The organism is Leptospira broomii serovar Hurstbridge str. 5399 (genome assembly GCF_000243715.2).
GTDB classification, from domain to species: domain Bacteria; phylum Spirochaetota; class Leptospiria; order Leptospirales; family Leptospiraceae; genus Leptospira_B; species Leptospira_B broomii.
This window is the reverse complement of sequence record NZ_AHMO02000008.1, coordinates 57,672-115,342: the sequence shown is the minus strand read 5'-3', so window position 1 is coordinate 115,342 and position 57,671 is coordinate 57,672. Positions and strand designations below refer to the sequence as shown.

Annotated in this window: 51 protein-coding genes and 1 pseudogene (1 of these 52 only partly in view); 25 read left to right on the top strand and 27 right to left on the bottom strand. The window is 43.7% G+C overall.

Annotated elements, in window-relative coordinates; all coding sequences use genetic code 11:
* Window positions 1-51: 51 nt before the first annotated feature.
* On the top strand, window positions 52-390 hold the full coding sequence (locus tag LEP1GSC050_RS05905) for an LIC_11321 family protein (RefSeq protein WP_010570324.1): 339 nt from the start codon (window positions 52-54) through the stop codon (window positions 388-390).
* A 7-nt stretch (window positions 391-397) separates the two neighbouring features.
* Here LEP1GSC050_RS05905 and LEP1GSC050_RS05900 read toward each other — a convergent pair whose 3' ends face one another.
* The 6 genes from LEP1GSC050_RS05900 to LEP1GSC050_RS05875 all read right to left on the bottom strand — a co-directional run bounded on the left by LEP1GSC050_RS05900 (window position 398) and on the right by LEP1GSC050_RS05875 (window position 5,387).
* Window positions 398-1,435, bottom strand: coding sequence for an LIC11086 family outer membrane transporter (locus tag LEP1GSC050_RS05900; RefSeq protein WP_010570323.1), 1,038 nt, complete (start codon window positions 1,433-1,435; stop codon window positions 398-400).
* Window positions 1,420-2,340 (bottom strand): hypothetical protein, encoded by a 921-nt coding sequence (locus LEP1GSC050_RS05895; protein WP_010570322.1) that lies wholly within the window; start codon window positions 2,338-2,340, stop codon window positions 1,420-1,422. Before LEP1GSC050_RS05895 ends, LEP1GSC050_RS05900 begins: the two co-directional genes overlap by 16 nt.
* A 1-nt stretch (window position 2,341) precedes the next feature.
* Window positions 2,342-3,490, bottom strand: a complete 1,149-nt coding sequence (locus LEP1GSC050_RS05890) for a methanobactin export MATE transporter MbnM (RefSeq protein WP_010570321.1) — start codon at window positions 3,488-3,490, stop codon at window positions 2,342-2,344.
* Window positions 3,491-3,548: 58 nt separating this feature from the next.
* Window positions 3,549-4,499, bottom strand: coding sequence for an MbnP family copper-binding protein (locus tag LEP1GSC050_RS05885; protein WP_010570320.1), 951 nt, complete (start codon window positions 4,497-4,499; stop codon window positions 3,549-3,551).
* A 130-nt stretch (window positions 4,500-4,629) separates the two neighbouring features.
* Window positions 4,630-5,079: an LIC_11090 family protein gene (locus tag LEP1GSC050_RS05880; protein ID WP_010570319.1), complete on the bottom strand. Its 450-nt coding sequence runs from the start codon at window positions 5,077-5,079 to the stop codon at window positions 4,630-4,632.
* Window positions 5,076-5,387: a hypothetical protein gene (locus LEP1GSC050_RS05875; RefSeq protein WP_010570318.1), complete on the bottom strand. Its 312-nt coding sequence runs from the start codon at window positions 5,385-5,387 to the stop codon at window positions 5,076-5,078. The genes LEP1GSC050_RS05880 and LEP1GSC050_RS05875 overlap by 4 nt, the downstream gene beginning before the upstream one ends.
* A gap of 128 nt (window positions 5,388-5,515) precedes the next feature.
* On the opposite strand from LEP1GSC050_RS05875, the gene LEP1GSC050_RS05870 reads away from it, so the two are divergent.
* The gene (locus LEP1GSC050_RS05870; protein ID WP_010570317.1) at window positions 5,516-7,489 is read left to right on the top strand and encodes an O-antigen ligase family protein; all 1,974 of its coding nucleotides are present in this window, start codon (window positions 5,516-5,518) and stop codon (window positions 7,487-7,489) included.
* A gap of 43 nt (window positions 7,490-7,532) precedes the next feature.
* Here the strand turns inward: LEP1GSC050_RS05870 and LEP1GSC050_RS05865 are convergent, their stop codons facing one another.
* From LEP1GSC050_RS05865 to LEP1GSC050_RS05855, 3 genes are all read right to left on the bottom strand, one after another.
* A complete protein-coding gene (locus LEP1GSC050_RS05865) occupies window positions 7,533-8,048 on the bottom strand; it encodes a TIGR04452 family lipoprotein (protein ID WP_010570316.1) in 516 nt (171 codons plus the stop codon).
* 194 nt (window positions 8,049-8,242) lie between these two features.
* Window positions 8,243-11,617: a methylmalonyl-CoA mutase family protein gene (locus LEP1GSC050_RS05860; protein ID WP_010570315.1), complete on the bottom strand. Its 3,375-nt coding sequence runs from the start codon at window positions 11,615-11,617 to the stop codon at window positions 8,243-8,245.
* 12 nt (window positions 11,618-11,629) lie between these two features.
* On the bottom strand, window positions 11,630-12,457 hold the full coding sequence (locus tag LEP1GSC050_RS05855) for a lysophospholipid acyltransferase family protein (RefSeq protein ID WP_020987499.1): 828 nt from the start codon (window positions 12,455-12,457) through the stop codon (window positions 11,630-11,632).
* 276 nt (window positions 12,458-12,733) lie between these two features.
* On the opposite strand from LEP1GSC050_RS05855, the gene LEP1GSC050_RS05850 reads away from it, so the two are divergent.
* From LEP1GSC050_RS05850 to LEP1GSC050_RS05840, 3 genes are read left to right on the top strand one after another with little or no spacing between them, the layout of a single operon-like run.
* Window positions 12,734-13,708 carry a phosphatase PAP2 family protein gene (locus tag LEP1GSC050_RS05850; RefSeq protein ID WP_010570313.1) on the top strand — a complete coding sequence of 325 codons (975 nt, stop codon included), beginning with the start codon at window positions 12,734-12,736 and terminating at the stop codon, window positions 13,706-13,708.
* A 3-nt stretch (window positions 13,709-13,711) separates the two neighbouring features.
* Window positions 13,712-15,007 carry an oligosaccharide flippase family protein gene (locus LEP1GSC050_RS05845; RefSeq protein ID WP_010570312.1) on the top strand — a complete coding sequence of 432 codons (1,296 nt, stop codon included), beginning with the start codon at window positions 13,712-13,714 and terminating at the stop codon, window positions 15,005-15,007.
* A complete protein-coding gene (locus LEP1GSC050_RS05840; RefSeq protein ID WP_232225664.1) occupies window positions 15,004-16,458 on the top strand; it encodes a hypothetical protein in 1,455 nt (484 codons plus the stop codon). Before LEP1GSC050_RS05845 ends, LEP1GSC050_RS05840 begins: the two co-directional genes overlap by 4 nt.
* Here LEP1GSC050_RS05840 and LEP1GSC050_RS05835 read toward each other — a convergent pair.
* Genes LEP1GSC050_RS05835 through LEP1GSC050_RS05820 form a run of 4 tightly spaced genes read right to left on the bottom strand, consistent with a single transcriptional unit; the run spans window position 16,455 to window position 21,159 of the window.
* A complete protein-coding gene (locus LEP1GSC050_RS05835; protein WP_040911449.1) occupies window positions 16,455-17,354 on the bottom strand; it encodes an ATP-binding response regulator in 900 nt (299 codons plus the stop codon). The two genes, LEP1GSC050_RS05840 and LEP1GSC050_RS05835, sit on opposite strands and share 4 nt — an antisense overlap.
* 55 nt (window positions 17,355-17,409) lie before the next feature.
* Window positions 17,410-18,795: a PDZ domain-containing protein gene (locus LEP1GSC050_RS05830; protein ID WP_010570309.1), complete on the bottom strand. Its 1,386-nt coding sequence runs from the start codon at window positions 18,793-18,795 to the stop codon at window positions 17,410-17,412.
* Window positions 18,792-20,279 carry a S1C family serine protease gene (locus tag LEP1GSC050_RS05825; RefSeq protein ID WP_010570308.1) on the bottom strand — a complete coding sequence of 496 codons (1,488 nt, stop codon included), beginning with the start codon at window positions 20,277-20,279 and terminating at the stop codon, window positions 18,792-18,794. Before LEP1GSC050_RS05825 ends, LEP1GSC050_RS05830 begins: the two co-directional genes overlap by 4 nt.
* Entirely contained in the window at window positions 20,272-21,159 is an 888-nt protein-coding gene (locus LEP1GSC050_RS05820) for an LIC11113 family protein (protein WP_010570307.1), read from the bottom strand. The genes LEP1GSC050_RS05825 and LEP1GSC050_RS05820 overlap by 8 nt, the downstream gene beginning before the upstream one ends.
* A 257-nt stretch (window positions 21,160-21,416) precedes the next feature.
* On the opposite strand from LEP1GSC050_RS05820, the gene LEP1GSC050_RS05810 reads away from it, so the two are divergent.
* The 4 genes from LEP1GSC050_RS05810 to LEP1GSC050_RS05795 all read left to right on the top strand — a co-directional run bounded on the left by LEP1GSC050_RS05810 (window position 21,417) and on the right by LEP1GSC050_RS05795 (window position 24,862).
* Complete coding sequence (locus LEP1GSC050_RS05810; RefSeq protein ID WP_010570305.1) at window positions 21,417-22,265, top strand: sulfurtransferase; 849 nt, start codon at window positions 21,417-21,419, stop codon at window positions 22,263-22,265.
* 117 nt (window positions 22,266-22,382) lie between these two features.
* Window positions 22,383-22,811 carry a thiol-disulfide oxidoreductase DCC family protein gene (locus tag LEP1GSC050_RS05805; RefSeq protein ID WP_010570304.1) on the top strand — a complete coding sequence of 143 codons (429 nt, stop codon included), beginning with the start codon at window positions 22,383-22,385 and terminating at the stop codon, window positions 22,809-22,811.
* 417 nt (window positions 22,812-23,228) lie between these two features.
* Window positions 23,229-24,047 (top strand): M23 family metallopeptidase, encoded by an 819-nt coding sequence (locus LEP1GSC050_RS05800; protein WP_051184887.1) that lies wholly within the window; start codon window positions 23,229-23,231, stop codon window positions 24,045-24,047.
* Between the two features lie 134 nt (window positions 24,048-24,181).
* On the top strand, window positions 24,182-24,862 hold the full coding sequence (locus tag LEP1GSC050_RS05795) for an HAD family hydrolase (protein ID WP_232225663.1): 681 nt from the start codon (window positions 24,182-24,184) through the stop codon (window positions 24,860-24,862).
* A gap of 95 nt (window positions 24,863-24,957) precedes the next feature.
* On the opposite strand, the gene LEP1GSC050_RS05790 is transcribed toward LEP1GSC050_RS05795, so the two are convergent.
* From LEP1GSC050_RS05790 to LEP1GSC050_RS05780, 3 genes are read right to left on the bottom strand one after another with little or no spacing between them, the layout of a single operon-like run.
* Complete coding sequence (locus LEP1GSC050_RS05790) at window positions 24,958-25,425, bottom strand: SAM-dependent methyltransferase (RefSeq protein WP_010570301.1); 468 nt, start codon at window positions 25,423-25,425, stop codon at window positions 24,958-24,960.
* Complete coding sequence (locus LEP1GSC050_RS05785) at window positions 25,422-26,264, bottom strand: Rossmann-fold NAD(P)-binding domain-containing protein (protein WP_010570300.1); 843 nt, start codon at window positions 26,262-26,264, stop codon at window positions 25,422-25,424. The genes LEP1GSC050_RS05790 and LEP1GSC050_RS05785 overlap by 4 nt, the downstream gene beginning before the upstream one ends.
* Before the next feature lie 54 nt (window positions 26,265-26,318).
* Complete coding sequence (locus LEP1GSC050_RS05780; RefSeq protein WP_010570299.1) at window positions 26,319-27,053, bottom strand: pseudouridine synthase family protein; 735 nt, start codon at window positions 27,051-27,053, stop codon at window positions 26,319-26,321.
* 98 nt (window positions 27,054-27,151) lie between these two features.
* Here LEP1GSC050_RS05780 and LEP1GSC050_RS05775 point away from each other — a divergent pair, with 98 nt between their 5' ends.
* On the top strand, window positions 27,152-27,766 hold the full coding sequence (locus LEP1GSC050_RS05775; RefSeq protein ID WP_010411335.1) for a helix-turn-helix domain-containing protein: 615 nt from the start codon (window positions 27,152-27,154) through the stop codon (window positions 27,764-27,766).
* 15 nt (window positions 27,767-27,781) lie between these two features.
* Window positions 27,782-28,786 (top strand): hypothetical protein, encoded by a 1,005-nt coding sequence (locus LEP1GSC050_RS05770; RefSeq protein WP_010570298.1) that lies wholly within the window; start codon window positions 27,782-27,784, stop codon window positions 28,784-28,786.
* Window positions 28,787-28,911: 125 nt separating this feature from the next.
* Here LEP1GSC050_RS05770 and LEP1GSC050_RS05765 read toward each other — a convergent pair.
* Window positions 28,912-30,234 (bottom strand): annotated as a pseudogene (locus tag LEP1GSC050_RS05765) (sodium:proton antiporter); the annotation flags it as partial.
* Window positions 30,235-30,631: 397 nt separating this feature from the next.
* Between LEP1GSC050_RS05765 and perRB the strand changes: the two are divergent.
* Entirely contained in the window at window positions 30,632-31,093 is a 462-nt protein-coding gene (perRB, locus tag LEP1GSC050_RS05760; RefSeq protein WP_010570296.1) for a peroxide-responsive transcriptional repressor PerRB, read from the top strand.
* On the opposite strand, the gene lpdA is transcribed toward perRB, so the two are convergent.
* A complete protein-coding gene (lpdA, locus tag LEP1GSC050_RS05755) occupies window positions 31,083-32,501 on the bottom strand; it encodes a dihydrolipoyl dehydrogenase (protein WP_010570295.1) in 1,419 nt (472 codons plus the stop codon). The two genes, perRB and lpdA, sit on opposite strands and share 11 nt — an antisense overlap.
* 309 nt (window positions 32,502-32,810) lie before the next feature.
* Window positions 32,811-33,554 carry a class I SAM-dependent DNA methyltransferase gene (locus LEP1GSC050_RS05750; RefSeq protein ID WP_040911441.1) on the bottom strand — a complete coding sequence of 248 codons (744 nt, stop codon included), beginning with the start codon at window positions 33,552-33,554 and terminating at the stop codon, window positions 32,811-32,813.
* On the opposite strand from LEP1GSC050_RS05750, the gene LEP1GSC050_RS05745 reads away from it, so the two are divergent.
* The 4 genes from LEP1GSC050_RS05745 to LEP1GSC050_RS05730 all read left to right on the top strand — a co-directional run bounded on the left by LEP1GSC050_RS05745 (window position 33,553) and on the right by LEP1GSC050_RS05730 (window position 38,083).
* Entirely contained in the window at window positions 33,553-34,755 is a 1,203-nt protein-coding gene (locus LEP1GSC050_RS05745) for a hypothetical protein (protein WP_232225662.1), read from the top strand. The two genes, LEP1GSC050_RS05750 and LEP1GSC050_RS05745, sit on opposite strands and share 2 nt — an antisense overlap.
* Window positions 34,746-35,258 (top strand): chemotaxis protein CheX, encoded by a 513-nt coding sequence (locus LEP1GSC050_RS05740; RefSeq protein WP_010570291.1) that lies wholly within the window; start codon window positions 34,746-34,748, stop codon window positions 35,256-35,258. The genes LEP1GSC050_RS05745 and LEP1GSC050_RS05740 overlap by 10 nt, the downstream gene beginning before the upstream one ends.
* A gap of 39 nt (window positions 35,259-35,297) precedes the next feature.
* Entirely contained in the window at window positions 35,298-36,329 is a 1,032-nt protein-coding gene (locus tag LEP1GSC050_RS05735) for an alpha/beta hydrolase family protein (protein ID WP_010570290.1), read from the top strand.
* Between the two features lie 263 nt (window positions 36,330-36,592).
* The gene (locus tag LEP1GSC050_RS05730) at window positions 36,593-38,083 is read left to right on the top strand and encodes a DUF342 domain-containing protein (RefSeq protein WP_010570289.1); all 1,491 of its coding nucleotides are present in this window, start codon (window positions 36,593-36,595) and stop codon (window positions 38,081-38,083) included.
* A gap of 30 nt (window positions 38,084-38,113) precedes the next feature.
* Here LEP1GSC050_RS05730 and mtnA read toward each other — a convergent pair whose 3' ends face one another.
* A complete protein-coding gene (gene mtnA, locus LEP1GSC050_RS05725; RefSeq protein WP_010570288.1) occupies window positions 38,114-39,193 on the bottom strand; it encodes an S-methyl-5-thioribose-1-phosphate isomerase in 1,080 nt (359 codons plus the stop codon).
* A 165-nt stretch (window positions 39,194-39,358) separates the two neighbouring features.
* On the opposite strand from mtnA, the gene LEP1GSC050_RS05720 reads away from it, so the two are divergent.
* Both LEP1GSC050_RS05720 and LEP1GSC050_RS05715 read left to right on the top strand, forming a co-directional pair.
* Window positions 39,359-40,369 carry a rhomboid family intramembrane serine protease gene (locus LEP1GSC050_RS05720; protein WP_010570287.1) on the top strand — a complete coding sequence of 337 codons (1,011 nt, stop codon included), beginning with the start codon at window positions 39,359-39,361 and terminating at the stop codon, window positions 40,367-40,369.
* 162 nt (window positions 40,370-40,531) lie between these two features.
* Window positions 40,532-40,975, top strand: coding sequence for an LIC11177 family protein (locus LEP1GSC050_RS05715; protein ID WP_020987222.1), 444 nt, complete (start codon window positions 40,532-40,534; stop codon window positions 40,973-40,975).
* 408 nt (window positions 40,976-41,383) lie between these two features.
* Here the strand turns inward: LEP1GSC050_RS05715 and LEP1GSC050_RS05710 are convergent, their stop codons facing one another.
* Together LEP1GSC050_RS05710 and LEP1GSC050_RS05705 are read right to left on the bottom strand one after the other, a co-directional pair.
* Window positions 41,384-42,373 (bottom strand): HpcH/HpaI aldolase/citrate lyase family protein, encoded by a 990-nt coding sequence (locus LEP1GSC050_RS05710; protein WP_010570285.1) that lies wholly within the window; start codon window positions 42,371-42,373, stop codon window positions 41,384-41,386.
* Window positions 42,374-42,474: 101 nt separating this feature from the next.
* The gene (locus tag LEP1GSC050_RS05705) at window positions 42,475-43,407 is read right to left on the bottom strand and encodes an ornithine carbamoyltransferase (protein WP_040911176.1); all 933 of its coding nucleotides are present in this window, start codon (window positions 43,405-43,407) and stop codon (window positions 42,475-42,477) included.
* 299 nt (window positions 43,408-43,706) lie between these two features.
* Here LEP1GSC050_RS05705 and LEP1GSC050_RS05700 point away from each other — a divergent pair, with 299 nt between their 5' ends.
* Together LEP1GSC050_RS05700 and LEP1GSC050_RS05695 are read left to right on the top strand one after the other, a co-directional pair.
* Complete coding sequence (locus LEP1GSC050_RS05700; protein WP_010570283.1) at window positions 43,707-45,320, top strand: peptide chain release factor 3; 1,614 nt, start codon at window positions 43,707-43,709, stop codon at window positions 45,318-45,320.
* Between the two features lie 384 nt (window positions 45,321-45,704).
* Complete coding sequence (locus tag LEP1GSC050_RS05695) at window positions 45,705-46,298, top strand: CsgG/HfaB family protein (protein ID WP_010570282.1); 594 nt, start codon at window positions 45,705-45,707, stop codon at window positions 46,296-46,298.
* A gap of 261 nt (window positions 46,299-46,559) precedes the next feature.
* Here LEP1GSC050_RS05695 and LEP1GSC050_RS20355 read toward each other — a convergent pair whose 3' ends face one another.
* A complete protein-coding gene (locus LEP1GSC050_RS20355) occupies window positions 46,560-47,201 on the bottom strand; it encodes a hypothetical protein (RefSeq protein WP_020987374.1) in 642 nt (213 codons plus the stop codon).
* Window positions 47,202-47,282: 81 nt separating this feature from the next.
* A complete protein-coding gene (locus LEP1GSC050_RS05685) occupies window positions 47,283-49,367 on the bottom strand; it encodes a heterodisulfide reductase-related iron-sulfur binding cluster (protein ID WP_010570280.1) in 2,085 nt (694 codons plus the stop codon).
* A 332-nt stretch (window positions 49,368-49,699) separates the two neighbouring features.
* Here LEP1GSC050_RS05685 and mqnC point away from each other — a divergent pair, with 332 nt between their 5' ends.
* A complete protein-coding gene (mqnC, locus tag LEP1GSC050_RS05675) occupies window positions 49,700-50,806 on the top strand; it encodes a cyclic dehypoxanthinyl futalosine synthase (RefSeq protein WP_010570279.1) in 1,107 nt (368 codons plus the stop codon).
* A gap of 73 nt (window positions 50,807-50,879) precedes the next feature.
* Complete coding sequence (locus LEP1GSC050_RS05670; RefSeq protein ID WP_020987446.1) at window positions 50,880-51,269, top strand: LIC11299 family lipoprotein; 390 nt, start codon at window positions 50,880-50,882, stop codon at window positions 51,267-51,269.
* Here the strand turns inward: LEP1GSC050_RS05670 and LEP1GSC050_RS05665 are convergent.
* The 3 genes from LEP1GSC050_RS05665 to LEP1GSC050_RS05655 form a co-directional block, all read right to left on the bottom strand.
* Window positions 51,232-52,482 (bottom strand): GGDEF domain-containing protein, encoded by a 1,251-nt coding sequence (locus LEP1GSC050_RS05665; protein ID WP_040911438.1) that lies wholly within the window; start codon window positions 52,480-52,482, stop codon window positions 51,232-51,234. The genes LEP1GSC050_RS05670 and LEP1GSC050_RS05665 overlap by 38 nt on opposite strands.
* Window positions 52,483-52,670: 188 nt before the next feature.
* Entirely contained in the window at window positions 52,671-53,498 is an 828-nt protein-coding gene (locus tag LEP1GSC050_RS05660) for a GerMN domain-containing protein (RefSeq protein WP_010570277.1), read from the bottom strand.
* A 436-nt stretch (window positions 53,499-53,934) separates the two neighbouring features.
* Window positions 53,935-54,618, bottom strand: coding sequence for an HAD family hydrolase (locus tag LEP1GSC050_RS05655; protein ID WP_020987265.1), 684 nt, complete (start codon window positions 54,616-54,618; stop codon window positions 53,935-53,937).
* Window positions 54,619-54,701: 83 nt separating this feature from the next.
* Between LEP1GSC050_RS05655 and LEP1GSC050_RS05650 the strand changes: the two genes are divergently transcribed.
* The 3 genes in view from LEP1GSC050_RS05650 to LEP1GSC050_RS05640 are tightly spaced (each overlapping or abutting the next) and all read left to right on the top strand, a layout consistent with a single transcriptional unit that may run on beyond the window.
* Window positions 54,702-55,988: a KamA family radical SAM protein gene (locus LEP1GSC050_RS05650; protein ID WP_010570275.1), complete on the top strand. Its 1,287-nt coding sequence runs from the start codon at window positions 54,702-54,704 to the stop codon at window positions 55,986-55,988.
* A complete protein-coding gene (locus LEP1GSC050_RS05645) occupies window positions 55,978-57,051 on the top strand; it encodes a D-alanine--D-alanine ligase family protein (protein ID WP_010570274.1) in 1,074 nt (357 codons plus the stop codon). The genes LEP1GSC050_RS05650 and LEP1GSC050_RS05645 overlap by 11 nt, the downstream gene beginning before the upstream one ends.
* Window positions 57,051-57,671 carry the 5' portion of an iron-containing redox enzyme family protein gene (locus LEP1GSC050_RS05640; RefSeq protein WP_010570273.1) on the top strand. It continues 60 nt past the right edge of the window, so only the first 621 of its 681 coding nucleotides appear in the window; the start codon lies at window positions 57,051-57,053; the stop codon falls past the right edge of the window. Before LEP1GSC050_RS05645 ends, LEP1GSC050_RS05640 begins: the two co-directional genes overlap by 1 nt.

Here is a 57,671-nt window from a genome sequence, read left to right as displayed (position 1 = left end):
CGGTTCTTTTTTGCCTTGCGGGAGAAACAAGGCAAAGAATAACTGATGGTTATGTTGTCGATTCGTTCGATATCAATAATAATTGTCTTATTGGCGTTCATATTTATAGAGCGTGTTTGGAGTAGTACACTCGCATCCGGTTCTCTTTTCTATACGCAGGAATTTTCAGTTAAAAACGTTGCGGATGAACCGGGATCTCAGAAGAAAAACGAATCTCCCTCCAAGGATTCGGAAGATAAAAAGAAAAACATGAAAGGTTGTTGTCGCATAAAATATCAGGGCGGCGGATTCGATTACCTTCCCGCTACGGAGGAAGAATGCGTTACGAAACCGGGATACCATAGTTTTCTAAAAGATTCCCCTCTCTGTTTTCAATCTATTTGGGATTGAATTCGAATCATTGTTTTTCCATCGGAGATAAAGCATCGTTTTCGATTTTCGGTTCTTCCGATTCGGACTTGGTTTTTCTCCATTCCGAAATTTCAAAAGATAGCGATGTCGTGATCGCATAATCGTATAATCTAATATCCGAATCTCTGTCTAAGGGAAGCCTCCCGATTATCGTAAGATAAGATCCTTTAAAGGCTTTGCAGCTAAAGCCTGAACTAACTTCCTTGAAGCTTCGAGGAAATGCTTTGCGATTACCGGGAGTTTCATTCACCAGGCTTCCGCCTCCGATTACGTTCACGTAGGGAATTCGAATCAAATAACCCGCAAAGACGTTAAAATTAGGAGCGAGCCGATAAGTAGCGTATCCGAACCATTGAGTTACTTTTTGGGTCTTAGGAAATGCTTCAGGAGCTTGAATCGTATTCGTTATTTGTGCCCAATAAGGAATACCTGATTGTTCCGTCGTCGACGAATGATCCCTGGACAACGGAAAAATTCCGGAGCCTCGAATGACAAAAAGCCAACGATCAAGACTCGCTCCCACGGTTAGATTGGTGAGTCCGGAATAATAATCTCCTCCGGTAAATTTATCGGAATCCCCTCCTGAAGGAAATCCGAGCCTAGCTTCTAATAGCAGAAAAAAAGGGCCGGTCGATTCCAGAAACGGATTCCATTTGAATCCAATATAGGGTTTACCGTATCTTGCAGCGTCGTCTCTTCCGATTTGCTGATAATATATCCAAGGTACGCTAAAGTTTAGAGCAAACTTTCCACCCGAATAAAACGTCTCCCCGAATAGTGTGGTCGTATACAGATTCGAGTTATCTATCGTTCCCTTTTGATAGTCCTGAGTCATCAAAATATAATCCAACGGCTTTTCCCTTTTTCCGGTAAACGGGTCTATGAATCGGGTGGAAGAAGCCATTGTTTGGCCCTCGCCCGCATGATGTGAGTGAAGCGGTTTTTGAAAAAGAAGGAGCACTACAGCTACCGTAAAAAAACGAATCGATCGATCGGGAGAAAACAATTTCAAGGAAATAAGCATGAATATAGTACCAAAACTTGTCCGGAGGACTTGAAGGTTTGTGCAGTTTCAATCTGCCAGGAAGTATTTTGAAGTTCGCTGATTATTAAGGACGGGTTTCCTGATAGGAATGCCTGATCCAGAAGAGAGAATGAGGATCCGGGACGTACGGAGATGAGCCTATCCACCCTAAAACCGATCGAAAACGGAATCGATTTAGAATACGGAAAGCCTAGATTACAGGGAGCTTCGATTTGAAAGTTTAAATTTCTAAGATCCAAATAAATCGTTTTAATCGATCCATCGGAGATTCTCTTTACGGAAAAATTTAACACTATTTTGTTATATACTCCGTATATATGATAGAGAATTCCGAAAGGAACGTCCGGAAACCCGGAAAGAGATTGGGAACGAACCGGGCCTGTGGGAATCGAATCGTTTAACGAGGAAATATCTCCAGCAGGAAAATTGCCCGTTATTCCGTAAGTGCGCGAATAATTCGATCCGGCAGGGATATCGGAATTTGTGTTCGGATCCGACGAATGCATATTCTTAGGAGTTCCGATCTCATCCTCGTAATTTCGTTTTTGATTCGATAGAGAGCTTCGAGAAAACGAGAATAATCTGTTTGGACTCGGACCGATGAGTAAGTAAAGTTGACCTAATTCCACTGAATTTGAATCGATTGTGATCTCATAGGAATCGATCGGCGTGGAGATCGTAAATTTTCCTAGATCCGAATCGGCTTGATCATCTGAATAATAGATTACGGGAAGAACCGGAGTTTTTTGAGAATCTATTATTCTTACAATAGCTTGTAATACCGTTTCTTTCTCTTTTGTCGAATTACCTATAGTCCCGAATGTACATCCGATATAAAAAGGAAGCTGAATCAAAACGAAGAATCGTTTTACATGGCACCCCATACTAGAAGGGATCCTGAAATTTGCGATTTTGAATAAAATTCGTATCCGTTAAACTTTTTAAGAATTCTACTAGGTCTGCTTTTTCGGATTCGGTTAAAGAAAAACTTCGCACGAGCGAATCTCGATTCGGGTTCGTTCGGCCGTCACCTGAGCCTCCGTTTGCATAATGATTTACGACCGATATGAGATCCGGTATGGAACCGTCATGCATATACGGCGCCGTTAACTCTACGTTTCTTAAAGAAGGTGCCCTGAATTTTCCTTTGTCATTCGTCTTTGAAGTGAACTCATAAAGTCCTCCGTTCGGAGCTTGATATCGGGATGAATCTAAACCGTTGTTATGGACCGTGAATTCTTCGAAAACGGTCTCCGAATGAAGAACCGTGTCCGTAAAATTGAACCCGGCGTGACAATGAAAACATTCGGCGCGTTCTCCGAAAAAAAGATTTTTGCCTCGAATGGCTGATGCACTAAGTGCGTTTAAATGCCCAGCATTATATTTGTCGTATGGAGAGTCGCCTGAGAGCAGTGTCCGTTCAAAGCTGGCGATCGCAAAAATGACACTCTTTAAAGAAATAGGATCCGAGTCCGCGGGAAATGCCGCTTGAAATAAATCGCGATAAAGCGGATCTTCCTTTAGTCTTCCGAGGAGTTCTTCTTCCCTGTTTCTCATTCCCAGCTCTACCGGACTATCTCCAAAAATGGGAATCGGGATTTGGTCTTCCAATTTTACGAGTAAAGGATTCGCCCAAGTCTGCCTTACATTATAAGCGATGTTTGATAGGTGCTGCGCGTTCCTCGGATGTTGTTGTCCGGTCGATCCTACGGAAACCGCTAACCCGTCCGTAAATGCCTTCGACGGTTGATGACAACTTCCGCAGGATTGAGTTCTGTTTGCGGAAAGTCTTTTATCGAAGAATAGAAAACGACCGAGCGTTACTTTTTCTTCCGACATCGGGTTTTCCTCGGGGACCTTAGGCGTTGGAAATCCGGCAGGAAGATTCCAGGCGTAGCCTAATTCTCTTTTTCCGAACAAAGCAATCGAGACGAGAGTCGATTGAAGCGAAGGATTTTTCTTTTTCGATTCTATTCCCAGTTCGGAGCATGATTGCACTAGTAGGGCTATGCTAAATAAACATTGATATTTCATAATGATGATCCGCGACTGCTCCTGCCTCCGGACAATCCGAAGAAGAAGCAGGTCATTCTTATTCGTTCGAGATCGAAAAAACCGATTGAGTTCCGGACAAGTTTCCGGTGGAAGGATCGATTCCTAGGTTTGCAAATAGAGAGACGCAACTTGCCGAACTCTCGGAATGACAGGAAACGTTTCCAGAGCGGATATCCCAACCGTTGACGAGAGCCTTGAGGTCCAATTTTACCGATTGAGTCATGGGATTATATCCTCCGGCAGGCTGCAGATCGATGACAGCTCGGTTCGGTCTAGAACAGGCGTAAGGCGCCGACATGGAACATCCCCCCGAACCCAAATGAAAAACGGCAGTATTTCCGTTTGCGGTCGGGTCGTGGGAAACGAATTCGGCGACTAAAAAGCGATAACCCATCGCCCAGCTCCATGCTAATCCGCTGACGTTTAAAGGGCTGTTCGCGAGAGCAGGATTCTGGTGATTGAATTCTTCAGGAACTCCGACTTCAAATCGAATACCTTTATAAAGCTTATTAGGTAGCGGGATTTTAATAAGCGAATTCATATCAGTCGTACCAATACAGTCTCCCGAGAGATTCTCAAAATCCAGCAGGGTAACGAATGTGTTCTGCCATTTCCCGTCCGCCGTCAATGTCGGTTTCGTTTCGGAACCGTCCGCTTCGATCAACGTCAGATTCGAAACGTAAAGCCTAAGATCTTTGAGGCTGATCGGCATAATTTCCGCAATATGAAAAGTCCGCACGATTCCTTCTGAAAACGATTCGGTTGCGTTTGTCTTAAAAGCTGCATGACCTGAAATATCTTTACCGCATTGTAATAGGCTGGACCCTGCCATCGCCTTAAAATGTATTCCTGGGAGAGAACTGCTCGCGAGTATCCCCGCGAGCAGTAAAGGCATATTTGATTTTTCCGTGTTTCCGTTACAATTGCCTAAGAATGTAACGGACGATGTTAAAAGTAGCGCACGTATCGTTGTTTTTAAAAAGAACATTATAATCTCCTAATGCATTCCGGACCCAAGATAGAATCGGATCGCGAAATCATATGCCACCTAATGTTTATTAGATGGAGTAGCTATGCGTCGGCGCATAAGCAGCCGACGGGTTGTTTGGAGGGAGATATCAGTAGAAACTAGGGGGTCGTTCGATATCGGTTGAAAGGTCGATACCGGAAGTTCTGGTTTGGAAGGATACGATGTTCGATTCTTCCAGATTAGGGAAAAATCCGATGGTATCTAGAGCAAGTATCTGCGTGACAAGAGTTCCGGTAAATAACGAAACCTTGTCCTTTGCTTTTGCACAGGAACATTTATGGGCTTCTCCCACTTCGGCGGATTGGCAATCAGGTAAAGGATGGTTCGTTTCGTTTGTATGTATAGGGGAAGAGTCGGCGGTTGCTAACTTAGTTTTGAATGATAAATCTTCTACAGTCGCATGAGTCTCTTTTTTACTACCATGATTACATTCGCAAAGTTTAATTTCGCCGGCGAGGATTCCACCGAACCACCCGCTACCGAAAACTAGGCTATGAAATAGAAAGCAATGGATTAATACTAAGGTAATTCCCTTCATTGCAAAGAAATCTTAAGACGATTCAGGACGGATCTAAGTCCTTCGCTGGTTTTGATTTCAACCGGAATCCCACGGGATTTAAGTTCCGCGAGAAGCTTAAGAATTCGGTTCAGAATAAGCGATGGAATTGCAACCACGCTTTCCAAATCCAGCTCGACCGATTTCGGTTGTACGTCCTGGATTTTATTCAAAATCAGAGCAATTTCTTCAGTTTCGACAGAACATACGTTCCGTACAAAGACTACTCTAAACCGATTTTTGTCGGGATATACGTGAGACTCTGTAAACTGGATAGCTGAAGAAGTCATAAATTTTAACCAAAATTTCCCGTATAAGGCTAATCGGGAAACTAAAAAACGAAAGCCTTTTTCGGTGAGAACTGTAAAAAAGGAATCGTAGGCCTCTACAAGGCTTTTAGAAAAAAGTTTTCACACGAATGCCAGTCCATAAAAAACCAGAGCCTATACTTGCTCGTAAGAGAGTTCTAATCTCATGGATTGGTTGCATTGTTACGGTTTCATTTTTATTTTCTTTCCTTTCCTATTATCCGCTTTCGTTTCGATTCCCGATCATCGGCTGCGCGTTTCTTTGGATAGGAATTTGTTTTTTGAAACCGATGTTCGGTTTGTTTGTTCTGTTTGCCGTTCTTCCTCTGTTTGGAAATCATCCAGGCGGACGCTTTATGGAAATCATGGATTTTCTATTGCTCACTTGGCTTTGCGGAGCATATTATAACGCGAAGCGAGCGGATACTCGCATTCTTATTTTTTTTAAAAGCGTGGGAGGAATGTTATCAGGTGGATTCGTTTTTGCCGGCCTCCTTGGATTATTTTTCCAACCGGACATTTTAAGAGACTGGGAGCACTATCGAATTAACCCTTTTTTCTTTTTTCGTTCGGGTGAATTGGAGCCCATGTATCCCTTAAAAATGATACTCGTAACGATTTCCATTTATCTCTTATTCGTGCTAGCCGGGGCATTGAATCGAGAGAAGGGCGGTTTTAGAATTCCGACTATCGTATTCGGCGGACTACTGACAGGCTTTACCGTAGCTTTCATTCTCGGCTACCTGGAATTCATTTTTCCTCAAGTAACCGGCTGGCTTGATTTCTATCACATTTGGCTGGGGGGGTACGTTGACCGAAACGTTCCTCATTCCGTAACTCCTTTCCACTTATCTGATGGTCGAAGCGTTCAATCTTTTTTTTGGAATAGAAGTTGGTATGCGATGTATTTAATCGCATGCCTTCCGTTTGCGGCTTTGTATTTAACGGTTTTCTTTCGTAAACGACGATTTGAGGTGTTCGGATATAATATTTCGTTTTTATTAATTTCCTGTTTGGTATCAGGTTTTGGATTCACTTTAGTTCTCGTCGGCGCTCGTGGGGCGGCTCTAGCTTTCGGCGTTACCGTCTTTAGTTTTCTATCCATAACCGTCCTTTCTTTGACAAAAAACGGCGTATTCGCCCGAACGTTCCCTTTACGAACAACTCTCGTCCTGCTCTGTCTAGCATTATTATTTCCTTTTCTTTTTGCTAAGGGTTTCGGATTTCCTTCCGGGGGGGAAGAGCGAAAAGAACTATACTCCGCAGGTATTTTGCTTTCTTCTTATTCTCCGATTTTTGGCGGGGGGATGGAGTCTTACGCTTGGGGAAACGAGCATTTTTTAAAAGGGATCGGTAAAGGAACTAGATTACATTCTTCTCATAATCAATTCTTGCAAGTTTTGTCGGGAGAAGGAATCTTCGGGTTATTTTTCTTCTGTGCGATATGGGGAATCGCGATCTTTCGCGGGATTCGTTTTTCACTAAAGAAAAAGGGGTTAATTCACCGAGTAATAATATCGTCTCTTTTAGGAATTTTTGCATATAGCTGGCTGCAGGAATGGTTTTTCTTGAGAGCTATACAAATTCCTTTTTGGATATTGATATTATCAATGATAGGTAAGCGAAGAACGAAGATTAGCGAATTCAAATTTATCATATTTGTATTTTGCGGACTGCTAGTCGCAGCCATTTACTTTTCCGGCAAAAAAACCACCCGATACGGGACTTTTTTTCCGCCGGATCGAACGGGTGAATCGTATATATTAGAAGGGTCCGGATGGATGAAAATATCGGCGCCCGGAAAGATGATCTTGGAAGCCGATTTTCCTTTTTTACAAGAAGCTTCGAATCAAAAAAGGATTTTAAAATTTTCTAATAATGGTTTCGAGGAGCGGATAATCAGTCTCGAGCCTGGGATGAAGTTGGAGTTTCCGATTTTCCCGGGAGAATTGAGCTGGATCTGCCAGGTCGAGCACGGAACTGGAATCGACGAGCGGAGAAATTTTTTTCAAAGACTTTTATCCAAACAGGTGGAAGATCCGGAGCCGAGAAAAATCTGCCTTAAATTTTCCACGACTCCATAGCGTTTTCGATTGGCCGGAATTTAAATCGAGATTCCCACGTAGTTTAGGGAATTTTCGTTTTATTCCATTGAATGATTCCCGCGTCCTCTAATTGACAGGATTTATAAATGATGTAAGAACCCAGATCGATCGGCTGAGGGGCGGAGTTGCAAGTAGCGTAAAGTTGAACTGCTTGAGCGTATTGAATATCAAACGTAACTCCTATATTTCGAATCGTTGAAGTACATTTGTCGAGAGAAGCTTGCGTATAAATTTTGGTATCTTGGATCGTAAAATTTCTCACTTTAGCGAAGAAATCCTTTAGCACAAGCGCATCGAAACCGCTTAATCGAGTGGATCTGGTTCCTCCATAATTGGTGCAACTCGGAGGATTGAGTAGCAGAGGATAGACCTGCGCGACAAAGAGGTCGTTCTCGTCACTCACTGCTTCCTTAATTTTTAATTTTGCGTCGGACCCTCTGACTCCGCCGGGGCCGGCATACCCGAGATTATTGCAATTTATCGAAACGAAAAATATCAGCAGAATCGTAAGTAGCGGGACGGATCGTTTTAATGACATCGCAATAGTTCTCCAAAAATATGTTGTTCTGATCGGTTGCCTGCGGGTAAGATCAGAATTCAGAATCCAAAACTTTGTCAAAAAATTGCCAGAATTTACCCGAGAATCAATTCATTTTCGATAGCGAATCGATTGTTTTTTCGCAATACTGCGATTTCGGGAGCGATACCATTATTATAGTTCGGAGAGGGATTTTACATATTTCGCCGATACTGTCCGCCCACTTCATAAAGAGCCTGGGTCATTTGTCCAAGAGAGCATACTTTGGAAGCTTCCATTAACTGATCGAAGCTGTTTCGATCTTCGATGCAAGCATCTTGCAGTTTTCGTAATGCTTCAGGAGCCTCGTCCCGATTTCTTTCTTGGAATTTACGCAGTTGAGTGATTTGGGCCTTCTTTTCCTCGTCGGTAGAGCGAATAATTTCATCGGGAAGGATCGTAGGCGAACCGTCCTTTCCCAAAAACGTATTTACTCCGATTACCGGAATATCTCCGGTATGCTTTAAATGTTCGTAATGTAAAGATTCTTCCTGAATTTTATTCCTTTGGTACATCCTTTCCATCGCACCCAATACCCCTCCTCGTTCCGAAATTCTGCGGAATTCGGTTAATATCGCCTGCTCCACTAGATCGGACAAATCGTCGATTATGAAGGAACCTTGTAGAGGATTCTCATTCTTGGCCAGGCCCAATTCTCGATTGATGATCAATTGAATCGCCATCGCCCGTCGAACGGAGTCTTCGGTCGGAGTGGTTATCGCCTCGTCATAGGCGTTGGTATGAAGGCTATTGCAATTATCATAAATCGCGTACAATGCTTGAAGAGTCGTTCGGATATCGTTAAACGCTATTTCCTGCGCATGCAAAGAACGTCCGGAGGTTTGAATATGGTATTTCAACATTTGAGATCGTTCACCGGCTCCGTATTTGTTCTTCATACTCTTTGCCCAAATTTTTCGAGCGACCCGACCGATCACGGCGTATTCCGCGTCTATTCCGTTGGAAAAAAAGAAGGAAAGATTAGGAGCGAAGTCGTCTATCTTCATCCCTCTCGAAAGATAATATTCAACATACGTAAAACCGTTCGCTAACGTGAATGCGACCTGAGTGATCGGATTTGCGCCAGCCTCGGCTATATGATATCCCGATATCGAAACCGAATAGAAATTGCGGACCTTGTTCCGAATGAAATTTTCCTGAATGTCTCCCATCAGTTTTAGGGCGAATTCAGTGGAGAAAATGCATGTATTTTGGGCTTGGTCTTCCTTTAGAATATCCGCTTGAACCGTACCTCTTACGGTAGTTAACGTTTCGGCTTTGAGCTTTTCGTAAATTTCTTTGCTTAAGACTTGATCTCCCGTGACTCCCAATAACAGGAGACCTAGTCCGTCGTTACCCTTAGGAATTTCACCTTTGTAAACGGGTGTTGGAACTCCTTTCATTCGGTAAATCGCCTGAATTTTCTCTTGGATTTCCTTAGTTTTCCCTTCGGATCGAATGTATTTTTCGCAGGATTGATCGACAGCAGCGTTTAGAAAAAAAGATAAAAGCATAGGAGCCGGGCCGTTGATCGTCATCGAAACGGAAGTGCTCGGTTTGCATAAATCGAATCCCGAATAGAGTTTCTTTGCGTCGTCTAACGTTGCAATGCTGACCCCGGAGTTCCCGATTTTTCCGTAAATATCGGGTCTCTCTCCCGGATCTTCTCCGTATAGAGTCACTGAGTCAAAGGCCGTGCTCAATCTTTGCGCGGGCATTCCTAAGCTGACGTAATGGAATCTTGCATTTGTGCGTTCGGGACCGCCTTCTCCCGCGAACATTCGAGTCGGGTCTTCTCCAGTTCGTTTAAACGGAAAAACTCCGGCAGCGAAAGGGAATTCCCCCGGAAAATTCTCCTTATAAGACCAGCGAACGATTTCTCCCCAATTTCGAAACTTCGGAACTGCTACTTTCGGGATATCGATATTACTTAAAGATTTTGTAAAGTTAGGAACTTTAATTTCCTTATCGCGGACTGAATACGTAAAGAAATCGCCGGAGTATTTGCCGATTTTTGTCTCCCAATTACGCAATAGGTCTCTTGTCTCGGAACGAAGCTGCGCTTCCTTCTCATGAAATTCTTTCTCGAGATCGGCGGTATTCTTTCCTCTTTCTCGGAGAACTTCGATCGCCCCCTGGATTCTATATAAGACTTCGGCTAACGAGGCCTCTTTTTCCGCAAAGGAATCGTATTTCTCGCATTCCTCTGCGATTTCGGAAAGATAACGGTGTCGCTCCGGGGGGATAATATGAATTTTTTGACTGGTTTCCTTCGTGATCGAGAAAGCGGAGTTCCAGCCCAAATCGAATTTCGAATTCAATGCGCTTATTAACGCTGCATACAAATTATTCGTTCCAGGATCGTTGAATTGAGACGCGATGGTTCCGTAGACAGGCATTTCATCAGGAGATTTTTCAAAAAGTTTTCGAGATCGTTGGAACTGCTTTTGGACATCCCTAATTGCATCCTGAGCTCCTCGCTTATCGCATTTATTTACGGAGATGAGATCGGCGTAATCGATCATATCTATTTTTTCCAGTTGGGTCGCCGCTCCGAATTCGGGAGTCATCACGTATAAGCTGATATCCGCAACTTCGGTGATCTCGGAATCGCTTTGACCGATTCCGGCGGTTTCAACGATGATTAAATCGAATTCTGAACTTCTTAGAATTTCCAGACTCTTTTTCACATTTTTATTTAAAGCTATATTCGCTTCTCTGGTTGCGAAGGACCTCATATAGACGTTCGGATGAGAAATGGAATTCATGCGAATTCTATCTCCTAATAGGGCTCCGCCCGTCTTTCTTTTAGAAGGATCGACCGAAACGACTGCGATCGTCTTGTTCGGAAAATCCTGTATGAATCGACGGACGAGTTCGTCCGTAAGGGAGGATTTTCCCGCGCCGCCTGTCCCGGTGATTCCGACAACAGGAATTACGCGAGATGGGGGAGGGAAATCCAACTTTCCACCGCTAGGAATATCCTCGTTATTTTTACTCGTAATACTTTCGACTAAGGAAATGGATTGGGCGATGGCGATAGGGTTTCGAGTTCTTAAGGCGCCATGAAGATCTCCGTTGAAGGTCAAAGGTGGAAGAAAATCGGATTTTGTCAGAAGATCGTTGATCATGCCTTGAAGTCCCAAAGCTCTACCGTCATCCGGAGAATAAATTTTAGAGACTCCGTATGCTTCCAGTTCTTGGATTTCCTGCGGAAGAATAGTGCCTCCTCCTCCTCCGAACACTTTGATATGGCCGGCTCCTCTTTCCTTTAATAAATCGATCATGTATTTGAAATATTCTACGTGACCGCCTTGGTAACTCGTAACGGCGATTCCTTGTACGTCCTCTTGGATAGCGCATTCCACAATTTCTTTTACGGATCTATTATGCCCTAGGTGAACGACTTCCACGCCGGAAGATTGTAGCATTCGTCTCATGATATTGATGGAAGCGTCGTGTCCGTCAAAAAGAGACGCCGCAGTGACGAACTTTAGTTTATGTTTAGGTTGGTATGCTTGCGCTTCCATTTCAAAAATCTCCTATGAATGCACTTCGCTCGATTCGTCGTCGCTACGACGACATCCCGATAAATCGGCTACCCGTCGTTCGAGTTCTTCGGTTAATAATTTTGCTGCTCGTTTTAAAGGTTCTTTGGGGAATTCGGATGGAGGTATCGGTTTTCCAATTTTATAAATTATCTTCGTTTTAAATACTCTGCCGCTTAAAAACGAATCTAATTTAGTCATTCTCCAAGCTCCTTGAATTCCAGAAGGAATTATCGGCACACCCGCTTGGATTGCGATTTTTGCCGCCAAGGCTTTGAACGCGCCGAGTTTCCCGTCTTCGGACCTTGTGCCCTCGGGATAAACGGATACCAATTCTCCTTTTGAAATAATATCCACCATGTACTTTTCGAGGTCTTCATAATATTTTGCGGCAGATTTAGAATCGGTTATATTATGCGCTCTTAAAATAGGAACTCCACCCCAATTTATCAACGTTTTTCCCTGATAACTGCCGATCGTATTCAACGTGGCATGAAGTCCGGTTTTTATTAGGCTTAGCGGAAAATTATCAAAAGCGGGGCTCTTGAGCAGTTCTATCATGGATTCTTGAGGATGAAAGAGTTCGTATTTTCCCAAGTAAACGATCTTCCTGGTAACGGAAGTTCCCTGAACGATCACATCAAGATTATCCGTATGATTCGAAATGATCACTCCTCCACCCGAGGCGGGGATATTTTCAACTCCTTGTACCTCTACGTCGTAGATCAAGTGAAGGAATCCTTTTAAAAAAAGTCTGGCATATTCCCTCGGAATAAGAAATAAACTCTCCAATTCTCCTAATTTCGGCGCGGCTTCGTCCATGAAAATCCTATCTATGCTAAATTCAAACTTTGGAATGTCGTCAGCAATCCTCGAAACGATCATCAAGCGAAGTTAACGACTGTTCGCTTTGCGATCTTCCTTTGATTCATGCTACTCCCATGCATACATTACATCAACTTGGATTTTATTTTTGCTCGGACAATTGTACTAGGTTTCGACGGTTAATCTACCAGTCGTTCGGAATCAATTCGAAGAGAGTAAACTTTGTCGTTGAAAAACCTTTGCTGAGAACTGGACATTTCTTAGGCTGGTCGCATGGACTGGAAGACTTCCGTATTAAACAGTGCGATTTTTAGTAATGCTCCTTTGGAAGCGCTTCACGGAATCGGGTTAAACTCGATCTTGGGTCCGCTATCCTTACTCTTTCATTATTTGGGTTCGACGGCTTTCTTCATGGCCTTGGTCTCGTTCACCTACTTGTGCTTGGATCGCAAGGTCGGAATTCGAATGGCGTTAGGATTGATGGTCGCAGGTATTATTAACGGAACTTGTAAAGCGTTATTGGAATTTCCTCGGCCTATCGGTTTACCTTTTTCAGCCGAGCTCGGCCTTTCGGAGCCTTCTTTCGGATTCCCTTCCGGACACGTTCAAACTGCAGTTGTTTTGTACGGCACGTTGTTTTTGCATTTTAAAGTTCGATGGTTTAAAGGAATTTTACCGGCTCTCATTCTGCTTATGCCCATCGCTCGGATGTATGCAGGGTTACATTTTCTAGGAGATGTGATCGGCGGCTTTATATTAGGTCTTTTGCTTCTTTTTGGATTAGAATTTTGGTTCAAGAAGAATCGGAATCTACTCGAGGCGAATTTTTCGGACGGTAAGGCGCTTTCATCCAACCGTTTGAAATCTTATATAATTCTAATTATCGCTATCACGATACCGAGTGTTCTTTTAATGGAAGGGTCAAGAGTGGATCGATCGTATCATTCTTGGGAAGTGGTCGTCTCTTCCGCAGGAGCTTTAGCGGGATTCGGAATCGGGATCGTTTCCAATCGTTCAACCGGGCTAGACTGGAATGCAAGCGCTAATTGGATGTCATTTCTAGTGAGAATCGGAATCACCCTGCTTGGTATTTTAGTATTTTTCATTTTCTTGGGAGAACTCTTCAAAGTTCTTTTGCCGGAAAATCCGGTTGCCAGATACGTAAGGTATGGGATCGTATGCTACTATATTAGCCACGTTTCTCCCTTTCTCTTAAAGAGGATCAAAGGAGGAATTTACTTACTTTAACGAATGTCCCGACTATCGGATACCTTGAAAGTTTTTCCGGAGGCGATTAGCCGCCTCCGCACTTCGGGGTTCTTACGCTCCTTTTTTTCGGTAGGCGGCTCCAAGGTCCTTGCATCCCTCTTAAATTTCGTATTTATGGTCTACTCGGTTCGAATACTGAGTAAGAATGAAAACGGTATTTTCCAGTACTATTCCGGATTTTTGCCGATTTTGCTTGCCGTCGCTGAATTCGGATTGCCGACCGCACTGGTTAAATATCTTTCTCCATTGACGGAAGATAAGAAAAAAATCGGAATCTTATTAGCTTCGTCCTTATGGATTAAATGGGGCGCCTTTGCCGCGTTAGCCGTCATCTCAGGTGTGGCCGGCATTCTACTTCACGAAAATGCATTAGTGGTCTTTTTGCTAGTATTCGGAAGTTTTGTACTTTCGTTTAATACGTATTTCGAGAGTATTTTCGTCTCTTTCGGACAGTATCAATCCCTTTCACTCTGGTATCCTCTCCCCAATCTTTTTCGGTTAACGATATTGTACTTTGCCGATCAGTTTACGGATCGAGCATTAAATAATCTAGATATACTTGGGATTTTCACTTTCGCGCCTGCTCTAACCATCGTACTTTTCTTTTTTCTATTTCCGAGAGAAAAGCTAAACTGGGTCGGTGAAAAAGAAGAGATAAGGATTCAGACTAGAGAACTGGCCTCCTTTAACAGGTACGCTTTTTTAGCATCCTTGTTTGCGATCGTGTCGGACAGAATGGAACTATTCTTTCTGAATCGGTATCATTCCAACGAAGCCGTCGCATCGTACGGAACCGCTTTGCAGCCTTTCAGCGGATTCGTAATTCTTTTTTCGGTTCTGAACTCGATGATCTATCCGAAGCTTTCCAGGCTGACTGAAAACGGTGAGTTCGCAAAATTTCTAGGTAAATCGATTCTAATGGCTGGCGGATTAGCTCTGCTTCTCGGACCTTGGGTCCTGCTTTCTGATTGGGTGTTCGCGGCCCTGTTTTCAGGTAAGTATCCCGAATCCGTCCCGGTTTTTCAACTATTGTACCCGAATTATCTCTTACAATTGGTCTTTTCGCCCTTGGGAATGGCGCTCTTTGCATTGGGCCAGCCGAGAATGTTAGCTCTTCTTGCACTAGTCAGATTGGTTTCAGGTTTGGTACTGGATAATTTATTAATCCCGGAATATGGACCCATGGGAGCTGCCAGCGCGTTCTTCTTGGGACAGATTCCTTCCTGGCTTCTTTTAAGCGGATATTTTTTGGCCTATTACCGGCCGTCGAGTAAGTGAGTATTCTTAGGTATATTCAATTTTTATCTTGTAGTTTGCTCGTAATCGCATGGACCAATACGAGTGCGGATTCGTATCCTAAGTACCGACTGGACGACGCCTCCCTTTTATCGGATGGAAATATTCGAGTTCGTTCCCTCGGACGTTCCGCACAAACGCTGGAAGATTCTCCTAAATATCGAACCGGGTCCGGCTTTTATACTTCCCTGTATTTGTCCGGTAGAGGGTTTTCTCAGAAAGGCGGGGTTCAATCGGACGCGGCCGCAAAAACGTCTTCGAAAGCCTCACTAAGTCCCGAGTTCGGTTGGATCGGTAAATCGACGGCTTGGGAAGGCCAATTTCTCGTATCTCCGTATCTTACTTATATGGTAAAGGACGATTCGCAAACCAAGGTTTATCGCCTAACGGATGGAGAGGCGATCGGCTCTCTTTCCATGCGACTCTCCGGAATCGCCTTTCGAGCGGAAGGTGGGCGAGGGTTTCAACGATTAGATAGCGCGGGTTTTCTTTTTGCGAGTATTGCCAATTATGCGGAATTCGGTTGGTCGGTTCCTTCTTGGAAAATACGAGGAAGCTTTATCGGGTTGGAATTCCAATCGCAGTTTTCCTATTTACCTAGAGATACGTCTCAATCTCCGCTCCAGGTAAAAGGTGGGGATTTTTTATGGGAGCCGGAACGTATTATAAAATCCTTACGATTTTTTTATTACCAATATACCGAACCGAGACAGGACCCGGTTAGAGCGAGTTATTTTCAAACGGCGGAACCGTTCCGCGCTTACGGGTTTTTTAGATATTCCGGAATCGAATGGGATTTTTTGAAATTTAAAGAATTTAAATTCGACGGCTCTGCCTTTCATGTGGAAGGTCGGAGAGAAAACGGAACGGATGCATTTAACTCTTACGACACGCGTCAAGCAACGAATGCTTGGTTGGCAACGCTTTCCGGAACGCTCGAGTTGGAATCTTACTCCGTTTTTGCAAGAGCATTGTATGCGACAAAGGACAGTACGTTCAGAACGGATCATAATTCGAACGGATTTGCAGGAATTAAAGGCGACCCGAGGGGATTTCTGGCTCCGGTATCGATTTTACTATTGCGGGACTTTCAAGCCAAGCAAGACTCTCCTTTTTACGGAATAGATTCCATTCGAACGCCGAATTATGAAAATTCGGGAATGCAGTATTACCAAACGGGTATCCGGAAGGAATTGGATGGCGGCTGGAGCGCGACTTTGGCTACCGGGATCGGAATTTCTTATATCGGTCGCGGCCTCGAATTGATCGCGGCAGGTGGATGGAAGGGGGAACTCGGTTATTTTTTGTTAGGTGCTGCGTACGCATGGGTTAAACCAGGCCAAGACGAATCTTATATTCTGGACGAGATTAGAAGACCTATTGCGATGCGCGAATATTTTAGATGGTATGCAAGCGCCGGTTTAAGGTTTTAACTCTTAACGGTGACCGGAGCCTGTAATTTCTTAACGAAAGTGACTCGATTGCCCTTTCCGTTATATTCCAAAGAATCGACGTTCATTCGAACTAAAAAGATTCCCCGTCCGGATAATTGACTTGCATTAGGATCGTTTACAGGATCGGGGACTCGATCCGGATCGAAGCCTTCCCCTTTATCTTCCAAGATGACGGTTACTTGTTTGTCGTCGTAATGCACTTCCACTTCGATCCATTCTTCCTTGGATTCGCAGATATTGTCCACGTAGGAAAAGTAATCGTTTTCCTTAAACATCAATTCCTGTTTTTGATGATAGGAAATTCTGGCACAGCCGTGCTCTATGGCGTTTCCGACTAATTCATAAAGGGAAACCTTGAGAGAAAGAAGGTCGTCGCTATGAAGTCCCGGTAAATGAGAGATGGATCGCAGAATTAAATGAACATATTGATTAAGATTTCCTAATCTAGGAATTAACGCGAATTTTTGTTTGGATTCCCGAACCTGAAAAAATCGTTTATCTACTAAATCTTTTCCCGCGTAAAAAAGATTTCGGAATCGAAGTAGGGAATATCGGATCGCTTCCATTCGAAACGGTTTTAGAAAAAAATCCACCGCTCCCAATCGAAGCGCGTTGATGGAGATTTGAATGTCCTGGTTTCCCGTAATGACTATAAACGGCGTTTCCACTCCTTTTTCTCGGAGCTTAGTTATTAACTCTATTCCGTTCATTCGAGGAAGACGGATATCCGTAATGATAAGATCGAAAGCGTCCGAGTCGGCGATTTCCAGAGCCTGCTCGGCGGTTCCTGCAAGCGTGAGTTCATACTCGCTACCGAAGATTTCCTGGAATAAATCCCGGATAACCTCCTCATCATCTACGAAAAGGATTTTCATGGAAAGTTCCGAATCCAAAGAAAATCCGGGGATAGAGACTAAGTCAAGAATTTTGTCAATCGACGTTATCTAAGGCGTCCAAAGAATATAAGGATTTTATACGCGTATCGAGTTCTTTTGCTTCGTCTTTTCCGAAAACCACGATTCGATTCCCCGAAAACCGAAAAACGTAAAAATCATCCTTGGTATCCCGCATTAAGGCTTTTAGGCCCTCGATAGAATCAACCGTTTTGTCATTTACCGACTCTAGAATAAGATCTTGGAATTCTTGGTAAGAACGATTTTTTTCATCCGGAAACGTTCTGGAAAGTAGGACGATTCTTCTTTTTTCCGGATGAAGTTTTCGAGAAAAACTGTCCGCCAAATAAACTAATTTTCGTTCTGCGGAAGATTTATATTTTTCGCCAAATTCTTTCAGGTATGCGCGAGTGAGTTCCGTAAATAAGAGACCGCCTGAAATTAAATATCTAGGCGCGCCTTTGTCGATTCGTTCGGGAATTAGAAATGAATCTTCGCTGTACGGTTTTAAACGATAGATTACTTCTCTTCGACGTCCGTCTCGATACAAAACCAAATCCACGGAATCTCCGGCATTCAGTGCCCTTCCATGTCGAGTAAGAATAAGGTCGTACAGACGCTGTTTATCTTTGGAAGCAACCGGAATTCCGTCGATGGAAAGAATTGCGTCTCCGGGAAATAAATTGTGCATCGGGCCTATCCCGGGAAGGACTTCCGATACGACCACACCCACACTTCCTTTAGGAAAATAATAGTTCTCCTCGGCCGGAGTCAGACTCGTGTCCGCCACAAACCCCGGGTGAGGGAAGGGAGAACCGGACGAATACCGGTGAGCGTAGAATCTGCGGAGTAGATCCGAACCTGCATTCCAAAAACCGTCGGTGAATCCGCATACGACACCGTGCGAGAAGAGAAATTTTCTTACGGATTCGCCTTCATCTCGCTTAGCAATTTTGGTTAACGGAAGCAAAGCTTTGGAATTGTCCAAACTTCCCCATTCTTGATTCGTAAAGTACGAGCCGCAAACTTTTGATCCGTGATGAAGGTGCTCCAGGTGAGAAATAGGGATTCTTTTTCTGGATCTTCCGGTGTCTTCGGGAAGAATGAGAATTCCTAAACCGGTTTCCACATCCACCTTTTCAAAGTAAGCCTTGCGACCTGCCGATTCGTCCGGATGGAGTTCCGCAAAAAGAGGGATATCCCCCGGTTTCAGAAGAGCTAAGGCTGTTCGTTCATCGATCCGGATTGCGGGAATCCGTTTTTGAAACGGGATTCCTTTTTGAAAGGGATTATGGTGAGAGTATTTTCTGAAATGCACTAAAACCGAGAATTCACCGCTCGATTTCGCTTCGATTAAGAGGGTGGGGATAAAAAACAGAATTAGAAAAGTATAAGCGGATCGTAAAACAAGGCAAAGTCTCATTTTCCCTCCTTGCTTCCGTCCGGACGCACATCGAATCGTTTTTTGACTCTGGCATCGATCGTTCGGATAGTTTTCGCGTCCAATATCATCGGTAAACCGACTCCGCGAAATTTTAATACGATCGTGCCGTCCGAATACTTCTTCCATAATTCTTTAAAGTCCGCTAAATCGGCCGGAGTCTTTCCGTTGATCGATTCTAAAATCTTAAATCGATAGGATAGATATTTCGAATTTAAAGGGTCGGGAAAAAGGGTAGTGAGAATCAGGTCCCGTTCCGTAAATCGGAAGAGCTCATCCTGAATATAATAACTATAATGATAACGTAATGCGGCTTCGATCCTTTGGCTTTCCTTACCGAATAAGGCCCGATTTACCGATTGGAACATCAGCCCGCCGCCTACGAAACTTTTAGAATCCCTATCCCGATACATGTCTAAAGATTTGGTTTTCTTTAATTGGGTGGGAACCTTGAAGTGTTTGCCGTTTCGGTAGAAGAAAAGCGTTAGCGTTTCTCCGATAAAATGCGGCTCTATCAAATCAACGACCGTTCTCCCGGTAAATTCCAAAAGGCCTCCCTCGTTATTCAAGAAAGCGTCGTCTATTTTATATAAGAAATCATCCTGCTTTAAAACCTCCGAGAAGGAAGAGTCGGGATAGACTTTATTGATTAGGATTCCCTGCAAACCTGCGGGGACTTTAAGATATTGTTTTAAAGAATCCGAATTTCCGTTTTGAAAAGTGAATCCTGCATACGGAAAGCCGTCGTAAGAACCGTCTTGAACGTCTTTTAAAAAATGGAGAACGATTTCCGGAGGAATAAGATATGCCGTGTTCCCTTGTAGTTGGCTGACTTCGAAAGTGATTCCCGCTACCTGTCCGTTTTGGATGGCAGGTCCGCCCGAATAACCCGGAAGAATATTTGCAGTGACTCGAATGACCTTCCTATAATCAAGACCAGTAAACGAATATCGAAGCCGCTCGACTCGATTCACTACGCCGTTTTCTAGAGTAAGATTCTCGTCGCCTTCAGGGTAGCCGAGCATCAATAAATTGCTTCCTAGGGACGGGGATTCCTCCGCAATTTCTAAAGGTTCGATTCCCATAAAAAATTCGTCGTCTTCAACTTTCAATAGCGCGAGATCGCAATCGAAACCTAAAAACTCCACTTGAGCATCGTAGTATTTACCGCTATTATAATGTTTTACTTTTAAGAATTTGGATTCAGCCACTACGTGAGCGTTCGTTAGAATTCTATTCCCCTGTATGATGAAACCCGAACCCACGTCTTTTGATAAATCCTGATCACCGAACTCGAGAGGATCGGAAGGGTCCGGATAACTGTCGCTTCGAACGATAACCACGCTCCCGAACAGATTTTTAAGATCTTGGTTACCGTTCTGCACGTTTTGCGTCGAAACGGATTCGGGAAGAAATAGGAGAGCCGAAAGGGCCAGATAGATTGCAGAATTTCGAATATTATTCATGGAATAGCTCGGCCTCGGACCAGACGATTTTGTCTTTTTCGATGGATTGGATTTTGAGTTTTGCGAGAAAGCGTTCCCCTTCCTTTAGGCTTTGGGACGGTTTATTATCCAGCACTAGATTCCCTGAAAAATCCGCTCTGATTCTCACCCAAGAATACGGTGATTGAGGAAGACAACTGGCTTGAAACGAAAAATAAATAGCCTTGTCCCAGTAAAAATCTCCGTCCTTGCCGAGGAAAACTAGCGGGCAGGAGGAATCGAAGAAAATTTCCTTTCCATCCGGGGCGGGCCTATGAGCCGGACGTCTCGCAATACTTAAAAAATATTGTAATCCCAAATTATCGGCGGGCTTTTCGGGGAGTCGGGTTCGTCTATTCGGTTTTTCTAAACGTCCAGGGGAGGAATCCAACGGAAGGTCTTTGGAAGAAAATGAGAGATCCCAGTAGACGACTTTACCGATTTTCACCGGACCTTTTACTCGAATCGAATCTATCGAATCTAGGTTGGAAATTGCTACTCTACCTGAATAAAAGAATCCGTTTAGAATTTCATCCTGGCATTTTATCGAAAAATACTGTAATCCCTCAAAGTCGAGGGTCTTCGATAACTTGCAAGGGCGAATGGTAACCTCCGGATGAGATTGGAACCAGGCCTTCAGAGGTCGCGCGTCTTTATCGTTCGAATATTTTTTCCAACCTTCCTTGAATTCAGGATCATCTAGCATACCGGTTGAGGAACTTATTAAAGGGCCGGTTTCCGCTAAAAGGGAGAAGTTACGGGAGGCAGATCGATCCCAATCCCCTGCCGAAAGAATAAAAATCAGGAATAGACAGGTCGGAGTGACAAACGACTGGATAATTTTGCGCACCGGAAGAATCACTGTTATAGAGTATCGGCTTCGGAAAAACCGTATTTTACCGAACCGACTCAGGAAGAAAAAAATCGCAGCATTTTTCTTCCTTATGTCGCGAATTTTTCTCTTTCCGAAAAAAAAGTTAAACTTTCGAGCGGGACTTAGGAATATGGTTAAAAGTAAGTTTAGAATACTCCGGATTCCATCGATCGTTTTCGAATGTTCTTCTTACTCTCTCGAACTTCGTAGGTTCGAATTCTATAACAAATAAACGGTAGTGTATCTTGTCCAATTGGAGCTTTTTAAAATCAGACCTGTCTGATCAGGACTTATTAATCGATTGTCGTTCCCAGGCGCAGTACCAGGAAGCCACTCTGAAGGGAGCGTATTACTTTCCTTTTGTGAAGAAAGCTTTCGCATCGGACCCTGAATCTTTCAAGAAGATGCTGGGTCCCTTGGATGAAATTCTCGCTTTGGCAAAGAAAGAAGGGAAGTCCCGGATTGTCGTATTTGACGAGGGGATGGGCATGTTCGCCGCTCGCTTAACTTTGCTATTACGGTCGGCCGGTTTTGTGCATACGTATGTTTTAGATAAACGTTGGCCGGTGGAAGGAGGAACCGAAAAGGGATCGAGGGAACTCGATTTCGGTCCCGCTTCCAAGATTCGCAAATTGGAAGGAATCATCGATAAGGCCTTTCTGGAAAAAAATCTAACTCGACTGCAAATATTCGATACTCGGACTCCCGAGGAATATGAAGGCAAGCTACCTCGCCTTACCGCCCCCGAGCCGGGAAGTTTATGCGGTCGCTTGCCGGGTGCTTTTCTTTGGGATTGGAGAATGTTGTATGATCCTGCCGGCGACTTAGTCGATAAGACCTTCTTCAATAAGAAGCTTCGCGGGTTTCCGTTTATGCCGGAACGCACGACCGTTATCTATGATTATAACGGCGCGAGATCCTCCCTTTTGGCTTTGATGTTAAAAGAAGTCGGATACAATGACGTAAACGTTTATATCGGCTCTTGGTTTGAATGGAGAAAATCCAGCTTACCGAAGCAGGCGGTGAATATTTACGGTCAGGCAGGGGGAGCCGGAGCCGCACCCAGAGTCGGTGGAGCGGAACGAAAAAACTAAGCCGGCTGTTTCGCAGAATCGATCTAAGAGAAATGTAACTGGGTTTTCGCCAGCGCTTTTTAACCTATACTGTTCGCAAGATACATTTGCTATCGATATAGGGTCTAATAGGTTGGCATGGCATTTACTTCGTCCGGGTTGAAAGATTCTGATATCGTTTTTTTTGACGGCGCGTGCAATCTATGCAATGCGAGCGTTACTTTCCTCATCGACATAGATAGAAAGAAGCGCTTGCATTTCGCGAGCCTTCAATCGGCTACGGCCCAATCTTTCTTAACCCTGACCGAATCCATCGATCTTTTAGGAGAAGGCGCGAGCATTATCCTGTATACTAAGGGTAGAATCTTCCGGAAATCTAGAGCAATTTTAGAGATTCTGCGATTGGTCGGGCTTCCTTGGAGCCTTGGTTATGCCGGAATCGTTATTCCACCCTTTATTCTAGACTGGTTATACGATTTTGTAGCCAAGCGCCGGTATCGTTGGTTTGGGAAGTCCGATTCATGCAGAGTTCCCACAGCAGAACTGAAAGAACGATTCTTAAATTAAGCCCTTCTCATCTTTCTTGATTTGCATCTTTCGAGTTTCGTTCTTTGAAAGAGAGGGGACAACTACCTATATTTTTACTATATTATGTCGCATATCGTTGATTCTTAAGAGAAAATTCGTAAGAATCCATTTTACAGAGAGGACCGATTCAAAAACCTGGAGTTACTGCTTCCAATTTTAAGGCAGCGAATGCTCATTTTTATTAAAAACTTTTAAAAATTCATTAAATAGAATGAAAATAGATAAAATCTTATCGAAAACATCCGATTTCAATACAAAATTTAGTCCGATTGCCCGATTGTGGAGCCTGGAGGAGAGAAAAATTCTTGTCCATGGATTCCCGCAAGGCAGGATAGGTTGAACTTTCGGAAATTTTCTGCCGATCTTAGAAACAGCCTTTGTTTTTTAGGAATCTTTTTGGCAGTGCATAAAGGAAAGGACCAAATGAAAAGTAAAATCCGCTTAACGATTCTGGGGATCCTAACCCCGCTACTACTTGTCTTTGCACTGAAATCTTTTGCGAATCCAAATTTAGAAGAAGTAAAAATCGATAACCAATATATCCAAACTTACCAAGGACGAGAAGGGATTTGGATAGTAACCGGAAAAGTAAAAGACTCATTAGACGATTTATACCATAAATTCGGGACATCCGAATTAGAAGTTAGAGTTTTAAACGGAATTCATGACTCCGGAAAAATTCCCGCTTCCGAGCCCGTATTCTTTCCCTACAATACGAATTATACCCGAAATCTTCTCTTGGAAGATAAGGGACGGGAAATATTCAATTCCGATTCTCGGGAACTCATCTGGCCGCTCAGTTTTAAACATTCACGCGTAACGTCTCGACTAGGAAGACGTTGGAATGCACTTCATGCTGGAGTGGATATCGCCTGCCCGAACGGATCCATAGTTATTGCTGCGGCGGACGGATTAGTCGTTGATTCTAAGAGGGACGGCGGCTACGGTCTCAGAGTCGTGATCCAGCATCCTCAGATCAACGGAATTCAGACATTATACGCTCATAATTCTCTTTTGTTCGTAAAACAGGGAGATAAGGTAAAGAAAGGGCAGGTACTTGCGCTTTCCGGTAATACAGGTCACACGACCGGTCCTCATGTGCATTTTGAAGTGCGTTATCAAAATGTAGTTTTAAATCCGGAGCATTACTTACCACCGTTCTTGGCGGATAGAGATTCTCAAGTCGCCATTGCCAAGGAAACGATCCAACAGTAAGCTACTTGTTCGATACGTATTGGTCCATAGAGTTAAGTTCTTTTTTGCGCGGAATTATAGATCGCGCAAAACCTCTTCGAGTTATATTCGATTTCGATAATACGTTAGTGCGGAACGATTTCGGAGAAGCCGTCATGAACGAGCTTCTTCGGCAAGGCCTTCCTTGGATCTCCGATATACGTCCTTTTTTTTCCGAGCCTGAGACTGCGGATCGTTTGGAAAACCTACGTAAGACGGATCCTTTATCTTTTCAGAAAGAAGCCTGGGCGGTATACGATACGATTCATGAGACGAAAGGGTTGGAAGTCGCTTACCGATGGTCCACCTGGATTTTTTCGGGTCGCACGAATACGGAATTAAGAAAGACGGCCCGCGCGATCTGGGAACAAAACCAAAATTCCGAAACTAACCTGGCGGTAAAACCGTACAACGCTCTCTTTGAACTGATTCTTGAATTACGACGTATAAATGCGGATATTTGGATCGTGACGGCTTCGCCGGAAGGAGTCATCCGGGAAGTTTCAGGTCATTGGAATGTCCCGGAAAATCGGGTTTTAGGCGTGGAACTTGCTACACAAGACGGGGTTCTTTCTCACCGGGTCGTGGAACCGTTTACGTACGGGGCCGGGAAGGTTCAGAAAATCATGAAGGCTACGAACGGCGAAGGATACGATATATCCTTTGGCGATACCGAAAACGATTTTGCATTATTGGAAAATTCAAAATTGCAGGGAATTTTTCTAGATCGGGGAAAAGGGAAAATACCTCCTGCGGGGTCATTAATCCAGCCGATCGGAGATTGGTCAGTACTATAATAAAGTTCTAATAGTGGTCTTAATTATAATATACAAAATTCCTTATGTAACTGAAAGCGGGAGCGCTTCCGGGAAATTCTATAACGTGGATAGGATTAATGCTTCCAATAGTGGCGCATTAATTCCTCGGACCAGCGAGGTTGAACCACGTTTTGTCTCGGTAGATATTCTTGAAAAACCGGTTTAATATCGATGACCGGAGTGCCGTCAATGGCATCAAGGGATTTTACGAAAATCTTTCTTTCTTCAATCCTCTGGAGTTCGACGATTGTTGCTCCGAGTCGGTTTGGGCGAGCCTTCTTCCGTTGTGCGAAAATTCCGATCTTCGGCCAATTCGGATTTTCCCTCGGGTGTTCCGATTTATAAACGATCGTATCGGGATTCACTTTATCAAAAATATAGAATACTTCGATATGAGAGAAGTCCGATAATCCGTCCAAACTTTCCAGCGGTATCCCCGGATTTAATTCGATATAGGATTCCTCTTTGTCCCAATCATCGTCGATCATCTCGGAACGACTACAATGGACTGTTCCGATAGGGAAAATCTTATATTCATTCATCTTTTTTTGAGATAATCGGGCATCGGAGGTAGCGACTTCTCCGTCCAAACCCAGGCCCCAACTAGCGATAGGATCGGAGAAGGCTCTCCTTGCAGGATTCGTAATAAAGCGTCCTTTAAGTCCTTCGGCTCAGTGAACCGATAAGGAATGGACGGAAAATCCTTCAGAAAATTCTCCTTTTCTTTTTTTTGAATATAATCGATGAAAAAGTCCGAAAATTTTTTCCCCGAATTCTTTTGCTCTTCGATAAGTTTTTGCAGATCAGGATTGGGAGTGGATTTCGCTAATCTCTGGAGTATAATCGAAATTCCTCTTGCGCTTTGGCTTATAAATGTCCCGGCTCGAATCATTTTTCGAGAGGCGGGTTTTTCCAAAGCCCATTCCTCCATTTTCTTTTTTATGAAGGCAAGAGAACCGTAATACATAAGCAAGTACGGTAAATAGTAGAACGCAGAGTATCCGATTGTCAAACGTGGAGATAATTTTTTTTCCAATTCCACCATCGGATCGAAGCAAAATTTCAATCCGGATTCGATGTCTTCGTCCGGTGTTTCGGAAGCGGGGTATCCTAATTTTCCTCGGGCCGGAGTATAGATTAAAATATCCACGGGATCTTCCGTTTTTATAGCTTCGATTATTTTAGAGACGGCCTCATCCGGTTCATCCAGTTGAATTTGTTTCAACGTTTTATCCGCGCCTTCCACATCTTTGTCTCCGGAAGTGGTGGCGATGATTCTCCAATTTCGACCCGAGATTGTTCGGTCTTCATTCAATCCCTGGATGGCGCTTTGGCCGGCGGCGCCGGAACCTCCCACAATCAGTGCGACGGATTCGGACATTCTCTCCTCCCGTTGGTCGTCTTGATCGCGACCGAAAATATCGCTCCAGAGTATTCAATTAGGCAGGGAAATTCCAGGAAAAAAGGGAAGGTATTTTTGAAAATCATTCGGGAGCGGCGAAAGCGTTTGCGAATGAATTCCTTCCTCCGTTTTGAATTTTAGAAGATAAGAATGAAGTAAAGAACGGTTTGGGATCGGAACCGATTTTTTTATTCTCAGATCGTTCGGTATATAAACGGTTTCACCTAAAATAGGAAACCCTGCGGCAGCGATTTGAAATCGAATTTGGTGTCTTCTTCCCGTTATTAAGGTAGCCTCAAGAATAGAGATGTTAGCATCTGTGTTAGTCGATAGAACTTTAAAATCGGTGATTGCCTTTTTCCCGCCTGACCGAACGGCTGTTATACGACCTTTCCCGTCCTTCAAGAAACATTCTTCTCGAAACAATTTATCCGGGGGAATTCCATTAACAATGCATAAATATTTTTTTTCCGCGTGGGATAGGATCTCATCGGCTTCCTTATTTTTTTCCGGATCGGTACAAAATACGACTAAACCTGTCGTATCCAAATCCAATCGATTCACGAGTCGGAGATACGTGAGGTTTTCCTGTGCTTGGACTAGATCCGCAAAGTTTTTTCGACGCGGATCTAGTGTTGCATGAACTGGAAGACCGGCCGGCTTCTCGGCTATGAGTAAAAAACTTCCACGGTAACAAATTTTCAAACTTTGCATAGGCTTATCAGAAGCTATCGATCGTGAAGGATTTGATTTTTCCCGGAACGTCATGCAAATCCTATGATCCGAAATCCTATCTTCTTGTAAACCTGTCCTGTTTTTATGGAAATTAGATTGACACACTTTCCGTTATATTGGATGAAAAAGGTATGAACCAGGCCGATGCGGAAGAATTAGACGGAAAAGATCTCGTCTCCAGTGAACATATTACAGAAGTCGTAAAAGAAAACCTTAAATTAATCCGCCATACTAAAGGCCTCTCATTAGATAAATTGGCCTCGCGTTGCGGAGTTAGTCGGGCAATGCTATCTCAAATCGAGCAGGGTAAGAGCGTTCCGACAATAGCAGTTCTTTGGAAAATCGCGAACGGTTTGAATGTGCCGTTTAGCGAACTGTTAAAAGAAAAGGGAACCGACGGGGTACTCGTTTTAAAAGCTGAAAATACGAAGATTTTATATTCCAGTTCTAAAGTTTTCTCGAGCCGGGCTTTGTTTCCTTTCTTGGGAGGAAGGAGAACCGAATTTTACGAATTGGTTTTGAAACCCGGAGGAATCGAAGTCGCAGAACCTCATCAAGCGGGAACTACGGAGAATCTTGTGGTAGTATCCGGAAAATTAAGACTCCGAGTTGCGGACAAGGTAGTGGAGCTCGATACTAAAGATTCGGTGTTCTTTAGAGCCGACGTTCCTCATGAATACATCAATCCGACAGATAACGAAACTTTGATGTATCTAGTCATGGATTACAGGGACGAGGTTTCCTGAATTCGGTACGGATCCTTGAAATCTAAAATTTTAGCGTTATTCGCGATTGTCGTCTGTTCGGATTTGTTCTCACAATCCGAGGCTGAGACTAAACCTCCTCCTTCGGGATATTTCGGAGTCGATCGGTACGAAGAGCAGATTTCTTGTCACAAGGAAGATTGCATTCAATATACGTTGGATGATTTGAACGAGAAAGGAGGGAAGTCCGAGTTGAAGAGACTTCTTTCGGAAAACGTAGGGAAAGTTCTCGTAGACACGATGTCGAAGCGCTTGAAGCTCGGAGACGACGGCTTGGAAGATATTCGGGATTTCTTATTGGAAATCTCTAAACGAGACGGCAGAGTGGCCGTCGAGAAATTGCATATCGCCACTCGCGGGTTGGAAATACCGGAACCACCTCTTCTCAAAGATGTCGGGTTTGTGGGATGGAATGTTTTTAAACGAGTGTATCGCGGAATTTATTATAGGCCGACCACCAACTATAACGCGAAAGTTTTATACAACCCGACGACGGGAAATATCGCGATGGTTTTCATCGTGCATAAAAGATACGGCGATATTTGTGAAACGGTATTTGCTTCATGCAACGAAATCGAGTATTTGGATGAGGATACATTTGACCTTCAATTATCCACCGCTATTAAGGAATCTAAAGAAAAGGGTCTGCCCGTTCGTGTGAATTTTAGGCAGGTTGAAGCGACGCTTCCTGAAACAAGATTGGAATGGGACAATCTTAAGAATATGGGTCGTTCCGCCAGAATGTACAAATGGTTGGCCGCTGCGAAAGATCGAGACGTAAAACCGGTCGTGAAATCCCGATTTCTTCCGTTGCAGGCGGCATTAACGGTTATCGATTATTCTCTTTCCGTTTACGATTGGATCGGAAGATACATAATGTATAAGCCGGCGACCGATACGAAGGCCGAAGTCTTATATACGGAAAAAATAAATCCGGACGGGAAGGTGTCTCGTAGCCTACACTCGGTCGTTTTTGCTCCGATTCCTAAATCTTCCGAATAAGTTAAGATTACTAGAATCGGCCAGCATCTTTCTCGGTTCCAAAAGGACGTAAAAAAATCCTCCCGTTTTCCTATGTGTCTCCGAAAGAACGGAAGGATTTTTTAATATTTAGAACGCTTCTTCGATCAAATAAAGAAGACGAACGTTAATAGAATGAAAGTCGGAATCAGCAACGCCAAGGAATAAATGACATATCCTCCGAAGCTAGGCATCTTGATATTGTTTTCCTCCGCGACGGATTTGACCATAAAATTCGGGGCGTTACCGATATAGGTTAAGGCACCCATAAATACGGCTCCGACCGAAATTGCCTTTAATAAAGATTCTCCGAACGGGTCCGCTAGGATTTGATGCATATCTGAAAACCCTAATAAGCCTTTTGCCAAAGAAACGAAAGTCAAGTAAGTGGGGGCGTTATCCAGAACTCCCGAAAATAATCCGGTTACCCAAAAGAAGTGCCAAGGCTTCGTTACGCCTAACTCTTTTCCATGATGCTCAAGCAGGAGTAGCGCCGGAATCATAGTAAGAAAAATTCCGATGAATAGATATGCGACTTCTTGAATCGGTTGCAGAGTAAATTTATTTCTTTTCCGTAATTTCGGATCGGAAGAGAATTTGGAAGCAAGAATAAGTAAAATTAGCACTGCTTCTCGAAAGAATCCTAGATAATGATTTTCCTTAATGGCCGGAATGTAATGGTCATTAATATAAGCGACAGATAGAACGACGCCTAAAAGCCAAATCAAGTTTACTTGTCCTTCTAAACCGATCGGTTCCTTGTTTGCGATATCCCGCTGAATATCCTTTTTGGTCTCTTTTCCGTGCATTATCGTGTCCCAGATGAAGTAGATCACGAGCAGAATGATCGAGGCGATAAGCATTTCAGGAAACAAGCTAAAGGTCCAGGTAAAGGGAACTCCTTGCAGATATCCTAAAAATAAAGGCGGGTCTCCTAAAGGAGTAAGCGACCCTCCGATATTCGAAACGAGGAAGATAAAGAAAATCACGGTATGGACAACATGTTTTCTTTCCGAATTCGTCTTTAAGATCGGACGGATCATCAGCATGGATGCTCCGGTTGTTCCGATAAAGGAGGATAAGAAGGTTCCTACGATTAGAAATATAGTATTGTTGATCGGAGTCGCTTCGATATCTCCCTTTAAAACGATTCCTCCCGAGATGTAAAAAAGCGACGCAAGTAAAATGATAAACGGAATGTAATCGAATACCATAGTATGATATATTTTTTCGCCGCAGTTATAAGCCAAAAGGACTCCGAAGGAAATTCCTCCTAATGCAAGAGCAATTAGAAGCTTATTATTATTATTTTCCCACCAATGTGCCGTAGAATGCGAGACTAACGGTAAGAGTGCTATGCTTAATAGGATCAGGATAAAAGGAACGACCGACCAAAACGGTAAGTCGCCTCCTAAGCTTTCATGGTGTGATGCGGGATTCGAGTCATGGTGCTCTTTCTGAGATTCCGGTGCAGTCGGCGCGGATTCTGTTTGAGCCACACTCTCGCCGGACTTCCCAACTGTAGAATTCTCGGCTCCGATAGCCAAAGGTAGCAGCAGTGTAAAGATTAAGATGGAATTAAGGATTTTGTTTCTCATTCGTTCCTGTCATTTCCGAAGATTTTTGGTCACGTTATAGGTCGGAAGAATCCCTTTCAAAGGAAAAACCCAATTGGCGCCGTTTTTTCGTAGGGTTTTTTGGATTGCGGAATTCTATACTAATCCAAAGGTTTCCCTAGACTAGCGTGGAAATAGGCATTTTTTCTATAAGATTCGGTGCGAAACGACCGTCTCATATTATAGAGACCTTTTTTCACGACTTTGCACAATGAATCATTTCGATAAGAAGAATAACTACTGCCTCACTCCAGATGAGATCGAAATGCGGTTAAAGTCCGTTTCTATTCAACCTACGATGCAACGAATTTCAATTTGCCAGTATGTTCTTTGTGAAGCGGATCATCCGACTGCGGAGGAAGTTAAGGAATGGGTGGATAGCCGGTCATTTAAGATGAGTTTGGCTACCGTCTATAATACTTTGAATGTGCTTGTCTCTGCCGGCCTTCTCCGTGAATTTAAGTTTTCCTGTCTAGGAAAATCCGTCTACGATAGCAATATAGACGATCACTACCATTTTTTTGATGAGACCACTGGTAAATTTCACGATGTAGATGCATCTTTGCTCAGTCTCGAATCTCATCTGCCGACTGAATTCAAAGTCAATAAGGTAGACATTCTGTTTTCGGGTACGATGGATCCTATTAAGAGCGAATCAATTTCTATAGATTAATCGCTTCTCCCAATCCTTGGGCTGCGGCTTCCATAAGAGCTTCTGAAAGAGTCGGATGCGCATGAATTCTACCGGCGATTTCTTTCAAGGTCAATTCCGACCCGATTCCCAAGTTGATCTCCCCCAATAATTCAGTCACGTTCGGGCCTATCAGGTGGGCTCCTAATATTTCCCCTGTCTTCTTATCCGCTACTAATTTTACCAACCCTTCCGTGTCTCCTAACGCTTGAGCGCGACCACTGACTCGAAATGGAAATTTTCCTACCGCAATTTCGAAACCCGCTTTCTTAGCCTCTTCTTCCTTGTAACCGATGGATGCCACTTCCGGATGGCAATATGTGCATGCAGGAATTTTGCCATAATCGATGGGTTCATAGACAAGATTGTGAGGGTTCCCCTTTGCGATCGATATCGCCTCGGCTGCTTTGACTCCTTCCATCGAAGCTACATGCGCGAGTAGGGGAGCTCCTATACAATCTCCAATCGCATATATATTCGGGACTTTACTTTTATATTTAGTATCCACTTTTACGAATCCTTTTTGAAGGAACACTCCGACCTCTTCCAAAAACAATCCTTCGGTGTTGGGAACGACTCCGATTGCGACTAAAACTTTCGCAAATTCCTGCCTTTCTCCGTTTGCAGGAAAGCCTTCTCCTTTTAATAATAAGGAGACTCCATTCGCTTCTAGTTTCGGCTCAGTGACTCCTACATTTGCGAGTATTTTAATTCCGCGCTTTGCAAAAGATCGGTTCAGCAAGTTTGAAATTTCGGAATCTTCTAAGGGTAGGATTCTATCCTGCAATTCAATAAGGGTGATATCCGTTCCCATCGTCGAATAAAAGTCGGCAAATTCGGCTCCGATAGCTCCTGCTCCTATAATGGCGAGAGATTTGGGGGCGCCTTCTTGGATCATCGCGTGTTTACTTGATAGAACTTTTTCACCGTCAAAAGATAAACCGGGAAGTTCTCGGGGACGTGCGCCCGTCGCAATGATAAAAAATTCTGAATGAATTTCCTCTTTTGAAGAATCAGGAAGCCAAATCGTATCATTATCTTTGAAAACAGCGCTTCCTTTCTTTACGGAAATTTTATTTTTCTTCATGAGGAAGTCGACACCATTCGCCATCGTATCAGCGACTCCACGAGAACGTTTGATTACCGCAGGAAAATCGGGTTCGACCTCTGTGACTTTGAGGCCGAAGGTTTCCGCTCTTCGTATCGATTGGAGAAGATGCGCGGATTCTAACAGGGCTTTTGTGGGAATGCATCCCCAATTCAAGCACACGCCGCCGAGTTTTTCTTTTTCAACGAGGCAAACGTTCAATCCTAATTGTGCGGCTCTGATTGCGGCAACATAACCGCCCGGACCACCGCCAATCACGGTTACGTCAAAATTTTCGGCCATCTGCTTCCTCCAGATTCTAAGATTGCAAATAGAAAGTTCAATGGGAAGGAATTTTTAGGGCAGCCCCCGCCCTTTCTGGGCGGGGGCTGGTTCGGTGGTACCCCGACACGCGTAGCATAATTTTCGGAATTTGGATAGTTCTTTTTTCGAGGGGCATTGTGGGAGCTCACACATGATTTTTTCGAAGAAATTAGTTGCAGATTCGGATATTTCCTGCTAAGAAATTTCTTCCGTAAAACCACCCCCATCCCCCACCCAGGAAGGGCGGGCCGCACGCCCCACGCGCCTCCATAACGATCTTCAGCTAACTTATACGCTTTTTTTCTTGAGTACTAAGATCATCCGACTTGCGTTACTTCGGAATTTTACTTCGCTATAATTGGAATAAACGTTAAGAATTTCCATTCGATGTTTTGAAACCATTCGCTGAAATTCTGTAAGAAAATAAGCTCGCATTAAATGCTTATCTTTGATCTCTTTTGAATTCAGATTGTATATGTAGTTTACTTCCACTACAGTGGCTTGGTCAGCACGAACCAATCTGAACCCACGATTTCTTTGAATTATCGTATTCCGCGCTTTAGTCTGGGAAACCGGTGCAATTGCCTTGCGTTTTATCTTTCTCAACGGTTCTGCATTCCAAACTTCCAGAACGGCTATACCGGCCGGTTTTAGATTTTGTTCTAAATGTTTAAGGGCCGCTTCGACCTCTTCGTTACTTAACAGATAGTTAAACGAACCGAATAAGCTTATAATTCCGTCCAATTGCTCGGCCGCTTTATATGTCTGCATGCTTCCTACTTCGAATCGACAATGAGAATAGCGTTTTTTGGCGACTTCGATCATTCGGACGGAGGAATCGACTCCCTTAGGCTTATAGCCAAGGCCCTGGAAATGCGTGACATGTTCGCCTGTGCCGCAGCCAAGATCCAATATATTTCGAATTCTATGCTTTCGGAAAAGACGATCTAAGAATTGAGTTTCCAAGTCGAATTTCCTGGTATTCTTTTCAATATCGAAGTAGTATTCCGCGAGTTCCGAGTATAGTTTCATGGAAAAATCATTTGAGCTAGAAGGAAGTCCGCCCGTTACATATAGTAACGGAACGGAGTCCGGCAAAATGCAATTTTTCGGGGATTTTTTTCTATTTCTTTCCACCTTTCTCGTCGCTGAGGAGGCTTCCTCGTTATTGATCGATGGGGAAGTAATCGCCCTCGCAGGGATTTCGATCGCCATGCTTGCTTTATTCGGATTTGTAGTTCGAACTAACGTAGAAAAAAGGGAAGAAGTAAGCGGGCAATTTAAGGAAACGTCCAATTCAAAGAAAGGATCTCAAGCAAAATTAAGTGAATTTTCCTCTTTAGAAACGGAACGTTCCGCGACTGATATTTCTCCTGCATCCGTCCCTGCTCTTGAAAATACCGAGAGGGAAACGTTTAGGAGGGTAGACAAACTTTCGGAAATTCTGAAGGAAGAAGCCGACTCTACACCGGTTTGTTTTCATTTTCCCGTGAAAGGCCAGGCTTACGAAGTATTACAGGATTTTTTGCGTTCTTTACCTGAAGGAGATCATTGGGAAGTTCATCTATACGCACCGAATCGAAAATTAAGTCGTACCGCAACGAAAGAAGGAAGCATGATAGTGTTCCAGGAAGGATTTCCGGAAGTTGCGGAGAATCCTCCTATCGAGGAAGCTATATCATGGAAACTCGAATGGGAAGGTATCCGTATAGGGCAGATATTGTACTTATCCCGGTCGGAAATAAATCTTAACGTTTCGACAATCGCGCCTTTGCTTGAATCTGTTACCGAAAAACTTGCTCTTGCGGCAAAAACCGAGGATTACGAAACGGGTTGGCTCTCTCATTTATCGTTTTGTAATACGTTGGAAAAGGAGAGAGTTATCGGAGACGAGCCTAAAATTCTTCTCTTTATCGAATTTACGGGGGCGGAAGGACGATTGCTTCCAGCCTTGAAAAGTTTCGGAAATTGGTGGAGAGAGAAATACGGCGAATCCTCATCACTTTTTCGAATCAGAAATCATCGGGTTGCCGCTTTTTTAACTTCCAAAGATTGGCTAACATTTCAAAGTGCTCTTCCGCTCGTAATGGAATTTTTGGGCTCTTCGGATCTTTCTTTGAATGTAGGAGCCGCAGTTAGAATTCGGCCTGGTGACAAAGATTGGGAGTATAAAGCTAGAAAGGCCTTATACTCGTCCGTGACGGAAGGTTTAAATCGCTTAGTATGTCTTTAAATTTGGATCCTTTACTCGACGAAAAATTTATTCTTACGATCTCTCAGATCTTTCCGGAATTTCTGGACAAAAATTTGGGAGTTTATGCTGCGAGAGAGGCTTTCGGCCCTTCCAAGAACGAAGGATTCTGTTACGAAAATTGTACGTCCGTAGAATTCAAAGGAGAAGCCGAAGGTAGATTGTTCTTAGCAATGGACGGTTACACAAAATTAAAATTATTGCCTAAGATTGCCCGCTCATTCCATATCGATCCGACGATCCGAAGTCATGCAGCGTCGATAATGCTTGAATTTGCCAATCAGATTTGTGCCGAACTCATTTCGGAAATGAAACTGGGTAGATTTGAAATCGATATATTACCGCCGGAAAATCTGAATCATAAATTAGTTCCCGTTGATTTGGAGCACTATAGGCAATATATACTAATCTATTTTTTAAAAGACGAAAGTGCAAAACAATATCTTGGAAGAATCTATCTGATTCTTCTTATGAAAAAATATTAATTCAAAAACGTTTCGGACGCTTTCTTTTACTCTTTCACTATGATAGAAAAATATTATTTAGTCGGTTTGCCCTTCCTGATTCGATACGCAGGTTTAGGTTTTTCTTCCGTTCCATCGATTCAAGAACGAAATCTTGTACTAGATTCAGGATTAGAAATAAGAACGAAAATTTTTCCAGGGGGAAGGAACGCTCCAGCCGTTTATATCCAGCACGGAATGAGTGCACGCGGAATCGAAGATCCTCGAATTTTGGAACTAGCAAGACATCTTCATAGTACCGGATTTACCGTTTACCTACCGGAATTGCCCGAAATCAAAGACTTAAAAATTTCTTCCGAAACTGTTCCTAAAATCCGTTCTACATTTCGCGCCATTTATAAACTGGAAGGTAAACCGGTTTCATACTTGTCTGCAAGCTTTTCGGCCGGCATGGGAATGGTAGCTCTTTCGAACGAAGAGGAACAAGTCAAGTTATCGTCAACCTTACTGGTTGGGACTTACTCCGATTTTAGCAAAACGCTTCCGTATGTAATCGCTAATTTTGAAAGAGACCCGTATGCGGTGTATGTCATGTTGTATAATTATATTAAAAAGGTACGGAATGATTTCCACCTCTTAGAAGAATTCTTTCTGGAATCCGCTTTGGATTCCGGACTGCAACGACGGGCAGATGCGGCAATCGGCCCAAGAATGTATCTTGCCCTCAGTCCTGCGGAACGCGAATTTGTGGATGAAATTAGATCCGTGCCATCGTTCAGGGAAGAATTGTCGGCGGAAATTTTGAATTCCCTTCCGTCCGGCTTCATTAAAGAGAATTCTCCTGCCAATTTTACTTCTTCTTGGAAAAAACCCATCGCATTGCTACACGGATTTGATGATCCGGTGATTTCTTCGACCGAATCCGAGGATTTATTCCGAGATCTCCGAAATCGACTCAAAGATTCCCCAGTCCTTGTAAAGTCGCGTTTACTGACTCACGGCGATCATTTGCCGTTTTATACGCAATTTCCGGAAATTCCAGCTATGGCCAAAATTTGGGGATTCTTTATAAAAAACGCCTTTGAGGCTTAAAAGGGGGTGTTATTTTTCTCGAAATTTATCCGTCCTCATATAAAGGTACTTTCGTGTCAAAATGCCTCGAGTTGGAACCTTTCTTAGTCGACGATAAGAGGGAAACGTAAGGGATTTAAGTGTAAACTTTTGTCTCCGATGGGAACGCGAAAAAAGAGAAAACTTAGAATCGGGCGCGATTGTTGTCAGAAAATTGTTAACCTATTGCTAAATTATAAAAAAGGCTGCAACTAGTAAGAAGGTCCGATTGTTAGTAAGGTAGAATGATTGTGAGTACTGAACAAACCTCAGGATTGCCGGAACAAGATACAAGCTGGGAAAGCGTATTTACTTTGAAAGTAGCTAACGACGCTTTATCAGCCGAACTTACGATTCGGCCTGGGATGATAAAAGGGCGTTCCTTATCTACGGGAGTTATCCTAGAATTTTTACATGATCGAGATATATCTCAAGAACGAGTTTTAAACGATCAAATTTATCAAACACTAAAGCACCTAGCCGATGCTACTTCGAAAATGAATTTTTCGCCGGTAACCTTTCCTGTCGCAGCGGGTCTTCCTCCGACGAAAGGAGAGGATGGATGGTTGAAATTTTACCATCCCCAAGCTCAGAGAGTAAAAATCGGGGAGGATGGAAAGGCCGATTTTCGGAACATCGATCGATACATATACGTTAAAGAAGGCGAGAAACTTGCGACCCTCTTTGAAGGAATTCCCGGCAAAGCCGGAATCGACGTATTCGGAAAACCGATAGCCCCTCCTGCGATAAAGAGGCCGAAATTAACCGTTGGAAAGAACGTGCAGGAAAGGCAGACGTTGGTGGACGGAAAACCGTTACGCGAATACCACGCGACTACAAACGGAGCCATATTTTCCACAGACAGTTCGGTTACCGTTTCTCAGGAATTGCAGATCGATTCCAATGTAGGAATAGGAACGGGAAACGTTAATTACGACGGAAACGTATTAGTCAAAGGTGATATAGAATTGGGTGCATCCGTTGTTACGAACGGAAGTTTGATCGTTAAAGGAAATATCGAATCTTCCGATCTTACCATCGCCAGGGATTTGGAAGCAAGCGGTGGAATTAAAGGTGATGGCAGAAACGTCATAAAAATAGGCGGCCACTTAAACGCTAAATTCATAGAAAACGCCGAGATAGAAGTCGATGGAGACGTAGTAATCGAAGGATTTATTTTGAATTCCAAAATCCATTGCCTTGGGACGATTGCATTGAATGGTTCGAACGCGAATCTAGTTTCTTCGTCGGTAACTGCGTTTACCGGTTTGGTATGCAGCAATTTGGGCTCTCAAGCGGAATTGGATACCGTCGTTGAATTAGGATTTCATTTTCGGAACGATCGCGCTTTTGAGGAATTGACTAAGCGTTTGCATTCCGCCGAAAAAGAAATGGAGAAGGTTCTTCCCAAGATTCAGCAAATTAAACAGCTAGTTCAGCGGTCTCGAGGTCAAATTCCTGAAGAGAAGAAAGAAGGCTATCGTAAGGTTTTCGAAGAGTATAACGAAAAAAATCGATTTATAGAAGCCTTAAAGCAAAAGATCGAGGTTCTTAGAACGACTCGTTTCCATCCTGGAGAAGTACAACTAGTCGTTCGGAAGGGAGCTTATAAGGGAGCGATTATCAAGTATAGAAGGCAAATCGAGAAGATCGACAAATTTCAGTCAGCCTTCATGATGCGTTTTCATCCAGGCCAGGATAAAGCGGCGATGGTCGCAGTCAAAGCTCAAAAATAAGAAAAGATCGACGAAAAGGTATTCGATTAGTTAACCGAATACTTTTTGGATTTCGGACGGTTTTACGATACCTCTTTCGGTAATAAATGCAGTGATCAACACGGCAGGAGTTACATCGAATGAGGGATTTAGAGCTTTGACCTCTTTTGGAGCAATAACGCCTTCCCCTAAAATAGGGGAACCGTCTTCTTTTTTTAAGAAATTCAATCTTGTGACTTCTTCAGGGTTTCGCATTTCTATCGGAATATCTTTACCGGAAGGGATTCGGAAATCGAAACTTTTTTCCGTGGCAGCAATGTAGAAAGGTACGCCATGGGCCTTCGCTACGATGGCTAAGGGATATGTTCCGATTTTGTTGGCGGAGTCTCCATTGGCTGCGACTCGATCGACCCCGACAATCACTGCATTGATTTTCTGAGTCGTCATCAACCAACCTGCCATACTATCCGTAATTAAGTAAGAATCAATCCCTTCCTCTAATAGTTCCCAAGCGGTTAGTCGTGCGCCTTGAAGATAAGGCCTAGTTTCATCTGCATAGACCGTTAGATCGTATCCTTCTTCATGGAGAGAGCGGATCACACCCAAGGCCGTGCCGTGACCCGCCGTTGCGAGGGCTCCGGTATTACAGTGAGTTAAAATTCTTATTTTTTCCGACTTATTCGGAAATAATGCCAATCCATTATTCGATAAAGCTATATTATTTCGAATATCATCTTCGTAGACACCGATCGCAAATTTCTCGGCGATATTTTGGATTTCGCTTAAGCTTAAAGATTCGAATTTTTCTTTCGGGAGTAGTTTTCTAAATTCGTCGAGAGCGGTTCGCAGATTAACCGCTGTCGGCCTTGATTCTAAGATGCGAGATAGAATTGTCTCCAGCGATTCATATGACGGCTTGGCGTCGAATTTTTTTAATTCTAAGACCACACCGAATAATCCGGTGATCGCAATTGCCGGCGCCCCCCTAACAATCATTTCGCGGATGGCTAGAATTGTATCGTCCGCGGTCGAAGCCAAAAACCACTCTTTTTTGCCGGGTATCATGCGCTGGTCTAAAAGACGTAAAATTCGGCCTTCCCAGAAGATAGGGCGTAAATTTTGCTTTTCCAAACTTTTTTTGGCTCGATTTACTAAAGCGAGCCCTCCTTTCCTACGATTATAACTATGTGATTGAAATCATCCGCCAACTCCCAGGGGATGAGGACGAACCGGGGCTACAATAGGCCCCGGCTTTGCCTACTTGACTCCACTACCAGTTCCCTTAAACCTTACATAATGGCAAAGAGAAATTACGGCTCTAGTCTGAAGCTGTTCGGATTTTCCGTATTCCATCCCCTGAATATCATATTATTTACGAACTTCGCCGTATGGGGACTCCTCATGCTCGAAGGCGGCGGGGGAATTCTAACTTATTATTTTGGCCTAAATCCAAGTCTCGTTGTTGAGAAGGGGATGGTTTGGCAGATCTTTACGTACGGCTTTCTTCACGTAGTAGGCGAAGGATTATTTATGCCTTTTTTACATATCGGTATGAATATGTTTGGCTTGTATACACTTGGATTTTGGATTTGTCGCTATATGAACGAGTGGAAATTCTTTACGATTTATCTTTTATCCCAACTCGGTGGGGGAATTTTCGTGGTGGTTTTTGCTTTTGTCGGGTTAAAGACAGGCTTGGTACCAGAATATTCTTCTTGGGATAGTTATCATACTTCTACAATAGGTGCTAGTGGAGGTGTCTTTGGAATTCTCGCCATATTTGGGAATCTTTTTCCTGAGGCGAGATTTGCCTTCCCACCTGTACGAGCAAAATATGCACCATGGGTGCTCGTAGGTGTGGGCTTTGCTTATGACCTTTTTACATTACTTCAGTATTATCGGAGCGAAGATCATCAGACCTCTTTTTTTGGAATGATGAGTAATTCAGGACATCTTGGCGGTGCAGTATTCGGTTTACTTGCGCTAAAAATTTTCTCCCATTGGGGAAAGCCTGTGAAATCTCCGATCTTTATCAAAAGGATTAAGAAAGAAGCGAGTCCAAATGCTCCGATTCCGATGGATAATTTGTTCGAAGTTCAAATTCGTAAAAACCGCGATTTATTAAGTAAGTTGCATTCGATTTCGTCCGTCGAAGAAAGGGAGAAAGTTCTACAGCCATTGCAAGCTACTAATACGAATCTTTGCCCGCCTTCTTCTTACGACTCTGAAGATCCGTTTTGCCTACGTTGCGAGTGGTTGCAAAATTGTGAATTACGTAGGTTGAGAAAGAATGATCCTCTCGTCTAAAGGTGTATAGCGCAAACTCTATAGTCTGCGAAGTCGGCTATAATTTGATGGAATTCCATTTTCAAAATGCGAAGGAAACTACTGGACATAAATTTCCAAAGTTTATATGCTAGTTATCAGTCGAGTCCTCGATATCATTAACCTCAAGGGATCCGAATAAAGTTGGCGGAAAAAAAGAAAACCATTCTTAGCGAAGTTTTGAAGCGAGAAAAATTTCAGAAACTCGAAAAGAAAGATAAGGATAAGGCGCCGAAGAGCGTGATCGCCGTAAGACCTGATCTTGACTCGTCTCCGAAAAAGGATGATGGTCCCGGTCGTAAAATCTATAAAGCCATAGACGAGTCGATGGGGGATCTTCGCTTCTATTTTCTGGAAGGCGAGTATCGAGAAAAGTTAGCCGGACTTTTTAATTCTCACGAAAGCCAATTTGACCGTTTAGGAATTAGTCCCCGTCGATTTCTGGACTTTGCAAGGGAATCTTTTGATCGGTTCAAGCAGCTTCAAAAGAAAATGCCTCTAGAGCCGATGAGTAAAAAGGCCTGGGAATATATGGACCGCAGCCTAAACGAGCTCATAGGCAAACTAAACGAAAAGTTTAGCAGATAGAATAATCTCAAATTCCGTTTTTTAGCGATGTCGATCTTTGTGAAAGATCGGATGATGTGATTTTGTATGGCCCACCCATCCTGGGCGGGGGCCGGTGGTGGTTTTACGGGAGGTAGTTAATTAGCACACGATAGACGAAATGTCAATAAAATTCTGTAAATTTTGTTGTGGGAGCTCCCACAACGAATGCCACTCAAAAATACTTGCAAATAAAAAGAAATCCTGATATTCGCGAGGCAGCAGCTACGCGGGTACCACCGATCCGGCCCCCGCCCAGGATGGGTGGGGATTTTGAACCTTCGCAGACATTAGTTACATTTTCAAAGTCCTAGATACTCTCCCACCATCGAAAATAAAAAAGCCGCAGAATGGTTCTGCGGCTTTGCAATACTCGAAAAACTTTTTATCTTAAAAGAATCTTTTTGTAGCTTCTTCCGGAATGGCAATCCCTGTTAGTTTTGCTTTTTGCAAAACTTCCCAGAAATAACGATAGGTTGCACGGTCATGAAGGTCGCCTGCGTGTTGAATTGGTCCCCATTCTGCGTCTTGAGCTTTCACCAGGATTTCTGCAGAAGTTTGAACTTCGCTATAATCGGGTGCCATCGCATCCAGGATCGCTTGGATTTGCGTGGGGTAAATGGACCACATGCGTAAAAAGCCAAACTCGTCGTGAGCTCGTTTTGCGTCTTTGTACGTTTGATACTGATTCTTTAAATCCAATGTTACGTTATGGGCCGGAATCACTCCGTGAGCCAATGCTGCAGCTACTACGGTAGATTTCGCTCGTCTTAAAAGTTCATGATCAAACTGACCCGGGCTTTTCATACAAGAAGCCGGGATAGCGCCGTGATGTCCGGAAATGAAGTCCATCAATCCGAAGTCCAAAACTTGCATCCAGGGAAGGGCTGCGATTTTTTCAACTTCCCAAAGCGCTCCATGAGTTTCGATCAGAACGTGAATCGGAATTTCACGTTTAATTCCCGCTTTTTGTGTCGCTTTTTGAATATAACTGATCATCTCTTCGACCTGAGATGCTTTCGTAGGTTTTGGAATCGTAATGTAAGCGATTTTCGCTCCTGCACCCGGAACGATAATATCTACGTCCTGTTTCCAATATGAGTTCGTATAATCGTGGATACGAACTCCGCTCATATTATGTTTATTCAGTTCCGAGTTTTGGATACGCACGATCATTTCTGCGTGCTCTTTTTCCTTACCCGTTTGAGCCCCGTCTTCACAGTCCATCGTAATGTCGAAAAGACCGCCGAGTTTGTTTTGGAGTTCAAGCGCTTTGGTGATAAGCTTTTCCGAGCCGGCAAAATGCTCGCAGGCGGGAATAATGGGGAAGGGCTTCTCTCCTTCGAATAGCGCATCCTTCGGATGGGGTTGTTTGGACATAGAAATACCTTTGTTTCCGTTTTTAAAGCCGATCGCGGCCGTTCTTGGAACAGGGTTTTCGGAGGTGGTCCTTCCGGCAACGGATTTTTGGAGGCTTGGCTTTAAGCTTCTAAAAGCTGTAGAATGACTGCCTTTTGCGCATCCAGTCGATTTTCTGCCTGCTGAAAGATAATCGATCTAGGGCTTCTAACGACCTCTCTAGTGATCTCATATCCTGAATGGATCGGCATATCATGCATCACTTTCGCCTTCGTTTCTTTTAGAAGAGCCTCGTTGATTTGGTAAGGCATCATTAACTCCATCCTAGCCTTTTTCTTATCCGCAAAGCTAGGATCGTTGAAAAATTCCATATCTACCCAGGTGTCCGTGTAGATATAATCCGTATTTTTAATCGCTCGGATCAAATCCCCTTCCCAGGCAAGAGTTCCTTTTCTCTTAGCCCGTTCGACCGTTTCTTGATCGATATTTTCCGCGTCTGCAATTGGAGTCACAAGCGTTAGTTGCATTCCTAGAGCGGAGGTGATTCCTATCAAGGAGTTCACTACATTATTATGAACCCCTATGTAAGTCATGCTTAGTTCGGAGATCGGTTTAGGATTGTCCAGCGCTATGGTCAATATATCCGCCAACGATTGGCAAGGGTGGAACATGTTGCAGCAGCCGTTGACCACCGGTACCTGGGAACCTTCCTTTAACTGTAAAAGATCCTCGTGCTTACGCATTCTCGCCATAATGACCGAGACGTTTCTGGACAGGTATTCCGCTTCTAAATCGATATCCGAGAGAAGAAAATTCGAAGTCATCCAATCCAAATAAATTGCATGGCCACCCATTTCAGTCATGGCGACTTCGAAGGAAACTCGCGTCCTCGTGGAAGTTTTCTGAAAGAGCATAGCCAAAGTTCGGCCTGTCATGTGCCCAAGGTAATTAGCCCTATGGTGTTTCACATGAACGGCAAATTGTAGAAGATCTAATACTTCGTCGTCCGCCCAATCTTTCCAGGAAATCAGATGTTTTATTTTTGAAACCGACATGATGCGAGTCAAAGGCCAGAAAAATACGGGATTCAGCATTAGACAACCTCAAAAAGCGGGGCAGAAATTACTGAAAAAAAGGAGGGAGGGAATCCCCCTCCCGAGTGTTTTCCGGGGAAAAAAGCGTGTGAATCGTTCGACTGTAGAAGTCGGACGGTAAAAGACTAATCGGGGACTATCTATGACACCTATTACGAGGAGTTTACCGGCTAAATACGAATCCATGAATAAATCCTTGGGGTTTTCGTGCTGACACCTGATCCTATCAGAAAAACGTATTCATAGAGGAGATTTACATCGTGTCCGAATCGGTCGTTACCCAGAAATCAGTGGAAGAGGAAACCAAACGAAGAAGAACGTTTGCGATCATCGCTCACCCGGATGCTGGAAAAACCACTCTTACTGAAAAACTTCTTCTCTACGGGGGCGCTATTCAATTAGCGGGAGCCGTTAAGGCTCGAAAGAATCGCAAGGCCGCCACTTCCGACTGGATGGAAATGGAAAAGGAGAAAGGAATTTCGATCACTTCCGCTGCCTTACAATTCGAATACAAGAATCATGTTTTAAATTTATTGGATACGCCGGGTCACGAAGACTTTTCCGAAGATACCTATAGAACATTAATCGCTGCGGACACTGCGGTAATGGTTTTGGACGCCGGAAAGGGGGTCGAACCTCAGACCATTAAACTTTTTAAAGTTTGTCGAGATCGTGGAATCCCGATCGTGACGTTCATTAATAAAATGGACCGGCCTACGAAACCTCTCTTTGAATTACTGGATGAGATTGAAAAAGTATTAGGTATTACTGCAATTCCGATGGTCTGGCCGATCGGGACGGGTGTAGACTTTAGCGGAGTTTATAATCGTCTGGATAAGAAAATTTATACCTATGATAGAACTCCGGGAGGTTCACAAAAATCCTCCTTCCAAAGTTCGGGTATCGAAGACCCGAATCTGGACTCTATGTTCGAAGATTGGGTCTTGAAAGCGTTTCGCGAGGAAGTGGAACTTGTTGAAGACGGGATAGGAAAGTTTTCCTTACAGGATTTTTTAGAATCTAAAATCACACCCGTATTCTTCGGATCGGCGGTGAACAATTTCGGAATTCAATTGTTCTTGGATCACTTTTTGGAAATAGCACCCCCTCCTTTATATTTTCCTTTGAAAGACGGTTCGAGATTGGATCCGGTTACGACTCCGTTTAGCGGGTTCGTTTTTAAGGTTCAGGCAAACATGAACAAGGCACATCGGGATCGTATTGCGTTCCTTCGAGTCTGTTCCGGAAAGTTCGAAAGGGGATTGAACGTAAATCATGGCCGACTCGGAAAGCAAGTGAAGCTTTCATCATCGTTTGCTTTTTTCGGCCAAGACCGAAATACGGTGGATGAAGCTTATCCGGGAGATATCATCGGGTTAGTAAATCCGGGCACGTATGCGATAGGCGATGTATTAGCCAGCGGAAAGGTTCCGGATTTAAAACCTCTTCCGGTATTTGCTCCCGAAATTTTTGCGACACTTTCCTGCGTGGAAACCGGAGCGCTGAAGAGCTTTCGAAAGGGAATCGAACAATTAGCGGAAGAAGGTATTCTGCATTTATTTACCTCCCAAACCGTCGGAGGAGGACTTCCGGTTATCGGTGCGATGGGACAGTTACAATTCGAAGTATTCCGCCGACGTCTCCAAGACGAATATGGAGCTCCTACCAATATCAATATACTTCCGTATCAAGTTTCTTGCTGGCTTCCCGAGGAAGACGTAGCTAAGGTTCCGGTCGGTTCGAATTTGGTCGTCGATAGCATCAATCGAGCGGCCCTGCTCTTCGATTCGGAATGGGAAAAGGGATACTTTCAAAAGAAGAATCCCGAGATCCGTCTTTTGGATTATCCGACCCAGGAAATTCCGCAAGATTAAGACCGATTCCAAATTCAGGATGTGAGAGGTCTTCTCCTTCGGCGAATCTTTCGGAAGATCGAAGCATTTCTTTGGCCTTCAATTCTTATCGAGGATAAACGGTTTAGTATTTTCTACACGAATATAGAAAAGTAAGATCGCGCTTTTCGGATGTTCCCGCATGCGATTGGACAAAAATTCGCGCGTCCGCAACGTTAAAAATAAACCGAAGGTTGATTCGAAAGCGATCGCTTATCGCTATTTCGATCGATTATAACCTTTCCTTTTTTCTCGGGGATTTTTTCTGAGACTCTAATTTTTATCGGATAATTTTCTCGATTTAGAACAGGAAAAGAAATGCAATGTCGTTTATACGCGTCCATTATTGTTCAAAGAGGAGAATCGATGAAACGAATCCGTTTTCGAGCCGTCATCGTGCTCGCGATCTTATTTTCATTCTATAATTGCAGAAGCGCTCAGCATTTCGATATTCAAGTTATCGCCAAATCGGGGATTTCTCAGCCTGGGAAAGACAAGTATGTCGTTTTTCCTTTTGAAATGGCTGAAGCATTGAAACAGAACGAAGTCGTAGCGAACCGTAGGAAAAACATCGAAGCTAGAAACCGTGAAAAAGCGGAGCTTGCCCTTGTGAGGACAGGATTGACCGTTTTGGAGAGAAGCAAAGTCGATAAGCTTTTAAATGAAATGACTCTGAGTAAAACGGGTATAACTGAAAGCGACGGCTTAAATATTGGAAAGCTTTTGAATTCGAACTATGCCTTTTTCGGAAGAATTACGAACTATAATGTGGTGCGCCGAGGAACGCGAGTAAGATTCATTGCAGAAGTGATCGTTAAGGCTGTGGATATAGAATCGGGAGTGATCGCGTGGGAAGCCATTATAAAAGGTCATATGCCGTTCAATAACGGCGAGCAAACGATTCTGGATGCCGAAAATGCAATGTATGAGCAGTTCAGTAAGAAACTCACCGACCTGTAATAATTTATAAGGCGAAAATGGTAGGAAAAACGGATCGGAAAAATTTGCGTATTACGTGTATTTTTTAGGCTGCCCCCGTCGCATATAGTGTATTTGCACCAGATGATTCACGGCGGAGCGGAAACGTTCCGCTTTTTTTTATTTTATTCGTTCGATTTACCGAATTCGATTTCGTATTCCTGACATAATTTCTTTGCGACTTTGAAACCGAAAAAATCCGCGGTTCCTAAAGGATCATAGCCGAATTGAACGGCGGCTCTATCACCGTATAGAAACGGAAAAATTTTCGAACGATCGCCTCTTTCTATTTTCAAAATAAAAATCGGCGAAATATTGCTCTAGTTCGATCTCATCTTCTTGGTTAGTCTGGATTTTTATTTTTCCTTCCTGCTCAATATGCTGCCCTAAAGTTTTAGGATCTCCATGTTCTATCTGAAAGATCGTCCTCAGAATGTATTCTTTACAGCGGAGACGAAACAATTTCGGCTGTAAGGATTCGGATGCGAAGAAAAGGGGAGTGCAGAAATTTCTATTTAAGAGCGGGGAAGTTTCAAATTTGGAACTGTAATCGGTAGAATATCGATTTGTCCAGCTCCCTGCGATATCGTCGGCGACGGCTATCGATACTTTGATTGTACGCGAGGTCGGGATTTTGCTTTGCTTCGAATTACAATTCCGGATTTCTTCCTGCAATATTTTTTCAGCATGCAGATTTCGTAATTCTATACACTTATTAAGAATATGTTCCTTGGCCATCGGATTGAAATTTAATATCGGCAGTTCGATGTCGGATTTGTCTTCGTTTAATGCTAAGTTTAAATATCTTCTGAATCGATCCATATTGATAGGCTTTTGATACAGTTCGATCATTTGATCTAAAATCGGAAGAATTTCAAATTGCATATAGGTTTCTATTAAAGGAAAAAAGATAAAAAAAACCTCCTAAGATTAGGAGGCTTTTTTGTGTTCGAGCGAGCCGAATCGTTACTTCAAGTTTTCTGCAACCAATTCCGCTATATCTTTTACTTTTACTTCTTCGACTTTACCCTCTTGCTTCACTCCGTCGGTGATCATCGTGATGCAGAACGGACAAGCGGTCGCGATCGTGGTTGCACCCGTTGCAAGCAATTGGTTGGTCCTTTTGAAATTAACCCGATCGTTATTCTGTTCTTCCATCCACATCTGTGCTCCACCGGCTCCACAACAGAGTCCCTTGGTATGGTGGTCGGAAGGTTCGGATAATTTTCCGCCAGATACTTTCTTAACTACATCTCGAGGATTTTCGTAGTTATCGTTGTAACGACCGATGTAGCAAGAGTCGTGATATGTATACTTTCCTGCATTTGCATCTTCCGCAACGCCCACGTCGATTTTTCCGCTCTTAGAAAGCTCGTTGATGAACTCGGAGTGGTGAACCACTTCGAAGTTACCACCGAATTGCGGATATTCGTTCTTGATAGTATTGTAGCAGTGAGGACAAGCAGTAACGATTTTCTTAACATTATACCCGTTCATCGTGTCCACGTTTGCTTGGGCCAAAGTTTGATACAGATACTCGTTTCCGCCGCGACGCGCCGAATCTCCCGAACAACCTTCTTCCGTTCCTAAGATTCCGAACTTAACGTCCGCTTTTTGAAGGATCTTAACGAAGGATTGGGCAATTCGTTTGTTTCGATCATCATACGCACCTGCGCAGCCTACCCAATACAGAACGTCTACGTTGGAGTCTTCGGCCATAGTTTTAACGCCGAGCCCTTGGGCCCAATCCGCGCGAGAATGAGCAGCGACTCCCCAAGGATTCGAGTTATTTTCCATGTTTACGAATGCGTTTTGTAGTTCGGTCGGGAATTTAGATTCTGCAAGAACCAGATGTCTACGCATTTCCATGATCGCATTGACCTGGTTATTTCCTACCGGGCAGGCTTCCACGCAAGCATAGCAGGTAGTGCATCCCCAAAGAGCTTCCTCGGAGAGACCTTCGTAGTTATTAATGACACCGGTATCAATGGTCGCAATCGCATCCGCAGCTCCATCGCCTTGACCTTCCCGAATTTTTACGACTTCCGGAAGTTTATCCATCAGCGCATGTTTTAAATCAACAATGATGGCTTTCGGATTCAGAACTTTTCCGGTTCGGTTAGCGGGACATTGAACCTGGCAACGACCGCACTCTATACAGGAAAGACCGTCGAGTAGATTCGGCCATGGAAAGTCTTCGGCCCGATTCACTCCCCAAACAGCCGTTTCATCTTCCAAGTTCAGTTTGGAGAGCGCGCCTTTTGGAGTGTCCGACTGTAAAAAATAATTAAATGGAGCGAAGATCAAGTGAGCGTGTTTGGAGGTCGGCACATACAACATAAATGCGAAGACCGCAAGAATATGAGACCACCACATAATTTGAACGACTAAGTCCGCAGTGGAGTATTCCACTCCGATTACTTGCCAGATACTTCCGATGGCGGCTGCGATAGGAGCGGCATCATGAATCGGGTCTGCATATTCCGCTCCGACAGCTTTTGCACCTTCTCCTAATAGAGTCGAAATCATCAAAATGGAAATCATCGAGATTACGATCGCAGAAGCAGGGGAATGAACATCCAATCCTTTGGCTTTCTGAATCCAGCGTCTCCAGGCAAAGAAACCTAGGCCTACTAGAACCAAAACGGTCACGAATTGTAGAATATATTCGTAAATATAATTGGCAGTATCACCGAAAACGGATCCGACTAAGGAAAACTTATACGCGTCTTCCAATCCGTATCCGAATATGCCTGCTACCATTTGGCTGGACGTATGCAGCAGATACGTTACGAAACCGTAGAATATGAATGCATGCATAATTCCACGTAACGGTTCTTTAAAGTTCTTCTTTTGAAGGAGTACGTTTACCAGGAAACTCTTGATTCTGAATCCCCAGTTCGGGTGTTCCCGGAAGTCTTCGGTTCCGGCTGCTTTTCTACCATTGAAAACGAGTTTGAGGCGGTAGAGGACCGCGCGGACGAACACGAAGTTCGCGATTGCGAACAGAACCGTGAAAATCACGTGGAAGGCGATCTTGGATATAGCCATAGTCTTTCAGTAGTACCTTTGTCTTTGGATGGTCTTCAGAAGCACCGTAACGATGGGGAATCACACTGTCCAGGAAAAATTGCCGTAACGTCCGTTCTGATCCGTGCGTGAGAATTTTGCACATTCTCGGCTAAGTAATTCGAATAGGATTTGTTATCTTGAATAGACCTTTTAAAATCCATTTCTTCTCTAGGATTCCTCTTGCAATTTGTCGAGAATAAGTCGCAATTAGAGGGCGTCGTTTTAAACCAAATGGGAAAAAGATCTCGCCTTTTTCAGGTACTCGAAAAGTCTGAAGGTAACAAGCGCAAACAAACGAAAGCCAGTACAAGATGAGTTCTATTTTTCAAAAACAAGCTACAGATATCATTTTAGAGAAGGCTTTGGCCGGAGAGAGGATTTCTCCCGGGGAAGCCCTCGAACTGTATGAGAACGGCGACCATTTAAAGATTATGGGAACAGCCCGTACGTTACGTGAAAAGATTCTGCCCCATACGAGCGCCAGTTACACGATGTTTCGAGTAGTCAATTACACGAATTATTGCAATGTGGAATGTAGCTTTTGTTCTTTCATGGACGAGATCGGAAACGGAAAAGGATACGTGCTATCCAAAGAAGAAATTCTGGAAAAAATGGATTACGCTGTTTCGGAAGGTGCCGACCAGATGTTTTTGCAAGGGGGGGTATATCCGGATCTTCCGTTCGATTATTACTTGGATGTAATTTCCTCAGTAAAACAAAAATATCCGGAGATGCATATTCGCGCGTTTTCTCCCGTTGAAATCATTAATCTGGAAAAAATTACCGGCAAGTCATTGTTAGATGTTCTTTATCTTTTAAAGGATGCAGGACTGGATTCGGTTCCGGGAGCCGGAGCCGAGATACTTACGGATAGAATGCGCAATATTATTTCACCGAAGAAAGCCACGACGGAGGAATGGGTACGCGCGATGGAGACCTGTCATGAGGCCGGCCTTCCAGGCAGCGCCAATATCGTATTCGGGTCCGAAGAAACGAAAGCTGAAGTGATCGAACACCTTACAGTCGTGAGAAATTTACAGGATCGGACAGGCGGATTTCTTTCTTTTATACCCTGGACGTTTCAGCCTCAGACCAAAAGATTCAAGGTTCGCTCGGTTCCTACGACGGAATATTTGAAAGTTTTAGGGATTTGTAGAATCTTTTTAGATAATATTCCGCATATAGAGACGTCCGTTATGGTTTTGGGGAAAGGGGTAGGCCAGCTCGCCCTATCTAGCGGCGCTGACGATATTTCCTCCGTTGTCATCGAAGAGAATGTGCTTCGTTCTTTCGGTCTAAAGACGGAAAAGGAAGCAGTGAAGTTCCTGCAGGAAGCCGAATTTACTCCTAAGAGAAGGGACCTTCTTTACAATTATGAAAAATACGAAGGGAGAGAATACTCCCAATTGCTTTCTTGAGTTTGCATGATGGAAGATAGTTTCCGTCGTAATTTCGTTTCATGAACAAAGCGAGAAGACCGAGGAGGTCAGAATGTTACGTTTCTCTGATATAAATAGCCGAACCTTACTCGGATATCTAGCGTTTACCGGGATTCTACTGGTATGCGCCTGCGTACCGTCTCATAAAGAGAGAGTTCATTTGGAAACGGGGGTAAGCGTGAAGATTCTCGGGCCTCATAAATACGAGTTTGTTGCCATGGGCAAAGCGTCCGTAGTCTCAGTCGACGAACAGAATGTTTTTAAGATGAAAAAGTCCTCTTGTGAAGCCGCAAAATTGCAAGTAACTCAAAGATTAGACGAACTGGAACCGAATCAAAAACACCGGCTTTTTTTTCTGGAACAGAAGGCTCAGACGTACTTCGGCGACGGTGAATATTGCGAACTTACTTATATATACGAACTTCCGTCGGCCAAGAAGTGAATGCGTCTCTTTGCGTATCCTGCTTACTCGCGGCGACGATGGTAACCTTATTTCTTCCGGCCGATTTAGATTTATAAAGGGCCGAGTCTATCGACTGATATAGATCGTCGAATGTCAAATCTTCGTTAAACGGTAGAATCGAGGCCCCGATCGAGATCGTTATAAACACCGGAGTTCCATGCTCGTCTTCGATTGATAATGGTTGAGCCTCCACGCCTTTTCTTAAAGATTCGCAAAGCATTTCTAGTCCTTCCGGATCCACCGAATCCAAGAGAATACAAAATTCATCGCCGCCGATCCGTGCGCACACATCCGTGGCCCTGACTCTGGATTTCATGACTGCAGAAAGAGTTTGCAACGCTTCGTCTCCTGCCATATGTCCGAATTTATCGTTTGTTTCCTTTAAATGGTCCATATCCAAAATAATAAGGGCCATATTGAATTTATATCGACGGGCCCTTTTTTTGAAGATATCGAATTGCTCGATTAGATATCTACGGTTGTATAAGCCGGTAAGGTCGTCCACGCTGGAAATTCTTCTGATCTGATCGTTTTTCTTTCGGAGTCGAATCACAGCTCGAGAAAGTTTATTCTTATCCCGATAGTCCATCATTCTCCAATAATTCATAATGACGTTTCCGAAAGTTCCGACGAAAATATAGGTTAATAGGATCGGAAATTCTTGGAACGCGTTGGATAGGGAATCGGAGAGATAGCAAATTCCGAAAAAAGCGATTCCGAATGTGAGGTTCACCAACACAACGGTCGTCGTAGTTAACCATAGTAGAATGTTCATACTCAAAAGAATGGCGGTCGCCTGGTGAAGATAGATATCGTAATGAACTTCGTCCAAATATAAGAAGGGTAAAAACGAAATAAGCAGAACGGAGGAAGACCATACTTTATAGGATTCCATATTCTTAGGATTCCAATCTGTCTTAAGTGAATTTCTCCAGAGAAATAGGAGAGAAAGCAACACTAATGTGATTCTACTCGAATATAGTAGAAATAGAGGTTCCCCGTTAACGGTTCTGGAATCAGGGATTAAAAACGTAAAGAACGTGATGAGAATACAAAAGGAATAGTGGATTGCGAGAGATTGCCGAATATCGGCCAAGTTGCTTTCGATGAATTCACTAGGATAGTTGTTAAATAGAATTCTCTTAAATAAGTGGCGGGCCCGAAGGTCGCTACCTGGAAACCATTGAACCATTGTTTTCTTTCCGCTTGGATCCGGAAGGATTCCGAGAAATTTCCGTCCCAAGATCCACGGTTCGATTCTAATAATCGTTATAGCAAGAAAGAATTTTGTACAGAGCAAAAAAACGTTGATTTGCCTTGGAAATAAAATAAGGAAGCGCGGATAACGTAACCTTGTGTCAAAAAAGTGATTTTTTTGGATTATAATACGGCAATTTTTCTAGGATTTTTGGTAAGTATATCAGGAATAGGGAATCCAACACCGCCTAAGGAGCGGACTTTCTTACCATTAATGTAGAGACGGATTCCTTTCACTTTCAAATTTTCCATTAAGCTATAGCAGAGTTGATCCACACGATCCTTTAGTAACTCCGGTCCCGCCCCGGTTTCGAATTCGCTTCCTAGGGAAAGTCTCAAGATGCCGTTCTCAACGGAATATTCGTTGGAGTAGGTGAATTTTGCGGGGAGGGCATTGAGCACACCGTTTCTTTTTTCATCCGGATCAGGTCCTTTCGATAATTCTCGGAGAATGAAATGAACCTTGTCGCCGGAGACGTGCTTTCGTTTAACCTGGACGAGTCTTGAATGGCTTTTGTTTCCCTTTCCATAAAATTTGAGAAAATACAATTCGATTTCTCCAGGTTCGTGATGGATTTGTCCGTTGGTTGAAGATTCGGAAATTGCGTCTTTCGGGCTATCAACTACCGGAATAAATAAATCGTCCGAGTCGGTACTCTCGCTTTCCGACCAATTTTGGCCGACTGTTTGCCCCCCATTTTGCATCAATTCGGAAAGAATTTCATCTTCCGCCTTATCCATTACTTCTTCGTGGGTCTGTTTTCCGGAGGCGGATTGAGGAGGTTGCGGTGTCGTTTTTCCGATCGTATTGAATTTCGAAAAGAAACCGGAATCCCCGCCGCTTTCAGTGGATCGGAATCCTCCCCCGGTAGATTTGTCCAATAAAACCAAGACAAATAAAATCCCGGTCAGGACATATAATAGGGATTTTAGTTTTTCCGATTCCGGCACAGTTAGATTTTCGGAAGTTCTTGGAATGCTCTTCTCACTTTTTAGAAGGTTTCTTGAAGGAACTGCAAATCTTCGATCTTAGAATCTCGGGGGAAGGGAGCCCCCGCCCTTCCTGGGCGGGGGCCGGAGCGTAGCGGCGGTACCCGCCCGCATCGCACAAAATCCGTATTTTTGCAATCTTTATTATCAAACTGGCCGATGTGGGAGCTCCTACATAATTTTGGCTTGTCATACGTGGAAATGGGCCCGGTATTTTGCGCTATGTTCGTTTAGTCGGTGATTGTCTCGATGTGCAAAGGGCAGGGAGCCCCCGCCCTTCCTGGGCGGGGGCCGGAGCGCAGCGGCGGTACCCGCCCGTATTGCACAAAATCCGTATTTTTGCAATCTTTATTATCGAACTGGCCGATGCGGGAGCTCCTACATCGAGCTACTCAATTTAGAATATCTTGTCCAAATCTTTCAATTGGGCGAGGGAAACTTCCCAATCCGGAATTTCTCCTGCAGGTGCGTGTCCATAAGCACAGAATGCAAAAGGACATCGGTTCTTTCGGGCCGCCTCATAGTCGGAACTGCGGTCTCCGATCATCAAAAGTGTTTCCGGAGAAAGGTCGTAATCAACCAAGTATTTTGAAATGAGATCGGCTTTACTTTTTAAGGAAATATTATCTAGAATTAGGATCGGATCGAACAGGGAAAGAATTCCCGAGACTTCGAGGATGGTTTCAACGTAAGGTCTACGTCCGTTCGAAGCCGCAAGGATTCGATAACCTTTTTGTTTTAGCGAAGAAACGGTTTCCAAAACTTTAGGATAAAATTCTCCCTCTCCGGAGCGAATTTTATCCACCAATAAATGCAATACCGAATCGGAAATTTGATCCCTTTCGGATTCCATCAGCTGAGGAACGAGATTCAAGAAAATGGTTTTGACCGGCTTTCCGATTTCAAGCATGATTTTCTCACGATCCGGGACTTCTAAAGGGATTCCGGATGCGAGTGAAAACCGGCGAATCGCTTCGGCATAGGTTTCTAAAATAATTCCTTCCGAGGAAAATAAAGTACCGTCAACGTCGAAGGCAAGGGCACGTATCAATTTAGGATTCCAATTCATGGACAAGGCCATAGTTTTGTGCCTAAATTTGAAGACATCCCTTTTTTCCTTCGCTTGATTTTCCGTCCTTCAAGGAGGAAATGGAGAAAGCCGCTATGAGAAAGTTCATTGAAAATCCAGTAGAAGAAGACGCGGCCTTGCCGTCGAAAGCTCGTAAGAGATTGTTCTCTTCTTTCGAGTGGTCCGATTATAAAGCTCAGTTACGCAACCGAATTCAAGCCGGGGATTTGAATCTTTATTTTGAATTAACCGAGTCCGAACGACATGGTATTCAAGAAACGATTCGTTTGAACGTGGGCGCGAGTCCTTACTATCTCTCTCTATCCGATCCTTTCGATCCTCAATGCCCGATACGTAAAATGATCGTCCCTCAGAGAGAGGAGGCTTTTTTTGCGCCGGAAGAAGCTTTGGACCCACTTCATGAGGAGAGTCTTTCTCCGGTAAAAGGTCTTACCCATATGTATCCGGACCGGGTTTTATTATTTTCCAACCATGAATGTTCAGTTTATTGCAGACATTGTATGCGAGGACGTAAAGTCTCCGATAGTTTTGAACGGATGGAAATTATCGATCTCGAAGCTTGCTTTGCCTATATAAAAGCAAATCCTGAAATCTCGGACGTCGTTATTTCAGGCGGTGATCCGTTGAATCTGTCCGACGCAAAGATCGATACGATCCTTGAAAATTTGGAAAAAATCTCTCATGTAAAGGTATGTCGCATCGGAACCAGGAACCCTGTCACGCTACCGATGCGAATTACTTCAGAACTTTGTAAAATGATTGAATCTCATAATACGGACAATTTATCTATTTTTTGTAATACTCAGTTCAATCATGAAAAGGAATGCACTTCCGAAGCTAAAGAAGCGGTGCTTCGGTTATTAAAGGCAGGAGTCAATATCGGAAACCAGTGCGTGATCTTAAAGGGAATTAACGACGATGGTGAGTCGATGTTGAGGCTGCACAAAAAACTCTTAGAATTGCGAATTCGGGCCTATTACATGTACGATCCGGAATTGATTCCAGGATCCAGAGGATTTAGAACTCCCCTCTATAAGGGAATTCAGATATTGGAATATATGAGGGGAAAAATCGGCGGCATGGGAATTCCCCAGTTCGTGAACGATTTACCCGGAGGCGGCGGGAAAATTACTTTGGGTCCGAATTGGTATTTGGGTTTCCATAAGGAATCGAAAACTCATGTGTTTCGTTCCGCGATTCATGGAACCTATCATTTGAGCCCGGAACCGTATGATAGCGATTACGAATCGTACTACCCGGAATTGGATCAGAAAGTTTGGGACTCCATTCGAAATTCTGCATATTCAACGGATAAGGGCGTTCCTCTCGGCGGGCGGGGAAAGTCATCATATGAAAAATGAAAATTCTTCCGTTTTGCTCGTTCCCGACGTTGACGAAGCCGATGTCCCGCAAAATTTAAAGCAAGAGTGGGAGAGTCTAGAATCGGTCGACTATATAAAATCCTGTCTACAAGAATCGGGTGAACTCGTGGAGTTAGTCAGATCTCCGTCGGATTTACTGGAACGCTTATCTTTTTTTTCGACTCTGCCTTTCTCCGAAAGACCGGTTCTTTTTCATTTAGTGGAAGGATTTTTATCCCGAAACCGCGAGGCTTGGCTTCCGGCGCTTGCCGAATACTTCGGTTTTCCACATACCGGTTCCGACGCTTATGCTCATACGTTAAGTTTAGACAAACATGCATCCAAATTATTCTCTCGTTCTCTAGGAATTCCAACCGCGAATTGGGGATGTATAGATGGCGCTAATTTCACGGGGGGCGATGATGCCTCCTGCGACTTCCCGAACGATTCGGAATTTCCGGTTTTCATAAAGCCAAGGTACGAAGGCTCAAGCTTAGGAATCACCCGATCGAATATCGTTTCGAGTCGAGCGTCTTTAAATTCGTTTTTTAGCGAGAAAGGAAGCTCACATCCTTCTTGGATTTGGGAATCCTATCTACCCGGAGAAGAATGGACCGTCGCGGTGATCGGATCTCCGACGGAAGGATATCGAGTTAGTCAGGTCGCTCGTATCTGCTTGGAAAATTCGGATGAAACGGTATACGGTCAACGGACCAAAACGAAATCTTCGATGCCCGAAAGATTGATCTTTGATCTGGATGTCGAACGATCGGCTTTGGTTCGATCTTTTTCTCTTTTACTCTGCAAGAAAATCCAAACGATCGGCGCCGTGCGTTTGGATTGGAAATCCACCGATGATGGGTGTCCTCAATTTTTGGAATGGAATACGACTCCTGGTTTGTCGCCTTTTTATAGCAGTTTTCCTATTTGCTATGCGCATGAATTTGGAAATTATTCATCTTTATTAAGCGATCTATTAAGAATGGCAAGAAGCGAATTTCAAGGGGAAAGATTCGCGTATGCAAAAATGAAATCCTTTAAAGGAGTATTTGATCGTCGATGATGGGAACGTTTCGGGATGAATTGATCTCTTTGGTAGCGGATCATAAGGTTTTGACTTCCAATCCCTGGCTGGAACAGAGAGAAAAGCGAATGGAAAGATCCGACTTACTCCTTTGGTTAAAGCAGGAATACTTCGTTTCGGTCGCATTCGTTAATTGGTTTTTGAATGCGGCTGCTATATCCGATTCTGTGTCTTCTAAAATCGTGTTAGTGGAGAATATCTGGGAAGAATTGGGGGAAGGCAAGGAAGATGAGGCGCATGTTTCCCTCCTTAAAAGATTTCTGGCTGAAATGGAGGAATCTGTCACCGCCGAGGATTTACTGCCGGAAACCGCGCAGTATTTGGGTTTGATGCAAAGAATTACGACGACTGATTTTCTTGCAGCTTTGGGGGCCTTAGGGCCGGCAAACGAATACTTGCTCAAATTGGAATACGGAAGGATGTTTCTTTCTTATAAGGAATTAAAATCGCGGATTTTACTTCCCGATGGAAAATTCTTTCAAGTGAATCTGGATGCCGACGAATCACATTCTGAAAAATTGTTTCGTTTAATCCAAGAAGTCGCTGACGACGAGCCGAAGCGTGAGAGAGTCAGAGAAGGGGCAATTCTTGCTTTGAAT

Bases quoted from the DNA above. Each gene is read 5' to 3' on its own strand.
- LEP1GSC050_RS05835 (WP_040911449.1), bottom strand. From the start codon at position 17,354: ATGAAAATCCTTTTCGTAGATGATGAGGAGGTTATCCGGGATTTATTC.
- LEP1GSC050_RS05650 (WP_010570275.1), top strand. From the start codon at position 54,702: ATGAGAAAGTTCATTGAAAATCCAGTAGAAGAAGACGCGGCCTTGCCG.
- LEP1GSC050_RS05890 (WP_010570321.1), bottom strand. From the start codon at position 3,490: ATGAAATATCAATGTTTATTTAGCATAGCCCTACTAGTGCAATCATGC.
- perRB (WP_010570296.1), top strand. From the start codon at position 30,632: ATGAATCATTTCGATAAGAAGAATAACTACTGCCTCACTCCAGATGAG.
- LEP1GSC050_RS05830 (WP_010570309.1), bottom strand. From the start codon at position 18,795: ATGAGACTTTGCCTTGTTTTACGATCCGCTTATACTTTTCTAATTCTG.
- LEP1GSC050_RS05710 (WP_010570285.1), bottom strand. From the start codon at position 42,373: ATGTCCAAACAACCCCATCCGAAGGATGCGCTATTCGAAGGAGAGAAG.
- LEP1GSC050_RS05790 (WP_010570301.1), bottom strand. From the start codon at position 25,425: ATGAATGAATATAAGATTTTCCCTATCGGAACAGTCCATTGTAGTCGT.
- LEP1GSC050_RS05695 (WP_010570282.1), top strand. From the start codon at position 45,705: ATGAAACGAATCCGTTTTCGAGCCGTCATCGTGCTCGCGATCTTATTT.
- LEP1GSC050_RS05665 (WP_040911438.1), bottom strand. From the start codon at position 52,482: ATGGTTCAATGGTTTCCAGGTAGCGACCTTCGGGCCCGCCACTTATTT.
- LEP1GSC050_RS05670 (WP_020987446.1), top strand. From the start codon at position 50,880: ATGTTACGTTTCTCTGATATAAATAGCCGAACCTTACTCGGATATCTA.
- LEP1GSC050_RS05735 (WP_010570290.1), top strand. From the start codon at position 35,298: ATGATAGAAAAATATTATTTAGTCGGTTTGCCCTTCCTGATTCGATAC.
- LEP1GSC050_RS05720 (WP_010570287.1), top strand. From the start codon at position 39,359: ATGGCAAAGAGAAATTACGGCTCTAGTCTGAAGCTGTTCGGATTTTCC.
- mqnC (WP_010570279.1), top strand. From the start codon at position 49,700: ATGAGTTCTATTTTTCAAAAACAAGCTACAGATATCATTTTAGAGAAG.
- LEP1GSC050_RS05870 (WP_010570317.1), top strand. From the start codon at position 5,516: ATGCCAGTCCATAAAAAACCAGAGCCTATACTTGCTCGTAAGAGAGTT.
- LEP1GSC050_RS05865 (WP_010570316.1), bottom strand. From the start codon at position 8,048: ATGTCATTAAAACGATCCGTCCCGCTACTTACGATTCTGCTGATATTT.
- LEP1GSC050_RS05905 (WP_010570324.1), top strand. From the start codon at position 52: ATGTTGTCGATTCGTTCGATATCAATAATAATTGTCTTATTGGCGTTC.
- LEP1GSC050_RS05885 (WP_010570320.1), bottom strand. From the start codon at position 4,499: ATGTTCTTTTTAAAAACAACGATACGTGCGCTACTTTTAACATCGTCC.
- LEP1GSC050_RS05805 (WP_010570304.1), top strand. From the start codon at position 22,383: ATGGCATTTACTTCGTCCGGGTTGAAAGATTCTGATATCGTTTTTTTT.
- lpdA (WP_010570295.1), bottom strand. From the start codon at position 32,501: ATGGCCGAAAATTTTGACGTAACCGTGATTGGCGGTGGTCCGGGCGGT.
- LEP1GSC050_RS05850 (WP_010570313.1), top strand. From the start codon at position 12,734: ATGGACTGGAAGACTTCCGTATTAAACAGTGCGATTTTTAGTAATGCT.
- LEP1GSC050_RS05780 (WP_010570299.1), bottom strand. From the start codon at position 27,053: ATGACGTTCCGGGAAAAATCAAATCCTTCACGATCGATAGCTTCTGAT.
- LEP1GSC050_RS05655 (WP_020987265.1), bottom strand. From the start codon at position 54,618: ATGGCCTTGTCCATGAATTGGAATCCTAAATTGATACGTGCCCTTGCC.
- LEP1GSC050_RS20355 (WP_020987374.1), bottom strand. From the start codon at position 47,201: ATGCAATTTGAAATTCTTCCGATTTTAGATCAAATGATCGAACTGTAT.
- LEP1GSC050_RS05730 (WP_010570289.1), top strand. From the start codon at position 36,593: ATGATTGTGAGTACTGAACAAACCTCAGGATTGCCGGAACAAGATACA.
- LEP1GSC050_RS05875 (WP_010570318.1), bottom strand. From the start codon at position 5,387: ATGACTTCTTCAGCTATCCAGTTTACAGAGTCTCACGTATATCCCGAC.
- LEP1GSC050_RS05795 (WP_232225663.1), top strand. From the start codon at position 24,182: ATGAACGAGCTTCTTCGGCAAGGCCTTCCTTGGATCTCCGATATACGT.
- LEP1GSC050_RS05825 (WP_010570308.1), bottom strand. From the start codon at position 20,279: ATGAATAATATTCGAAATTCTGCAATCTATCTGGCCCTTTCGGCTCTC.
- LEP1GSC050_RS05900 (WP_010570323.1), bottom strand. From the start codon at position 1,435: ATGCTTATTTCCTTGAAATTGTTTTCTCCCGATCGATCGATTCGTTTT.
- LEP1GSC050_RS05740 (WP_010570291.1), top strand. From the start codon at position 34,746: ATGTCTTTAAATTTGGATCCTTTACTCGACGAAAAATTTATTCTTACG.
- LEP1GSC050_RS05785 (WP_010570300.1), bottom strand. From the start codon at position 26,264: ATGTCCGAATCCGTCGCACTGATTGTGGGAGGTTCCGGCGCCGCCGGC.
- LEP1GSC050_RS05705 (WP_040911176.1), bottom strand. From the start codon at position 43,407: ATGTCGGTTTCAAAAATAAAACATCTGATTTCCTGGAAAGATTGGGCG.
- LEP1GSC050_RS05855 (WP_020987499.1), bottom strand. From the start codon at position 12,457: ATGGACGAAGCCGCGCCGAAATTAGGAGAATTGGAGAGTTTATTTCTT.
- LEP1GSC050_RS05880 (WP_010570319.1), bottom strand. From the start codon at position 5,079: ATGAAGGGAATTACCTTAGTATTAATCCATTGCTTTCTATTTCATAGC.
- LEP1GSC050_RS05845 (WP_010570312.1), top strand. From the start codon at position 13,712: ATGTCCCGACTATCGGATACCTTGAAAGTTTTTCCGGAGGCGATTAGC.
- LEP1GSC050_RS05745 (WP_232225662.1), top strand. From the start codon at position 33,553: ATGGAAAAATCATTTGAGCTAGAAGGAAGTCCGCCCGTTACATATAGT.
- LEP1GSC050_RS05685 (WP_010570280.1), bottom strand. From the start codon at position 49,367: ATGGCTATATCCAAGATCGCCTTCCACGTGATTTTCACGGTTCTGTTC.
- LEP1GSC050_RS05645 (WP_010570274.1), top strand. From the start codon at position 55,978: ATGAAAAATGAAAATTCTTCCGTTTTGCTCGTTCCCGACGTTGACGAA.
- LEP1GSC050_RS05895 (WP_010570322.1), bottom strand. From the start codon at position 2,340: ATGGGGTGCCATGTAAAACGATTCTTCGTTTTGATTCAGCTTCCTTTT.
- LEP1GSC050_RS05860 (WP_010570315.1), bottom strand. From the start codon at position 11,617: ATGGAAGCGCAAGCATACCAACCTAAACATAAACTAAAGTTCGTCACT.
- LEP1GSC050_RS05775 (WP_010411335.1), top strand. From the start codon at position 27,152: ATGAACCAGGCCGATGCGGAAGAATTAGACGGAAAAGATCTCGTCTCC.
- LEP1GSC050_RS05750 (WP_040911441.1), bottom strand. From the start codon at position 33,554: ATGAAACTATACTCGGAACTCGCGGAATACTACTTCGATATTGAAAAG.